Source organism: Methylobacterium sp. Leaf469 (genome assembly GCF_001424745.1).
Taxonomy (GTDB): Bacteria; Pseudomonadota; Alphaproteobacteria; order Rhizobiales; family Beijerinckiaceae; genus Methylobacterium.
The window spans coordinates 169,863-213,548 of the sequence record NZ_LMRE01000045.1 but is presented as its reverse complement, the minus strand read 5'-3'; the positions used below and the strand labels follow the sequence as shown (position 1 = coordinate 213,548).

Sequence of the window (43,686 nt, the reverse complement as noted above, 5' to 3'; positions counted from 1 at the left end):
TCTAGGGCCTGTCGTCGCCTGAACAGATTGGCTGGGCTTGCGTTTTCGTCTCTCTGATGGAGGAGGGACGATGCTGAGCAACGCGCAATGGGCTGATCTGGAGCCTCTGGTTGAAGCCTGCCGGCCCAAGGCCAAAACGCCTCCGCAGGATCTGCAGCGCACGCTCTCGGCCATCCTTTGGCGGCATCAGAACGGAGCCAAATGGCGGGCTATTCCCGAGGAATTGGGACCCTGGTGRCGGGCTGCCCAGATCTTCATCCGCTGGTCGCGTGCCGGCGTCTGGGAGCGGCTTCTTCACCTCGTGCAGGAGCGCGGTGTCCAACTCGGTATGGTGTTCCTCGACGGCACGAACGTTCGGGCGCACCAAAAGGCGGCGGGAGCCGCCAAAAGGGGGGATCTGCAGCCGAGCGAGACGCTCGTGAAGCTGTTGGCCGCTCGCGTGGCGGGTATGGCACCAAGGCTTGCGTGATCGCCGACGGGCAGGGCCGCGCCATCGCCTTCCGGCTGGCGCCCGGTCAGGCCCATGAACTTCCTCACGCTGTTCCCCTGCTCGACCAACTCCCGGGGGTGCCCAAATGGGTCGTAGGAGACCGCGGCTATACCAGCCACGTCTTTCGCGAACACATCTGGGATATGGGCGCTCGGCCTGCGATCCCGCCTCAGCGCCACGAAGCGCCCGTGGCCTGCCCGGATTGGATCTACAACAACCGTAACCAGGTCGAGCGTCTCTGGGCCAGGCTCAAAGAGTGGCGCGCCATCGCCACCCGCTACGAGAAGACTGCCGTCAGCTTCATGGGCGTCCTCTCCCTCGCAGCCGCCCTCGATTGGCTCAAGCGATGACACGCCCTAGTGCGGTGTCCGATCGGCTTGGATCGGCCGTCTGGGAGAGCGGTGGACNCGCCATCGCCACCCGCTACGAGAAGACTGCCGTCAGCTTCATGGGCGTCCTCTCCCTCGCAGCCGCCCTCGATTGGCTCAAGCGATGACACGCCCTAGAAGCTGCCACCCATCCCGCGAAAGCGGGTTCGTTGATCGAACGAAGCTGTGTGAAAAGCGGATGCCACGCTGCGGCTGTCCGGCCGTCTGGGAGAGCGGTGGACAGGCTTTTTCGACCACCTCCATCTTGGTCGTTGCAAGATCGCAAGGAAGCTCAATGAAACCTGCGTCGTTGCTCGTTCGATCTCTTACGCTCAAACATCGAACGATGATCAGCGATTTCTAGCTATATAAATTTGATCTGATGCGCTTCGTCTTAGACTTCTTCTCCAACGGATGCCCGGGATAACACGCTTTGTCGAAGCTGCAGATCGTCACTAAGATGACCGACCTCCTGATTGCCTGGACGATTGCGTCACGCACGATAACCCGAACCGCGTCATCGAAGCGTTTGTCGACGAATTGGATCTCGCAGCCCTCGGCTTTGCCGGCGTGAGGCCCGCCGCGACCGGCCGACCGGGCTATCATCCCGCGACGCTGTCGAAGCTCGACCTGAACGGTACCTGGACCAGATCCCGTCGAGCCGGCGCTTGGAGAGGGAGGCCGGCCGCAATGTCGAGCTGATGTGGCTGATGGCCGCCTTGCACCCGACTTCGATGCGATCGCGGACTTCCGGCGCGAGAACGGGGACGCGCTTCGCGCCACCTGCCGGCACTTCGTGATGCTCTGCCGGCAGGTCGGCCTTCTGGCCGGAGGCGCCGTGGCCGTTGACGGCAGTCGGTTCAAGGCCGTGAACACGCGCGACCGAAACTTCACCCCGGCCGCGGTCTGAAGGCCCTTCGAGCAGGTCGAGACGCGCATCGTGCGCAACCTTGCGGCCCTCGATACCACCGACCGTCAGGAGGCCGATGTGGCGCAGCTTCGAACCCCAGGCCTGAAGGAGCGGCTTCCCGCACTCCGGGATCGGTTGAGCACGCTGCAGGCGATGGAGACGCTCGTGGAGGTCGCGCCGGACCGACAGATCCCGCTGACCGACCCCGATGCGCGGGCCATGGCGACGAACGGCAAGGGCACCGGGCTCGTCGGCTACAACGTTCAGGCCGCGGTGGACACGAGGCATCACCTCGTCGTCGCCCATGAGGTGACGAACGTCGGCCACGACCGCATCCAACTCGCCAACATGGCAGGCCAGGCGCAGAGCGCCATCGACCAGGAAACCGTCCAGGTCCTGGCGGATCGCCGGTACTTCTCCGGCGAGGAGATCCTGGCCTGCGACCGAGCGGGGATCGCGGTCACGCTGCCACAGCCGATGACATGCGTGCGAAGGCCGAGGGCCGCTTCAGCAAGCAGGACTTCGTCTACTGGGCGAGCGACGACACATACCGCTGTCCGGCAGACCAGACGCTGACCTGCCACTTCGAGGGGGTCGAGAACGGGATGACCCTGCGGCGCTACTGGATGTCAGCCTGTCCTGCTTGCCCGATCGAAAACCTTTGTACACCCGCCGAGCAGCGGCGCGTCACACGTTGGGACCATGAGCACGTGCTGGAAGCCTTCCAGCGCCGGCTCGACGAGAACCCGAACGCGATGCGTGACCGGCGCCAGACGGTCGAGCGCGTCTTCGGCACCCTCAAAGCCTGGATGGGAGCGACCCGCTTCTTGACCCTGGGGCTGAAGAACGTGGCGGTGAGATGAGCCTGCAGGTTCTTGCCTACAACATGAAGCGAGTGATCGCGATCCTCGGTGCCGGTCCGCTCATCGCAACCATCCGGGGGAAAGCCCGGCTTCTCTGCGGAACGCGCTGTCAGGTCCTTCCAGACCTCCGATGCGTTCTCACACAGCCTCCAGCGTGAACGAACGTTCATGACAACACCGGAACTGAGGCACCACCCCGCCTTGAAGACGGCGCCCTGATTGGTATTTTACATATGAACGTAGCCAGTAATGGCGTGTGGAACGTTCGCGAGAGGGCGTACGGCCTGTTTTCGAAAAATGTGGTGGATTACCCACCCTTTCCGCCGGTCTCGATAAAAGGTCAGTAATTACGATAGGTTACTGAAACGCAACGGCTTCGTACGCCCCGGCTGGTACATATGCCTCTACCAATGGGTCGTCCCTGGAAGAATCACAGCAGCGGTGTCTACTACGTTCGGAAGGCTGTACCAGCCCGGCTGGATGGCCTCGTGGGCAAATCACGCGAAAAGGATAGCCTCGGGACACACTATCCGGGGGAGGCCCGTCGGCGTCATACCGAGGCCGTCATCGAGATCGAACGGCGGTCGCTCAATAATCAACGGGTCAGGCGGGCGACCTGGAGAGCTTGATCGAACATGGCATTGAGCGACGCCGTGATGTCAGCGGGGGTGTTCGCCGTGTAGAAGAATCCGGGAGACGCGCAGCTCCGCAATGGTGTCGCGAGACCAGGGCTGAATCCGTTCACTAGATTGTTTTCTCTGGCGACATCTCCTCCGAAGTCCTGGAACTTGATGATATTGTACGGAATATAGAGCACCGACACGGTCGCGCCGGCATTCTTCAAGTCGGTGCACTTCGATGGGTCGATCTGCTTCGGCTTCGATCCATCCCAACGTGCATTGGGATACAGGAGAAATTTTGACGGATCGCCAGGGTAATAACGCTTGATTCCAAGCAGCAGGGAGTGGTTCTGATCATTCTGCATTCCATCCGTGATCAGGAACACAAACGGTTTGCGAGAAGTCGCTGCCGTGCCGTCGCCGAATGTCGCGATTGTGGATTTCATTTGGGGCAACACCGTTTCGAAATGCGTTCCCCCGCTCCCAGTCCCCGTGCTCGGATCTCCGTTAATGAACAGTTGCGTGCTGCCAGTGTCGAGAAGGTTCGTCAGAGCGAGAGGCCAGGGTTTACTGCATTGAGCGGTTGTGCTGAGGGTCGCAAGGTCGCTCGTAACCCCTGCCAACGTCGCCATTTGATTGATGAACGGATACAGGCCGACCCGGTACTGGTTGGGAACGAGGGGTAGGGCGGCTCTCCTGATGAGTGAACAAACGGCATCGTTGACCGCGTCAGAGCGCAGCTGAATCTTGCCCGCGGCAAGATCCCATCCGACACGGCCAGGAAAGTGGCAGGCGAATTGGCAGCCCTGCCTGTAGTTGTCTTCCTTCAGGTCGTTGTTTTTGAGGGCTAGCTTTTCCATTCCCTCGTCCGAGGTCGGCAACCCCATCGAGCCGGACACATCAAGGAGCAGGTAGAAATCGAGATAGCTCGCGATATCCGCCGAGGCCGTCACCGTGTTTGAAATCAGCGTCGTAGGCGTCCCAAAAATCGGCCCGATGGTATTCTTGACGGTGGCCGAATAGCTCACCACTGCGGTCAGGGTTTGCGCATTGCGGCTTACCTGAGGTGTTGCAAGTGTGACTTGACCGAAGGTGATATTGCCCATGTTGGCGTTGAATGCGTTGACCGCTTTGGTGGTGCCGGCTGCGAGTGCGTTGGCCGAGACATTGGTCTGGCCGGCATTGCTGGAAATGTAGGCCTTGGCCGTGACGACCGCCGCGATGGCGGCGGCGTCGGCGGCCATGTCGAGCTTGGTCTTGTTGCTGGTTGCGATCCCATAATCGACTCCAAGACCGATCATGCCGATGATGGGGATCAGGCTGAGGCCGAACAGAACCGGGATACTGCCTCGACGCGAAGCAACGAGGGCCGCTCCGTGACCGCGAAGCCTGTTCACAGGAAGCCAGGACATTTCACAGCGATCCCATCGTCGTTCGTGATGTCGTACTTGATCTGCGTGGCGTAGCGCGGCTGCAGATAAATGGAGCGTGCAATGCGCACGGGCGCGATGAACGTGGCGCCGAACGTCGGGCGGAATAGAAACACGACGTCGACGGCGATGATGGAATCGGGTCCGAAGACGGATCGCGGAAGCGAGGTCCTCGAGGGCGCTGCGGCATCGGCGGCGGGACTCTGCGGAATCGCGCAGGGGCGATAATTCCCGCCGGCGGTCCCCATGCTCGTCCAGGCGACATTGGCCTGATAGCAGACGGTCGGATCGGAATTCGCCAGGCACGTCAGGATTTTCGGCGTGAAGACGATGCTGGCGAAGTTGATCGAGATGTCCTGCCACCATTCCAGATTTTGCTGAGGTGCATCCGTCATGAGATAGGGAAACAGGACCAGTGCCGCGTCGAAGCTGAAGTGCAGGTCGAGGCTGTTCACGGTGGCGATCGTCGACCCTTGGGGTGGGGCGGTCTGGGCGATCATCTGGCTGATCGAACTCGCGATCAGGTCGATCTTTCGTGATGCGTTCACATAGGTGATCAGCTGGATGCCGCCGGCCATGATGGCCAGGAAAACCGGCAGGATGAGTGCGAATTCGATGGCCGAGACAGCGCGCCGGTCACCCAGGAAGCGCCGCGTGGCGTGGAGTGGCCCGCGGGTCATCAGAATTGCTCGTTGCGGAACGCCGCCGATGAGACGGCGAGATAGGCCGGCGCGCCCCTGTAGACCGTCCCCCCGCTCAGCCAGGAGATGACCGCGACGGTGGGGAGCGTGATCGGATAGATAACCTGAAGATACTGAAAGTCGCCCCGAACACCGAGGGTGTAATTACCAGAACCGCTGGACAAATCGGGGATCAGCAAACCGCTCTTGTCCGGCTTCACGAAGGTATAATAGCCCGCTGGGCCGCCGGCCTTCGGAACCACATACAGATTGATGACGATGTTCTCGCAAGGAATCGGCTTCGGGAGATAGCTGCACAAGCTGGTCCGGAATGCCGAACTGCCCATCGATTGGGCCTGCGCAGAACCGGTTATGATCTGCCGGCTCGCTTGAGCGGTCGCGTAGTCGAGGACTTGGTTGAGATAAAGCACCAGGGCCGCACTCAGGATGAAGACGATCACCAGAATTGCGATAAGCGATACGATGGCGAACTCGACTGCCGTCGCGCCACGTTCGTCATACAGATATTGCTTCACCGTCCGCATGCGAGATTCTGGACTTACATATGTGAAGATCCGGTGAAAACCGTCGGCATCCGCCCCGCATCGTGCCCAATCCGCTTTTGAAACGCAGCGAAGCCGCGTGATCTTCTAAACCGCCCCTTCACCGAGAACGGTGTAAGGCACCGCTTGCACAACCTCAGGATGAGCCCCAAAAGACGTTTCCGAGGAGGGAGCGGACGGTGTCTGACGGGTTCATCGAGATCGGATGCGAGGGCGCAGAGCACGTCAGCCTTGCCGCTCATGCGAACGCGATCCCCGTGCTGCGGGAGATCGTCGTCCGCAACGGCCTTGCGGCGGATCTGAGCGAGATCGCGCTGCGGATCGAGAGTCGGCCGCCAGTTGTGCGACCCCTGATCCTGAGAATCGACCGGGTCGCGGCTGGCGCCAGCCACACTGTTTCGACATCCGACATGCGTCTCGACGCGGCCGCCCTCGCCGGCTTCACCGAGGCGAGCCACTTCGATCTCGTCGTGAGCCTGACGGAGGCCGGCGGCGCCGTGGCCGAGACCGTGCGGACCCTGCGTTTACTGCCGCCGACCCATTGGGGCGGGGCGGCCAGCGCCCCGGAGCTCCTCGCCGCCTTCGTCCGTCCCAACGACCCGGCCGTCGACGGCATCTTACGGGACGCCGCGACGAAGCTCCGGGCGGCCGGCCGCTACCCTGCGTTGAACGGTTACGCGGATGGCACGAAGGCGCGGGTCTGGGAAATGGCGGAAGCGATCTGGGCGGCGCTGGCCGACCGGCGCCTCGCCTACGTTCTGCCGCCGGCGAGTTTCGAGCAGACCGGGCAGAAGGTTCGGGGGCCATCCGACATTCTGGAGCGCCGGGTCGGCACCTGTCTCGACCTGTCGCTCCTCTACGCGGCGTGCCTGGAACAAGCCGGCCTCGGCCCCCTCGTCGTCCTGACGACGGGGCACGCCCTGGTGGGCCTGTGGCTGACGGATACGGCGCTGCCGGGCGCCGTCCTCGACGACATGCAGACCTTGCGCAAACGGCGGGTTCTCGAGGACATGATCCTCGTGGAGCTCACCCTGCTGACCCGAACGCCGCCGGCTCGGTTCGAGGCGGCCGTGAAGCATGGCGCTGGCCAGGCGGAGGAGGGCGCGCCCGCCGACCTCGATGTCGCTCTCGACATCAGGCGCTGCCGCCGACACGGCATCCGTCCCCTCGATCTCGGCGGCGCCCGGCCGATCGATCCGCCGCCCGTCGAATTCGCGTCCCTGGACAGGGGGCTGTCCGATCCGCCGCCGTTCCGGGACGAGGAGATCCGCCGGGTCGAACCTACGCCCGCCGGGCCCGTCGACCGCCTCGAACTCTGGAAGCGCCGGCTCCTCGACCTCACCCTCCGCAACAAGCTCCTGAACTTCAGACCCGGCAAGGCTTCCGTCACCCTCGCATGCCCGGATGCGGACACACTGGAAGATCGCCTCGCCGCCGGGCACGCCCTTCGGTTCATGCCCGCGCCCGAGGCCCCCGAGGGTCAAAGCACGAATGCGGCGCCGAGGTTTCGGTCGGACGACGCCCGGCGCCAGGAGGTTGCCGCGGCCCTCGCCGGCGACGATGTCCACACGACGTTAACGGCGGACGAACTCGATCGGCGTCTCCTCAATCTCTATCGCCTTGCCCGCAACGGCTTCGAGGAAGGCGGGGCCAATATTCTGTTCCTCGCCGCGGGCTTCCTGTCCTGGACGCGCAAACCCGGCGAGGCGGCTCACCGCGCTCCCCTGCTTCTCATCCCCGTCGCCCTCCAGCGGTCGAGCGCGCGGGCAGGGTTCCGCCTCACACTGCATGACGACGAGATTCGCATCAATCCAACGCTGATCGAATTGCTGCGCCAGGATTTCCGTCTGTCGCTGCCCGAACTTGAGGACGACCTGCCGCGCGACGGCGCCGGCATCGATGTCGCCGCGATCATCCGAACCGTGCGCGGCCACGTCCGTGACCTCAAGGGCTGGGAGGTCGTGCCGGACGTCGTCCTGTCGACCTTCTCGTTCACCAAATTCCTGATGTGGAAGGATCTCGTCGACCGAGCCGACCTCCTCAAACGCAACCCGGTCGTGCGCCACCTCCTCGAGACACCGAAGCACGCCTATGGCGACGGTACACCGTTCCCAGAGCCGGGTCGCCTCGACGCCGAGCACCCGCCCGAGACGGTGCTCGCGCCGCTCTCGGCGGATTCCTCGCAGCTGTCCGCCGTGATCGCGGCGGGCCAGGGCAAGGATTTCGTGCTGTTCGGCCCGCCCGGCACCGGCAAAAGCCAGACCATCGGCAACATGATCGCCCATTGTCTGGCACAGGGGCGCACGGTGTTGTTCGTCTCGCAGAAGACCGCCGCCCTGGAGGTGGTGCGCCGCCGCCTGCAGGAGATCGGGCTCGGCGATCACTGCCTCGAAGTTCATTCGACCAAGGCGCAGAAATCCAGCGTGCTCGCGCAGTTGCGGAAGGCCTGGCACGAGCGCGCGGCGCCGTCCCGGGCCGAGTGGGGCGCCGCCACGGGCGAACTCGGCATCCTGCGTACCGAACTCAACCGCCTCGTCACTGCGCTGCATCGTCGGCGCGAGAACGGAATGAGCGCCTACGAGGCCTTCGGCCGGGTCGTCTCCATGGGAACCACCGCCCCGCCCGTCACCCTGGCGTGGCCCGAGCACCGTGCTCACGATGCCACCACCCTCGCGCAGCTTCGGACCGCCTGCCGCGACCTGCGGCCCGTCTTGGCGGCCCTCGGTTCGCCCGTCGGCCATCCCCTGCTGGGCCTCATGGCGAGAGACTGGTCGCCGGCCTGGCGGGATGCCACCGCGGCGGCGATCACAGCGCATACGGATGCCCTGACCGCCCTATGGGCCAGTGGCCAAACCTTCGCGCGAGACCTCGGCCTGTCGGAGCTGCTGTCTACGGTGGCCGGAACGCGGGGTCTCGTCGTCCTCGGCGCTTATCTCGTTCGCCCGGAGGCGGCGTGCGGCGTCGCCTTCCTGGCCGATGCCACGGGCGACCTGCGCCGGGCCGTCGCCGCGCGCGCACGGTTCCAAGCCGCACGGGACGCGGGGCTGGCGCGGCTCACGGCCCACTACCGCACGGGCCTCCTCGACGCAGACCTGCCGGCGCTCCTCGACGATTGGGTAGCGGCAGAGGGCGCCAACTTCCTCATGCGCGGCGGCCGGCTCAGGCGCGTCGAGGCGCGGGTGAAGCCGTACGTGGATGGTCCGATGCCGACCGATCTCGGCGCCGACCTCGCCGGCCTCATCGCCGTCGCCCGCCATCTCCGGGCCGGGTGCCCGGAGGACGCTCAGCTTGCCGGCCTCGAGCCTCCCTGGAACCGGCCCGAGACAAACGCGGACGCGTTTCAGGCGCCCCTCGATTGGGCGGAGAAGATCGAGAAGCTCGTGGCGGTTCTCGGTCCGCAGACTCTCGGACCACAGACCGCCGGGCCCGATGCCCTGCGCGACCACCTTGTGCGGTTCGTTCGGGGCGAGGGGCGGGGGCTTGCCGAGGGGGGCGGCATCGCCCGGGCCTACCGGGCGTTCGGCCGCGACCGGGCTGCCGTCACGCGGACCGGAGCCGCACTGGCACGCCTCGCCGGCCGCAACGACCCCCAGGAGCCCATCGAGCCGGGGCCGAACTGGATCGACGCCACCCTGAGGCGGATCTCGAATTGGGCCGGTGGGCTCGGCCGAGCGCAGGCGTGGTGCGCGTGGCAGGCCGCCTCCGCGACCGCCCGTGCCGCCGGCCTCGCCCCGCTCGTCGATGGACTGGAAACCGGCCGGCTCACGCCCGACGCGGCCGAGCCGGCGTTCGAGGCCGCCTACGCGCGCTGGTGGATCGACCGGGTGGTCTCCGATGATCCCGTCCTCGCCCGTTTCCTACCCGAGCGCCACGAGGATGCCATCGCACGCTTCCGCGCCGCCGACATCCGGGTGGCCGATCTCGCCAAGCGCGTGGTCCGCGCCCGGCTCGCCGACGGCGTCCCGGCCCCCACCGCCTTCGGCGCGGATCCCGAATGGGGCACCCTCTCGCGCGAGCTGACGAAGAAGGCGCAGCACATGCCCCTGCGCAAGCTGTTCGCGAAGATGCCCAGGGCGCTGACCCGGCTGACTCCCTGCGTGATGATGAGCCCGCTCTCCATCGCCCAGTACTGGCCGCCGGATTCGACGCCGTTCGACGTGGTGATCTTCGACGAGGCCTCGCAGATCGCACCCTGGGACGCCATCGGGGCCATCGCGCGCGGCCGGCAGGCGGTGATCGTCGGCGATCCCGAGCAATTGCCGCCGACCAACGTCGGCGACCGGGGCGTCGACACCATCGAGGACGGGTCCGACGTCGCCGACCAGGAATCGATCCTCGACGAGTGCCTCGCCGCCAACATCCCGCGGCGTAACCTCGACTGGCACTACCGCAGCCGTCACGAGAGCCTCATCGCGTTCTCCAACGCCCGCTATTACGGCGGGCGGCTCGTCACCTTCCCATCGCCCGTCACCGACGATCGTGCGGTTCGCCTCACCCTGGTGCCGGATGGACTCTACGAGCGCGGCGGAGCTCGCGTGAACCGGCCCGAGGCGCGGGCCGTCGTCGCCGAGATCGTCCGGCGCCTGCGCGAGCCGGCCTTCGCCGTCGAGCGCCGGTCGCTCGGCATCGTCACCTTCAACGGCGAGCAGCAGCGCCTCATCGAGAACCTGCTGGACGAGCAGCGCCGGGCGCACCCCGACCTCGAACCGTACTTCGACCGTGACCACTGGCACGAGCCGGTCTTCGTGAAGAACCTCGAGAATGTGCAGGGCGACGAGCGCGACGCGATCCTGTTCTCCTTGGCCGTGGGACCCGATGCGACCGGCCGGGTCGGCAGTACCGTTTCCTCCCTCAACCGGGAGGGCGGGCACCGGCGCCTCAACGTCGCGATCACCCGGGCGCGCCGCGAACTCGTGGTCTTCGCATCCCTTCGTCCCGAGCAGATCGATCTCGGCCGCAGCGGTGCGCGCGGGGTGCGCGACTTCAAGCATTTCCTCGAGTTCGCCGAGCGGGGCCCAAGGGCGCTCGCCGAGGCGTTCGCCCCGACCGGTGGCGACGTGGAATCGCCCTTCGAGGCCGCCGTGATGGCGGCGCTGGCGGCCAGGGGCTGGACCGTCCACACCCAGATCGGAGTCTCGGGCTTCCGGATCGACCTCGGCGTCGTCCACCCCGACGCGCCGGGCCGCTATCTCGCTGGCATCGAGTGCGACGGCGCCACCTATCACCGCTCGGCCACGGCCCGCGACCGGGACCGTCTGCGCGAGCAGGTGCTCGTCGACCTCGGCTGGCGCATCCGCCGGGTCTGGAGCACGGATTGGTGGATGGATGGGGGCGGCGCCCTCGAAAAGCTCCACGCACGCCTGACGGACGATCTCAGTGCCGACCGCCGGCAGGCCGCCGAGGTTGCGGCGGCCGCCGAACCGCCCGTTCCCACGGTTTCCGAACCCTCGAGTCCTTCGCCGGCCGAGGCGTCGACCGGTGGCTCCGCCGATGCCTCGCTGCCCGAATCCGACGATGCTCCACCGGCGCGGCTCTATGCCGACCGCGCGACTTCGCCCGACCCGGCGCCATCGACCCAAGTGAGCTATCGCCTCGCCGATCCGGCCGCTATCGGCGTGCCCATCGAACCGGCCCGATTCCACGAACTCGCCTACCGGCCGGTCCTGGCAGCGGCGATCGCGCACGTCCTCGCCGTCGAAGCACCGATCTACGAGGATGTCCTCGTGCGCCGCGTCAGTCGCGCCCATGGGATCGCCCGCGTCAGCCCGCCCGTCCGCGACGCAATCCTCGATGGCATCGACCGAGCCATCGCCCGCACGGACGACGAGGGCCGCGCCCTGCTGTGGCCGCCGGGCGAGGCGCCAAGCCGGAGCCGGCCCCATCGTTCGGCCGATCCGGCCGTGCGCGGCCATTCCGAGACGCCGATGCCCGAGCTCGTCGCCCTCGCCAAAGCCGTGCCCGTCGGGACCCCGGACACCGACCGAGTCCGCCTCATGGCGCGCAGCCTCGGCATCTCCCGGGTCGAGGCCACGACGCGCGCCCGCTTCGAGCGGGCCATCGCGTTCATCGAACGCCCTACGCCCGACTGAGGCCGGTTGGAGCCTCGCCTCAATGCCCAGCCGACGCCGGCTCCGTCTTGCCCGACCCGAACAGAGCGCGGACCCACCGGACGAGGGGTGCCAGGACGAACTGCGCCACGGGAATCGTCAGGCCCCCGGCAACGAGACCGATCAGGCCCGACAGGGTTGCGGTGGTGAGCCATTCTGCGGCGGCGGCAACGCTCGGAACCGCTGTGGCCATCCACTTCGCCGCATCGTGGACGAGGTGGGCGGGGGCGGTGACGCCGAAATGCTCCAGGCCGTGTAGCAGGATGCCGCCGCCGACCCACAGCATCGCGGCGGTACCGAGGATGGCAAGGCCGCTGAGGAAGTACGGCATCCCGACCACGAGGGCGCGTCCGAACCCGCGTGTCACCGGTCGCAGGGCGCGGTCCGGGCCGGAGGCGGCCCCCGGTCCCGCGTCGCGCAGGCCCAGCAGCGTCGAGGCCGGGCGGTCGTTGGCGGCCAGCGCCACGCCCGCATCGTCCGCCTTCACGATGAGGGCGACGGCGCCGTAGACGAGGAGGGTCACGCCGATGCCCACCACGGCGAGGATCGCCGCCTGGGTCACCGTCGATTCCGTGGTGAGGGAGGCCAGCGTGAGGGCCATCACCTCGGCCGAGAGGATGAAGTCCGTCTGGATCGCGCCGCGCACGCGCTGGTCTTCCTGCGCCTGAGCATCCTGCGGGCCGGTGGCGACCGCCGCCGCGGGGGCATGATCGGAGGCCGGCACGAAGGCATGGAGGATCTTCTCGGCGCCCTCGTAGCAGAGGTAGAGTCCACCCAGCATGAGCAGGGGCGTGATCACCCACGGCACGAGGTAGCTGAGCAGCAGGGCGCCCGGCAGCAGGAACAGGAGCTTGTTCTTGAGTGACCCCACGGCGATGCGCCAGACGATGGGCAACTCGCGCGCGGCAGCGAAGCCCACGACGTAGCGCGGCGTCACGGCGGCATCGTCGATGACGATGCCGAGCGCCTTGGTGCCGGCCTTGCCGGCCTGGGCGACCACGTCGTCGAGGGAGGCCGCCGCCACCCGGGCCAGGGCCGCAACGTCGTCGAGTAATGCCAGAAGTCCGAAGCTCACAATCGTCCATCCCCGGTCCGGCGCCATCCGCGTCGCGCCCCGGACAGAGGCATGACACGGATCGTCGCATCCGCAAGCCGAAGCGTGCCGATCGCAACCGACAAAGCACTGTATCCTTCCGCAACCGGCGGGTGGCCCGACCTCAGCAGGCCGAGACGTTCACCGCGAGGCCCCCCAGGGACGTCTCCTTGTACTTGTCCTGCATGTCGGCACCGGTCTGGCGCATGGTCTCGATGACCTCGTCGAGGGAGACGCGGTGGATACCGTCGCCCCGTAGGGCCAGGGAGGCGGCCACCACGGCCTTGTTGGCCCCGAAGGCGTTGCGCTCGATGCAGGGGATCTGGACCAGACCGCCGATGGGATCGCAGGTCATGCCGAGATGGTGTTCCATGGCGATCTCGGCGGCGTTTTCGACCTGCTCCGGCGACCCGCCGAGGAAAGCCGCGAACCCGGCGGCCGCCATGGCGGCGGCGGAGCCGACCTCGCCTTGGCACCCGACCTCCGCGCCGGAGATCGACGCACGGGTCTTGATCAGCCCGCCGACAGCCGCGGCCGTCAGCAGATAGTCGCGCCCCCGTGCCTCCGACCAGTCGGGGCAGAAATCGCGGGCGTAGCGAAGGACGGCCGGCACGATGCCGGCCGCCCCGTTGGTGGGTGCCGTGACCACGCGACCGCCCGAGGCGTTCTCCTCGTTCACCGCGAGGGCGAACAGGCTGATCCAGTCGACGATCTCATGGGCCGGGCGCAGGTTGCGCAGGCGCCCGGCCGTCAGGTCCTCGTGCAGGCGTCGCGCCCGGCGCCGGACCTTGAGGCCGCCGGGCAGTTCACCGCCCTGGCGCAGGCCGCGCTCGATGCAGGCGAACATGGCCTCCGCGATGGCATCCAGGCCCTGATCCACGGCTTCGGGCGAGCGGGTCGCGCCCTCGTTGGCCCGCTGCACGGCGGCGATGGACAGGCCGGTGCGGGAACAGACCGCCAGGAGTTCCGCCGCACTGGCGTAGGGCAGGGGAAAGGCCGCCTCCGGTCCCGGCTCGGGCCCGGCTTCGGACACCACGAAGCCGCCGCCCACAGAATAGAACACCTGGGCGAGGCGGGAATCGTCCGCCGCATCGAGGGCCGTGAACCGCATCCCGTTGGTGTGGAGCGGAAGCACTTCGGTGAAATTGAACACGAGGTCGTGGGCGGGATCGAAGGCCGGGCCGCCGAGCCACAGGCGCTTGTCCCGGGCCGGATCCGCCACGAGACCCGCAACGGCGTCGGGATCGATCCGGTCCGGCGCATGCCCGAGGAGGCCGAGGGCCACGGCCACGTCGGTGCCATGGCCGCGCCCGGTCCAGGCCAGGGACCCGAACAGTTCGGCCCGGATGCGCGCGACGTTCGTCATGCCCCGGACGCGCTCGCGGAACCGCAGGGCCGCCACCATGGGGCCGACCGTGTGCGAGCTCGACGGGCCGATGCCGATCTTGAAAAGGTCGAAGGCACTGATCATCGGCGTGGGAATCCGGGTGGGTGACGGGGGCCGATGCGCGCGTCCTACGCCGTTTCGCGGACCCTCACAAAGCGAGACGGCGAGGCGGGGAGCAGGAAACGGGCCGCTCGTACGCCCCGCGCGGATCGTGGGCACGGAACGTATCTTCCCCGGGCGGCCGGGATCGGAGAACGGCCGCCTCCCGCCGCGGCGCCGGGACGGTCATTCCTCCAAAGATGAAATGCCGCCCGGGAAAGACCGCCCCGGCGCTTGAGATCGGGGCGGGAATCCTCGATTCCTTCCCATGCGCGCGTCGCGCCGGCCGGCTGTCGTGGGCGAGGGCGGATGGCGGCGAGTCGACGCGCGACGGATCTCCTACGGAACGGCACGCCCCATGACGCGGCATCAAGACATCCTCTCGGCCATCGGCGGCACGCCGCTGATCCGGCTGGCGCGCGCTTCCGAGGAGACCGGGTGCACGATCCTCGGCAAGGCCGAGTTCCTGAATCCAGGCCTGTCGGTGAAGGACCGCGCCGCCCTCTCCATCGTGCGGGACGCGGAGGCGCGCGGGCTCGTCCGCCCCGGCGGCACCATCGTGGAGGGCACCGCCGGCAACACCGGCATCGGGCTCGCCCTCGTCGCATCCGTGCGCGGCTACCGCACGGTGATCGTGATTCCCGAGACGCAATCGGCCGAGAAGAAGGAAACCCTGCGGCTCGCGGGCGCCCGTCTCGTCGAGGTGCCGGCGGTGCCGTTCTCGAACCCGAACAACTACGTCCACGCCGCGCGCCGCCTCGCCGAGGCGCTCAGTGCCACCGAGCCGGCAGGCGCGTTCTTCGCCGACCAGTTCGACAACGTCGCCAACCGGCAGGCCCATGTCGAGACCACCGGCCCGGAAATCTTCGCCGCCACGGACGGCGCCGTCGACGGATTCGTCTGCGCGGCCGGCACCGGCGGGACCCTGGCCGGCACGGCGCAGGCCCTGCGCGCCCTGAAGCCCAGCATCCGCATCGCGCTCGCGGACCCGGAGGGCTCGGCGCTGCACGCCTACTACACCGACGGCGCCCTGAAGGCCGAGGGCTCCTCCATCACAGAGGGCATCGGCCAGGGCCGGGTGACCCGCAACCTCGAAGGTTTTCGGCCGGACCATTCATTCCGCATCCCCGACCGCGAGGCCCTCGACCACGTCTTCGGCCTCATGCGCGAGGAGGGCCTCAGTCTCGGGGGCTCATCGGGCATCAACGTCGCGGGAGCGATCCGGCTGGCGCGGGAACTCGGTCCGGGCCACACCATCGTGACGATCCTGTGCGACGGTGCCGCCCGGTACGCCTCGAAGCTGTTCAACCCAGGCTTCCTGAGAGAGCGCGGCCTGCCGATCCCGGGCTGGCTCGAAGGGACGCCCGAAGCGCTCCCGGATTGGCGGGCGTAGGAATTCTTCGAGCGCGTCGTCGCTTCAAGAGTGCCGAACAGAACCGTCTGGTCTAAGGCTGAGCTGAGGGGAGCTACCGAAGGCCAGCCGTGATGCCGGACCGTCGGTAGAAAAAAAGAGGTGTAGCATGGTGGATCGCAGATCGTGGCTCCGGGCCGGCGCGTTGTCGATCGTTGCGCTATGGACCTCCTTGCTGGCCTTCCCGGCGACGGCACAGGGGATCGGCCTGCCCGACGGCGCCGAGGCCGCGGCAAGGCTTCCTCCGGGCGACGTGATGGCGAAGGCGCAGGCCCTTCTCGAGGTGGGTCGCGGAGACGAGGCGGCATTCTGGTTTTATGCTGGACAGTTGCGCTATCGGAGCTACCTGGCAGCGCATCGCGATCTTGATCCGACGGGGCACCCGGCTCTTTTCGCCGCGCTTATCGAGACGATTGGGCGGCCGGTGAACGAGTATGCCTTCGGCGACGTCACGAAGCTGGCAAGTACGATCTCGATGGTTCTGGAATGGGATCGGCGCTACCCCGATCCGTCGCTGGCTGGCGCTGGGCACGAAAAGACGCGAAACGGTCTCGAAGGCCTTCGAGAGCAGATCATGGCCCAGGCCGATAGCATCCGCCGCGAGCGGCAGCAGCGTGGATTGCCAAACCGGTAGGAGCCGCCGACGGGGCCACAGCGATGCCGTTCTATCAGGCATTCTAAGCGTGGCGGACTTCACCGGGCCAGCGCGACCAATCCGACCGTGACGCGCCGACCTCGGACGCCCGACCTCGAAACGTCCGCCGACAGGTTTGCATTCACGCCGTCACAACCTCGCCCGAGGCGGCCACACGAATACGGAGGATGGAACACACCTGCGAACCGGCGCATCCCTTGCCCCGGAGCGCCGAGTGTTGACCACGACACCACCACTCCCAACCGGTGACGGCGAAAAAGGTGGACGCATGCGCGGCCACGACTGGTCGGGCTCGCCGCTCCGACCTCCCGAGACTTGGCCCGTGCCCTCGGTGTGGTCGCCGGCCTGATGTTGGGATCGGCCTTTCCCGTGTTCGCCGCGTGGGAAGCGGCTGTCGAGTTCTTCGCCGAAAGCGGAACCCACGGGTTCGAATTGTTGCACAAGTCGTGTTGTGTCGAGGCTCCGGCGCGAACCCTCAAGCGGCGCGCGCCTCCGACACGCCCGGCATGACGTCGGCGTACACGGATTCGGGTAGCCCGTACGCACCCGCTGCCGTGCCGAGCAGTAGGGCGCGATCGCGGATCACGATCATGCCGCGATGGATCGCGACGGCTCCCCGGGCTACGAGGCCGTGCAGAGCCATCGTCACGCCGGCGCGGCGCACGCCGAGGATCAGGGACAGGAACTCGTGCGTCAGTGTGATGTCCTCGCGACCGAGGCGGTCGTGGCTCATGAGCAACCAACGGGCCAGGCGCTGTTCGATGGGAAAGCGCCCGTTGCACAGAGCCGTCTGCGCCACTTGGATCGAAAAGGCATAGGCGTAGCGCAGCAGATGCAGATGCAGGATGCGGTTCGCGGCCAAAGCCTCCTGAAAGTCTGAGGCCGGGATACGTAGAACCCGACATGGGATCTGCACGAAAGCATCGTACGGCGCCTGCTCGACTCCGTAAAGAAGCGGAAGGCCCGTCATACCCTCCGGGCCAACCAAACCCGTTTCCATTCCGATATCGCCTGGCGTTCGAGCGACAATAGAAATGATACCCGGGCCAGGAAAACACACATGCGAGATCGTCTCGAGGGACGTTTCGACGACATGATGCTGGTCCAGCGATACGGACGTGAGATGTGGAGCGAGCGCCTCGAATAGATCCGGCCGCAGATTGGCCAGAAGTCTATTCTGTAAACCGGTTTGATCGAGATGCGGGGGCATGGCGGGGCCTGTATCGAAAGGACTGTTTCATTTGCCTGTCGGGTACTGGGTTTGATCGTTTGAGCCAGATTCGGTATCCTTACTTAGATACCATTTAGAAAACTAATTCAAGTTAGAAAGTAGGAGGAATTTCATAGTAATTATTTCTTATTGAAAGGCTCGGTCCCGCAGCCTTGCAATGGAAATTGTCCACGTTTTACGCGCTTGCTGAACTTCCTACGCGAAATCTTGACGCTACTTGCCGCGCTGCGTGTGTGAGTGATCCGAACCGTACAAATGACGTTCGGCGATTGGACGCGGGCGTTCAGCCAGTCACGCGGAAAGATTCTATCGCGGGCGAATTCAGTCGATCGGAGAGGTCCGAGTCGCGAGGCCACCGGCGCCGCTCCGTCGCATGGAATGCGATCCGCACCATCGAAGCCGCACAGCTTTCGTTAAACCGACGATGCGGCTGCAGGGCAGAGATGAGCACCCGCAGAGGCGACGCTCCAATCCAATGAGGCGACACCGATTCGATGGAAACCCCGCCGGCCACGTGGCCCGGCTTCATCGATGCCTCCTCCACAGGCTTACTTCGCCAGTGGCTGGACTTCCGGATACTGGTTAGCCTCTGTGAAGCCCGTAAACTCCTGCGTGCGGTCAATTGCAGCCGATGCAGATGCCCTTGGTGATCTCGTTGTCTTTCTTCTGCTGATTCGTGAGCCGATCGGCATTCCGGTCGACTTCTCCACCCGTTGCGGCGCCGGGAGGCTTGGTCTGGCCGACCGAGGTGGTGTTGGCGGCGCGCGATGTCGTCGTGACATCCCCGCCAGTACCAGTTTCGGCCGGAGATTGTGCCACGGCGGCGCTGACGGTTCCGAAGGAGAGGATGAGGGCGCCAACGAGGAGTTTCGGTGTCACGGGCGTGGTCCTTGGCGAGGTGGAGCTGCTCCCTTCCAACGGGTACGGCGCAGGCCGGTTCACGAGCGTATGCGCGTTTTCGTGTGACACCACACACGGACCGATTGCATTTCCGGATCCAAACCGAGGAAGGCAGGCAATGCTGTCGCGGCTACGATGCCACGACCGTGGTCGGATCGCTACCGACCCCAGTGATCCGCGACAGTAATCGCTGTCAGCGCGATCGCCCCCTAACGCAATTCCGCCGGATCGGCCCGGGGGAGCGACGGCACGAACTGCCGGGGTTGGAAGCGGGCGCTTGTCAATCTGCACCTTGGAGCTTCGGCACGCGGCAGGGGGCGGCGGAGGGAAAGCGCGCCGCCGGTTCGTCGGTCCTCCAAGGCGTCAAGGCGCCGCCGGTGAGCTCGCGAGGGTCAGAACCGTCTGGAGCAGGAGGTCGGCCCCGGCGGTACAGTCGGCCTGCGTCGCCGACTCGGACTCGTTGTGACTGATGCCATCCTTGCACGGCACGAAGATCATCGCGGTGGGCACCCGGAGAGCGAGGTTGCAGGCGTCGTGCGAGGCGCCCGAGACCATGCGGCGGTGGGGCAGGCCGAGGCTCTCGGCGCCCCGCTCCACAAGGGCGACGAGGCGGGGATCGAACGGCACCGGCTCCTGGCGCCACACGGCGTCGAGGGTGATGGCGAGGTTGCGACGTGCGGCGATCTCGGCGAGCGCCGCGCGCAGATCCGTGTCGATGGCGTCGAGGGTCGCGGCATGGGGATCACGCACATCGAGGGTGAAGCGGACCCGGCCGGGGATCACGTTGCGGGACGGCGCGCCGATCACCGCCTCGCCCATGGTCGCGACAGCGCTCGGGCCGTGCGCGTGGGCGATGCGCTCGACGGCCAAGGCCACTTCGGCGAGGCCGGTGAGCGCGTCGCGTCGGCGCGGCATCGGCGTGGTGCCCGCATGGCTCTCGAATCCCGTCACCGTGCCGTCGAACCAGATGATGCCCTGGCCGCCCTCCACCACCCCGATGGTCTTCTGCTCCGCCTCCAGGATCGGCCCCTGTTCGATGTGAAGCTCGACGAAAGCGCCGATGGCCCGTGACCCCGTAGGTTCCGTGGCGACGATGCCGAGGCGGGCCAGGGCCTCCGCCACGCTGATCCCATCCGCATCCGCCCGGGCGAGGATGTCGGTCACCGTGAAGGTGCCCACATGGGCGGCCGACGCCATGGTGGCGGGGGCGTAGCGGGAGCCCTCCTCGTTGGTCCAGTTAACGAGCAGAATCGGCGCCTCCGTCTCGATACCCGCATCGTTGAGGGTGCGGACCATCTCCAGCCCCGCCAGGGTGCCGAGGATGCCGTCGAAGCGCCCGCCCGTCGGCTGGGTGTCGAGGTGCGAGCCCGTGGCGATGGGCCGCCGGCTCATATCCCGGCCCGGCCTGAGGGCGAACTGGGTGCCGAGTTCGTCGGTGCCGACGGTCAGCCCGGCGGCCTCGCAGGCGTTGCGGAACCAGTCGCGGACCTGCCCGTCCTCCAGCGACAGGGTGAGGCGGTTGATGCCGCCCGCCGGGGTTCCGCCGAACGCCGCCGTCTCCATGAGGGTGGACCAGAGGCGCGCGCCGTCCACGCGCAGGTTGTGCCGTGCCGTGCTCATGCGGGCTCCTTGTTCGCTGATCGATGAGGGCTCCCCCACGAAGGGAGACGCGCGCACCCGTGGCCCCCGTCCGAAGGCCAAGGACCGGCCGGTCTAGTGAGCCGCTTCGAGGACCCGTGCCCGGTCGCCCTGGAACGCGGCCTGCGCCGTGTCCGTACGCCAGCACGCCGCCCGGTGTCCCGGCGCGACGGCGACGTCCGGGGGGGCGTCGACGTGGCATCTTTCCTCCGCGAGGAAGCAGCGCGGGGCGAAGGGGCAGCCAGGCGGGCGGTTGGCGAGGTCCGGGGGCGAGCCCGGGATCGTCTTCAGACGCGAGCCCTTGGCGAGCGCCCCGTCGGCGCGGCTGCGCAGGAGGCCGATGGTGTAGGGGTGGTGGGGGTTGAGCACCACGTCGCGGGCGGAGCCCTCCTCGACGATCCGGCCGGCATACATCACGGCGATGCGGTCGGCGACCTCCACGGCGGCGCCGAGGTCGTGGGTGACGAAGAGCGTCGAGAGGCCGAGTTCGGCCTGCAGCTCGCGCAGGAGCAGCAGGATCTGGATCTGCACCGTGGCGTCCAGCGCCGTGGTCGGCTCGTCGGCGAGCAGCACCTGCGGCCGGCAGGCGAGCGCGAGGGCGATCATAGCGCGCTGGCGCATGCCGCCCGACATCTCGTGCGGATAGGCGTCGAGGCGCCGTTCCGGGGACGGAATGCGGACGCGCTCGAACAATTCGAGGGCCCGCCGCCGCGCCGCCTCGGCGCCGATGGTCTCGTGCTGGCGGATCGCCTCGGTGATCTGCTTGCCCACGGTGTAGACCGGATCGAGGGCGAGGAGCGGCTCTTGGAAGATCATCGCAACTTCCCGTCCCCGAAGGGCGCGGAGCGCTTTCGGGGACAGCCTCATGACATCCTGGCCGGAGACCAGGATCTCCCCTTCGATCCGCGTCTTGCGTTCGGGGTTGAGCCGCATGATGGCACGCAGGGTCACGCTCTTGCCGGAGCCCGATTCGCCGATCAGCGCCACGGCCCGGCCGCGCTCCAGGGTGAGATCGACCCCGTCCACGGCCTCGACCACGCCGCCGAACACCACGCGGAGGCCCCGGATGGCGACGGCGGGCTCCTTTGCGAGTCCGCTGCTCATGGGCGAGCCCTCCGGGCTATCGTGGGGTGCAACCGGCTCCCTCTCTTGGAAGGAGAGGATTGGGATGCGGTGTGATCCATCTCCGAAGAGGTCAGACACCTCACCCTGTCCCTCTCCTTGCAGGAGAGGGGACCCGCGCTCGATCCGGTCAGTCTTCGGTGATGAGGAGGCCGGCTCATGCGGCCACCGACAGGGTGGGGGCGGCGGAGTGGCCGGAGCCCGGCTGGCGGGCGAGGCAGGCAACGCGGTGCTGGGGATCGACGGGGGCGAGGGACGGTGGTCGCGTCCGGCACACCTCCTCCACCAGGGTGCAGCGCGGGTGGAAGCGGCAGCCCGGCGGCGGATCGATGGGGTTGGGCGGGTCGCCAGCCAGCGGCGCCACCTCGGTGCGCGCGTCCGGGTCCATGGAGGGCATCGAGGACAGGAGGGCCGCCGTGTAGGGATGGGCCGGGTCGGCCAGAACGGTGTCGGCGGGGCCGATCTCCACCACCTGACCGAGATACATCACCGCCACCCGGTCGCAGATGAAGCGCACGACGTTGAGGTCGTGGGAGATGAACAGGTAGGTGAGGGCGAATTTTTGCTTGAGATCCATGAGTAGGTTCAGCACCTGCGCCTCCACGGACTTGTCGAGGGCCGAGACCGCCTCGTCGAGGACCACGAGGCGCGGCTCCAGGGCCAGCGCGCGGGCGATGTTCACGCGCTGGCGCTGCCCTCCGGAAAGTTCGTGCGGATAGCGCGCGGCGAAGCGCGAGGGCTCCAGGCCGACGCGGGCGAGGAGCGAGCGCGCCCGCTCGATGGCCTGGCGTTTCGGCACGCCGTGCACCCGCGGCCCGAACGCCACGGAGCCCTCGATGGTCATGCGCGGGTTGAGGGAGGCGTAGCTGTCCTGGAACACCATCTGGGTCTGGGCGCGGAACTCCCGCCAGGGGAGGGCGCGCCCGCCGATGCGCTCGCCGTCGAACAGCAACTCGCCGGCATCGTGCGGCATCAGCCCCATGATGAGCCGCGCCGTCGTTGACTTGCCGCAGCCGGATTCGCCGACGATCCCGAGAGTCTCGCCCTTCAGGATGTTGAAATCGACGCCGTCGACGGCACGCACCACGGCCTTCTTGCCGCCGAGCCCCTTCTTGACGGGAAAGTGTTTCACCAGCCCGTCGATGGAGAGCAGGGGCTGGGCCGGGCCGCCCCGGTCGCGGTCGTGCGGAACGGTGCCGGTGAGGATGCTCAAGACTTCACCTCCATGGCGGACCGGAGCCCGTCCGAGAACAGGTTGAACGAGATCGACACGATGAAGATGGCGAGGCCGGGAAGGGCCGCGACCAGGGGGTTCACGTAGATCGCCGTGCGCAGGGTGTTCAGCATCAGGCCCCATTCGGGCTCCGGCGGCTTCACCCCGAGGCCGAGGAACGACAGGCCGGAAGCGAGGATCATCGACACGCTGATGAGGCTGGTGGCGTAGACGAAGATCGGCCCCAGCACGTTGCCGAGCACCTGCACCCGGAGGATCGTGAACGTCGAGGCACCCGACAGCCGGGCGGCATCGACGTAGTCGCGCGAGCGGATCTGCGTGGTCACGCTCTCGGCCACGCGGGCGATCTGGGGCACGAACACGCAGGTCAGCGAGACGATGGAGTTGAACACACCGGCCCCCAGCGCGCCCGAGAGCGCGATGGCGAGGAGCACGGACGGGAACGCGAAGAACACGTCGACGGTCCGCATCAACACGGTATTGACCCAGCCGCCGACGTAGCCGGCGAGGATCCCGATCCCCGAGCCGATGACGAAGGCCAAGATGACCGGGGTGACGCCGATGAACAGCGACAGGCGCCCGCCCATCATCAGGCGGCTCAGCATGTCGCGGCCGAGCTCGTCCGAACCGAGGATGTAGGTGGCGTCGCCGATGGGCTTGAGCCGGCGCAGCATCGAGCCGCGATACGGATCCATGGGGGTGATCCACGGCGACAGGATCGCCACGGCCACGATGGCGAGGATGATGCAGGCCGCCACCATCGCCACGGGATCGCGGACGAGCTTGTGGCCGACCTGCCCCCAGAAACCCCGCGAGGCCACGAAGGCGTCGGGGGTGGACGAGGCGGGAGAAGCCCCGCCTGCGATGTCGATGGCCGGTGCGATCGTGTGTGCCATCAGCCCCTCTCGATGCGCGGGTCGAGCGCCGTCTGCACGACGTCGACGATGAGGTTGAGGGCGACGAAGAACATCGCCAGGACGAGGATCGAGCCCTGCAGCAGGGGTAGGTCGCGCTGGAAGATCGCGGCGTTGAGGAGGAAGCCCGTGCCCGGCCAGGCGAACACCGTCTCGATGAGGATCGAACCGCCGAGCAGGTAGCCGAGCTGCAGGCCCATGATGGCCAGCGCCGTGGGGGCCGCGTTCTTGACGACGTGCCGGAACACGCCGAACTCGCTCATGCCTTTGGCCCGCAGCGCCCCGACGAAATCCTGGGCCAGGATGTCGCCCACCAGGGCCCGGACCGTGCGGGCGATGACCCCCATGGGGATCACCGACATGGTGAGGGCCGGCAGGATGATGTAGCGCAGATGCTCGAAATCGGGCCGCCAGTTGCCCGAGCCGTCCGGCCCGGCGCCGGTGGGCGGCAGCCAGCCGAGCTGGGCCGAGAACACGATCACCAGCACCATGCCGAGCCAGTAATGCGGCACGCTGACCCCGAATACCGACACGGCGGAGGCGAGGCGGTCGAGGATCGAGTTGCGGAAGTATCCGGCGACGAAGCCGAAGACCATGCCGAAGGTGAAGCCGATGAGCGTCGCAACGGAGGCGAGGATCAGGCTGTTGACCACGGCGCGACCGACCTCCTGTGCCACGGGCCGCCCGGTGGCGATGGAGATGCCGAGATCCCCCTGGAGCACGTGCCAGAGCCAGATCACGTACTGGACGGGCAGCGGCTTGTCGTAGCCGTAGGCCGCCCGCATGGCGTCGATGGTCTCCTGCGTGGCGTCCACCGGGAGTACGGCGCTCAACGGGTCGCCGGGGGCGAGGTGGACGAGGAGGAAGCACACCACGCTGACGCCCAGCGCCACGGGCGTGACGGTGAGGAGGCGCTGGAGGATGAATCTCAGCATGGGAACACCTCAGTGAGTGGGCCGTCCCGCCCGCAGCCCTCATCCTGAGGTGACCGCGAAGCGGGCCTCGAAGGATGGTTCCAACAGCCTCGACAGAGGCTGGAGGCCTCCTTCGAGGCCTCCGCTTCGCTCCGGCGCCTCAGGATGAGGTGATCGGGTGGGGGCGACATGGATGCGCCTCCGGTCACTTGCCCATGGAGATCGGCGAGAAATCCTGGAACCAGTTCTGCGCCTGGACGAAGCCCTTCACCTTCGGACTCATGGCCCGGGGATTGGTGTCGTGCGCCACCATCAGGAACAGGGCCTCGTCGACGTACTTCTCGTGGACCTTCTCCAGAACCTTGGTCTGCTCTGCCGGATCGAAGGTGGTGCGCACCGCGTCGAACAGCTTGTCCATCTCGGGGTCGCAGTAATGGCCCCAGTTGGTGCCGTTGGGCGCAGCAAGATTACATTGGAGATGGCGGATGAACCCCGTGAAGGGGTCCTGGATGAAGTACGAAAAATTCATGCCCGTGGCGTTGCGGGACATGTCCGCCTTCGCGCCGCCGCGCCACAGGTTGATGAGGGTGTTCCACTCCACCACCTCGAACTCGACCTTGATGCCGATGTCGGCGAGATTCTGCTGGATGAGTTCGTTCATCGGCAGGGGCTGCATCTGGCCCGATCCGGACGGCGCGATGAGGATCTTCGTGACGATGGGCTTCTTCGGCCCGTAGCCGGCCTCCGCCAGGAGCTTCTTGGCGGCTTCCGGATCATAGCCCGGTTTGAAGGTCGGCTTGCCGAACCAGGCCGAGCCCGGCGGCATGAAGCCCTGCGCCGGGATCATCAGGCCGTTGAGCATCTCCTTCATGCCTTCGCGGTCGACGGCGAGGTTGGCGGCCTTGCGCACGCGGATGTCGTTCCACGGCGAGCCCTCGACGCGCGACAGATGCCAGGTCCAGTTGTGCGGATAGGCGTTGGTGACGATGGAAAAGCCGGCGCCTTTCAGCGACGCCACGGCGTCGGGCGGCGGCGCCTCGATCCAATCGACCTGGCCCGAGCGGAGCGCGGCCACGCGGGCGTTGGCTTCCGGCAGGGGCACCAGCACGAGCTTGTCGAGCTTGGGCACCCGCGCCGTGTCCCAGTACGCCTTGTTCGGCACCATCTCGGCGCGCTCGCGCGGCGCGAACAACGTCATTTTCCACGGACCGGTTCCAGATGGGGCCTTGGCGAAGGCATCCCAGCTCTTGCCCAGCTTCTCCCACTGGGCCGGCGACGAGATCATGATCCAGGCGATCTGGTAGGGCAGGGTGGCGTCGGGATTCTTGGTGATCACCTCGAGGGTGGTCGGATCGACGGCGCGGTAGCCTGCCACCGCCGGGATGCGGGAGCGCCCCTGCGCGGATTGGCGCGGATCGAAGTGCGGCGCGTCTGTCTTGAGGAGCTTGTCGAGGTTCCACACCACCGATTCGGCGGTGAAGGGCGAGCCGTCGTGGAAGGTCACGCCCTCCCGCAGCTTGAACGTCCACTTGGTCTTGTCGACCGGGTCCACGGTCCAGCTCGTGGCGAGGCCCGGCGCCAGCACCGAGGGCTTCGTCGCCGAGGACAGGTCCCAGTTGATGAGGCCGTCATAGACCGTATAGCCGGTGAACCGCATACCCTCGCCGCCATTGTCGGCCTGACCGGTGGTCAGCGGAATGTCGGAGGCGGTCATCCCGATCTTGAGGACGCCCTGCGCGAGGGCCGCCGGCATCATCAGACCCGACAGCAGGGTGATCGCGAGAAGGCGTCCTTTGGCGTGGGCGGGCGTGGTCCGACGCGTCGTTGAATCGATCATGCGCACACAGGTTCCTTCGGTGGGCCGAGCCCGAACGAGAAACTGTATGCAAACTGTCGGCCAGCCCGACCGGACTGGAGAAAGGAATCCCCCCGGTCGCCGCTGACCTATCCGAACGGTCTCCTTCCGAGAATCGCAACCACCGGCGTGGTGCACCGCCGCGCTCCCGCTCCTGACAGCGGGAGGAACCCGCGCCACTCGTGCGAGGGTTCATGCCGAAGGCGAGCGGGGCGAGGAACCCCGGGAAGGCGCGTTGTTCGTTCGAGACGCGTCGTCCGTCTCCTCACACCCCGTGGGAGACGGAGCTGTCCGGGGCCTCGTCGCGGGCCCCGACGATACGGCCAAGGAGGCGGCCGAGGACGTTGCCGAGGCTGTCCATGAGCAGGAACACCGCCGGCACGAACACCAGGGACAGCAGGGTCGAGACGATCAGCCCCGAGATCACCGCCACCGCCATGGGCGCGCGGAACTCGCCGCCGACGCCGAGGGCCATGGCGGAGGGCACCATGCCGGCCGCCATGGCGAGGGTCGTCATGATGATCGGGCGGGCGCGCTTGCGGCCGGCATCGACGATGGCGGTGACCCGGTCGACGCCCCGGGCCATCTCCTCGACGGCGAAGTCCACGAGCATGATGGCGTTCTTCGTCACCAGACCCATGAGCATCAGGATGCCGATGACCACCGGCATGGAGATGGGCATGTTGAGCAGGAGCAGGCCCAGGATGGCGCCCCCGATGGAGAGCGGCAGGGAGAACAGGATGGTGAGGGGCTGCAGGAACGAGCCGAACAGCAGCACGAGGACGGCGTAGACCATCATGATTCCGGCGCCCATGGCCATGAGAAACCCCGAGAACACCTCGCCCATGATCTCGGCGTCGCCCGTCTGGCGGATGGTCACGCCGGGCGGGAGGTTCTTCGCCGTCGGGGTATCGAGGGCCTGGGCGATGAGGGAGCCCAGCGCATCCGACCTCTCCATGTTGGCCTCCACGGCGACGCGGACCACGCGGTCGTAGCGGTCGATGGCGCCCGGCCCCTGGCCGAGTTCGATGTCGGCGACGGCCGCCAGGGGCACGGCGGCGTTGTTCTTGGCCGGAACCTTGAGGGTCTCCAGGCGCGCGACGGTGCCGCGCGCGCTCTCGGGCAGTTGCACCCGGATCGGCACCTGCCGGTCGGCGGCGTTGAACTTCGCGAGGTTCAGGCCGATGTCCCCGATCGTACCCACTCGCACCGTCTCCGCGATGGCATCGGTGGAGACGCCGAGATCGGCGGCCGAGCCCTCCTTCGGGCGGATGCGGACCTCCGTGCGGTTGAGGGGCGCCGTCGACATCACCGAGACGAGGTGGGGGATCGCCGCCATGTCGCGCTGCAGCCGGGCGGCGACCTCCGAGACCACCGCCGTGTCGGGGCCGCCGACCACGAGGGCGAGATCGCGCTGGCCCGAATCGCGAAGCACCCACGAGCGGATGTCCGGCTCCTCGGCGATGAGGGCCGAAATCTCGGCCTCCACGGCGCCCTGCTTCTTCGAACGCCGGTTCTTAGGCGTCAGGTTGACGATGAAGGTCGCGAGACGCGTCTCCTTCTTGCCGCCGACCTGCCGTCCGCCGTCGACGAAGACCGAGACCACCTCCGGCAGGGCGCGGATGCGCGCCGCCACCCGGTCGGAGGCCGCGATGGTGTCAGCGAGGCGCGCGCCGGGGGCGAGTTCGACCATGAGCAAGGTGCGGGCCATGTCCTGCTTCGGCACGAACCCGGAGGGCAGCAGGCCCGTGGAGGCGAGGGAAGCGGCGAACAGGGCCAGACCGACGATCAGGGTGATGAAGCGGTGGCGCACGGACCAGCCGACGAGGCGGCCGTAGGCCCGCATCACCGGGCCCTCCGCTTCCTCCGCATGGCCATGATCGCGCAAAAAATAGGCAGCCAACATCGGCGTGATCAGACGTGCCACCAAAAGCGACATGAACACCGACACCGCGATGGTGAGGCCGAACTGGATGAAGTAGCGTCCGGCGATGCCGCCCATGAACGAGACCGGCGCGAACACCGCGATGAGGGTCGCCGTGATGGCGATGACCGCGAGGCCGATCTCGTCGGCGCCGTCGATGGCGGCGCGGTAGGGTGATTGGCCGAGCCGCATGTGCCGGACGATGTTCTCGATCTCCACGATGGCATCGTCGACGAGGATACCGGTGACCAGCGTGATGGCCAGCAGGGAGATGCCGTTGAGGGTGAACCCCATGGCGTCCATGGCCCAGAAGGTCGGGAACACCGAGAGCGGCAGGGCGACGGCCGCGATGAGCGTCGCGCGCCAGTCGCGCAGGAACAGGAACACCACGATGACGGCGAGCACCGCGCCCTCGATGAGGGTGTGCATGGCCGAATCGTAGGAGCCGATGGTGGCCGAGACCGAGGAATCGATCTGCTCGAACACGAGGTCGGGGTAGGTGGTGGCGAATTCGGCAATCTTTTTCTCCACCGCTGCCGCCACCTCGGCGTCGCTGGCGCCCGAACCGCGCGAGACCGTGAACGCCACCACGGGATTGCCGTTGAAGCGCGCGAAGGTACGCGGCTCCTCGATGGAATCCTCCACGGTGGCGAGGTCGTCGAGGCGCACCTTGCGGCCGCCCGGCAACACGATGGAGGTCGCCTTGAGGTCTCGCAGGGTGCGGGAGGCGGCAAGCGTCCGGATCGATTGCTCACGTCCGCCGACCTCGCCGCGCCCGCCCGCCATGTCGGCGGAGGTGATGCGCAGCTGCCGATTCACGTCCGCCGCCGTGATGCCCAACGCCAAGAGCCGGTCGGGCTGGAGCACCACGCGCATCTCGCGGGCGACGCCGCCGACGCGCTCGACGCCGCCGACCCCCTTCACCCCCTGGAGGGTGCGGGCGATCTTGTCCTCCACCAGCCAGGACAGGTCGGCCGGCAGCATGGCGGGGGCGGTGACGCCGTAGACTAGGATCGGCAGACCGGCGATCTCGACGCGGCTGATCACCGGCTCGTCGATGGTGCGCGGCAGGTTGATGCGGATCTTCGAGATCGCGTCCTTGACGTCGTTGACGGCCCGGTCGGTGTTCACCTCGAGGCGAAACTCGACGGTGGTGACGGACGAGCCCTCGGTGATCGACGAGGTGATGTGCTTGACCCCGCGCACGCCCGCGATGGAATCCTCGACCCACTTGGTCACCTGGGTCTGCAATTCGGAGGGCGCCGCACCCGCCTGGGTGATCGCCACGGAGACGATCGGCACGTCGACGTTGGGCATGCGCGTGACGGCGAGGCCTCGGAAGCTGACGAGGCCGAGGACGATGAGCACGAGGAACAGGACAAGGGGGCCGATGGGCTTGCGGATCGCGTAAGCCGAGATGTTCAGGCGCATCGGTCAGGGTGCTTCTGCGAGAGAATACGGCATGCGTTCAGGCAGGTTCGTGGTCGCAGGCCGGATCGAGGTATTGCGACCCTACGGAACGCCGGCCTCGGCGGTGGCCAGCGGCGAAGGCGTCGCCGCCACGAGGGCAGCCGGGCCGGCGACCGCGATGGGGCGCACGCGGTCGCCGTCTCGCAGGAAGGAGCCGGCGCGGGCGACCACCTGCTCGCCCTCTGCGAGGCCCTGGCGGACCTCGATGCTGTCGTCGTCGGACAGGCCGGTGCGGACCAGGCGGGACTCGACCCGGTCGCCCGTCACGACCAGCACGGTACTGCGCCGATCGGCGCCGTAAAGGATGGAGGCCTGGGGCACGGTGACGTCGCGGGTGCGGGCGAGTTCGACGCCGCCGCGCGCGAAGGTGCCGATGCGCAGGCGCGAGTCGGCGTCGAGGCGCACCCGAACCTTGCCGAGCCGGCTCGCCTTGTCGACCTCCGGGTAGATGGCGCGCACGCTGCCCTCCACCCGCTCGCCGTCGCCGAGTACGATCCAGGCGGGCTTGCCCTCTCGGATCTGCGGCAGCCTGGTCTCGATGACCTCGCCCTCGAGCTCGATCTCGCCACGGGCGATGAGGCGGAACAGGGGCTCGGCCGTCCCCGAGGCCGCCATGCCGACGCGGGCCGTACGACGGCTGACGATGCCGGCCTCCGGGGCACGGATTTCCGTTCGGGCAAGGCGCAGCTCGAGCTCGTCGCGCACGGCCTGCGCCTGGGCGAGTTCGGCCTTGGCGATGATGAGGCCGTTGCGGGCGAACGCGAGCTTGCCCTCCGCCTGGCGCAGCACGGAGGTGCGGCCTTCCAGGATCACGGCGGTGCCGTTGCCCGTCTGGAGCAATTGGCGGGCGCGGTCGTGAGACAGGCGTGCCTCCGTCTCGGCGGCTTCGGCCTGCTCGATGGTGCTCTGGGCCTGGGGCACGGAGGCCGCCGCCTTGTCGATGAGCGCCTTCTGCTGGGCGAGTTGCCGGTCGATGAGGTCGCGGGACAGGCGTGCCAGGACCTGGCCGCGCTCGACCCGCATGCCTTCCTCCGCGAGCACTTCGGTGATGCGGGTGCCGTCGATCTCCGGCGTCACCAGGATTTCGTCGCGCGGGACCAGAGTTCCGGTGACCGTCACGGTCTCGACGATCTCGCGACGCTGGGCCTCGACCACACTGACGGCGGGGAGGGGCGGGGCCTTCACGGGGGCCACGTCGGCGGATGCCGGGCCGGCAGCGGACAACGACAGGAGGACGGCGCCGAGGGTCCGTGCGCGCAACGGGATCATCAGGTCGGCTCCGAGGGGGATGGGGCAGGGAGGCGGCCGGCAAGACCGGCCTCGATGGTGGCCCGGAGATGCGCCGCCGCAGCGGCCGTATCGAAGCCCGGGATCAGGGCCCGGCTGACGACGAGCCCCTTCATCAGGGGATCGAGGATTGCGTAGACCGCGTGCGGATCGCAGGCCGGGTCAGTGGCCAGCGCCGCAAGGGTTTCGATGAACCAGTCGCGGGCCTCGGCGTCGGCGCTCTTCGTCATGGCGGCGATGGCCGGGTTGCGCGTCGCTTCCGACCAGATGTCGAGGCGCAGCACCGCCGCTTCGCGCGTGACTCGCTCGAAATACTGCGTGATGACGCCCAGGAAGGCCGCGCGCCGGTCGCCCGCCCGCTCCAGGTTCTCCACCAGGACGACGCCGCGCTCGCGCTCGCGCTCGGCCCACCCGAGGATCAACGCCTCCTTGGATTCGAAGTAGCGGTAGAAGTTGCCCGGGCTCATGGCCGCCTCGCGGGCCAAGTCCTGCATGGTGGTACGGTGGAAGCCGTTGCGCACGAAGCAGGCTTCCGCCGCGTCGAGGATGTGCTCGCGCCGCGCCGCCTGACCGCTCCTCGCGTCGATGACGGTGCCGAGGGCCGCGCTCACGAGGCCGTCCCGGAGGACTGAACCATGGCGCAGGCGCGGGGCTGAAGGTCGAGGTCGGCGCAGACACGGGCCTGCCAGCTGTCCGGCCCGGCGCCGGTCCAGCCGATGAGGGCGAGCCAGCCAAAGGCCAGGGTGCCCATCACCACGAGGTTCGCCGGGGTGAAGACCGCGCGGAGGAGCGCCACGGGGCGCCCGGCGGACGGGGCCTCGGTCTCCACGGCGTCGAATTCCGGCCAGCGGCCACGATGGGGAAGGACCATCACCAACTCCTGCTTGTCCCATCTGTATAATGAACGTTCATTCTCACGTCAATGAACGTTCATTCTCCATCGAGGGCGGGGGTGCGATCCGGCACGCATCCAGGCGCTTCATCGCGCCGGATCAGCCTTGCGAAACACCACGAACAGGTTGTCGGCCGGCATGGCGACATGCTGGGAGAGGGCGAGGCCGTGGGCTTCGGCAGCACGGGTCACGGCCGAAAGGTCGCGCAGCCCCCAGGCCGGATCGCGGGCGCGCAGGTCTGCGTCGAAGGCGGCGTTGCTGTCCGCGAGCCGTACTCCGTGCTCTCGGAACGGACCGTACAGGACCAGTACCCCGCCCGGCGGCAGCAAGCGGACGGCGCCGGCCATCAACCCTGGCGTCGCGGCCCAGGGTGCGATGTGAATCATATTGATGCACACGATGGCATCGGCGCGGGGTATCGGCCAATGCGGCATGGACACGTCGAGGTCCAGCGGAGGACGGAGATTGGCGTATGCCGCCGCGCGGGTGTGGGCGACGATGCTGCGCCGTGCCACCGGGTCCGGATCGCTCGGCTGCCAGATCAGATGGGGAAACGTCGCCGCCCAGTGGAGGGCATGCTCACCCGTGCCGCTCGCCACTTCCAGCACGGTGCCGAAGCGCGGCAGAACGCTAGCCAAAGCCGCGCCGATGGGCTCCCGGTTGCGTGGGACCGCTGGCGCATACAGTGCTTCGTCATCCGACATCGCCAAACCTCCCATGACGCCGCCGATCATGCGCGTCTGGTCTCAGCATCGCCTGACACCGCTGCTGAAATGAATCTCCTATTTGAAATGATATAACAGTCGAGCTAGAAGTCGTATGTTCTACGTTGGCGTTCTGCCGTCCCGACCCGGCTCCCTTCCCGAGCCGCTCGATGCCGTCGCACCAGCCGACCTCGCCGGCCTACGGGCGGAGGAGGCCGTTTCACGGTTGCGGTCCTGACGAGCCTAGCAGCTCAAGTTTCCACCGTTGCGCGAAGGAAAGCCACCGCCTGGGCAACGACCTCCGGCTGGTGGGCGTGCGGGCCGTCATACTCGACCGCCGTCACGGCGTAGCCGGCGGCACGCAGGCGTGCGACGTGGACGCGGGCGCTGCGGTCGATGGGGATCTGTTCGTCGCGTGTGCCGTGGGAGACGAATATCCGGGGCGCACCGACCTGCAGGTGTACGGATAGGAACCCGGCCGAGGATGCGACGACGTGGGTGACCACGTCGCCGTTGGCGAGGCCGAGGGACAGGGCGTAGCTTCCGCCGTCGGAATGCCCCGCGAAGACGAGCCGCGCCGGATCGAGGGGAAACCGCGCCGCCACCGCCGCCAGGGCCACGGACAGGCGCTCCCGATCCGGGCCGTGGCCGCCGATCACGAGATCCCAGGTCGGGAACAGCGATTGGGGTGCCAGCAGCAGGAACCCCTCCGCCGCAGCATGGGCCTCAAGCATCGGCAGGATCCGCTCCGCGCTGCCGCCGCCGCCGTGGAACAGCACCACCAACGGCACGGGTCGGCCGGGCGCCAACCCCTCGGGCACCACTAGAACAGCGTCACGATTGTCGAACAGGCCGAGGGCATGCCGGCCGGGCGGCAGGGGCGTCGTCGTCGGCAGGCGATGGGCGAAGCCGAGTCGCCCTGTGAGCTCCGGCGCGAGGACGACGGCGTCGGATTCCGTCGGACCGGCGAGGGTCCGGGTCACGCGGCGTCCGCCGGGGTGAGGGGTTTGATCTTGAGCTGGTCGATCACCCAGAGCCAGCCGCCATCGGCCTGCAAGCGCGCCGTCTCCACGGAGATCTGCCCATTGGGCAGGCGCGCGAAGGTCATGGCGAGGTCGCCGTTGCGCAGAGCCGGCAGGGCCTCGACGGTCGGAAAGTTCGATTTGCGCGCAAGCAGGTCGGCGTAGAACGTCCGGATCTCGGCATGGCCCGTGGCCACGACGGCGCCGGCCGCCACGACGGCCTCCGGTTCGTAGAGGGCGACCAGACCCTCGACATCACCCGCATTGGCGCGGGCATGGAAGAGGCGGGCAAGGTCTTCGGGTGCCTCGGCGCGTGAGCGGTCGGTCTCGGGCATCGCTGATGTTTCCCTTCGCTGTGATCTCGATTCGGTGTCAGCGCAGGCGCCGCCCGGTGCCGTCCGCGACGGTCACCGCCACGGGAATCCCGGCCTCGACGCTCTGCGATACGGTGCAGAAGCGCTCGAACTGCTCCAGCACCCGGTCGAGGCGCGGCATAGCCTCGGCCGATGTGCCCAGCGCGATGGCGACCTCGATTCCGCCGATCCGAAGGCGCCCTTCGGCGTTTCGCACGATCCGGCAATGGGCATCCGCCGCCACGCCGCCCGCCTCCTGGCGGAACTTGCCGAGGGCGAACACCATGGAGGCGCACAGGCAGTTCGAGACCGCCGCCACGAGGAGCTGTTCCGGGCAAGGACCGAACCCCTCACCGGCGGGGGGCGCCTCGTCGACGGACAGGACCGCGGCGAGGCCGCCGAAATCCACGGTGAAGCGATAGGCCGCGTCCTGGGTGATCCGAATGCCTGGACCACGGCCGGCCGCCGCGTCGACGGCGGCCGAACCCGCTGACGCTGCCGGACCGAGCGGCGCTTTGGCGCCCGCGGGTGCAGGAGAGCAGGACAGCTCCTCCGAGGCGGGCAGGATGGTCGGTTGACAGTCCGAAATGCTTGGCATACCAAATACCAACAACGGGCGGACAGAAAAAGCAAGTCCTCGTCATGCCCAGGAGACTGTCGTTGCGGCTCTCGTTGCCGTCGATGTCGAATCAAAGCCCGGAGGAACCGATCATGCGCGTGACGATCCCTCGACGCCACTTCGTTCCGTCCTTGCTGCACTTGCGAACGTCTGTGGTGCTGTGCAGCGAAGACACCCTGAGCACGCGCTGAACGATGGCCGATCCCGGTGGAGCCCCCGCACAGGCGTTCGACGTCCTCGGTCTGGTGGAAGCCATCGGCGATGCCGTGGTGGTGTCCGATCCGTCGGGCGCCATCGTGGTCTGGAACGCGGCCGCCACGCGCATCTTCGGCCACACGGCCGCCGAGGCGATGGGCCAGTCCCTCGATCTCATCACCCCGGAGCGCCAGCGCCGGCGCCATTGGGACGGCTACTTCGAGACCATGCGGACCGGCATCACCAAGTACGGCGCCGACGTTCTGCGGGTTCCGGCGATCCACAAGGATGGCCATGCCCTCTCCATCGCCTTCACGGTGGGGCTGTTGCACCGCCCCGACGGCGCGGTGACGGGCATCGCCGCCATCATCCGCGACGAGACGCGGCGCTGGACCGAGGAGCGCGACCTGCGCCGCCGCGTCGCCGAACTGGAATCCCGTGTCCTGCCCCAGGGCGCGGTGGAGACGGCCTGACCGGGCCACAAGCCGCCAAGGCCAACACCAGACCCGTAGCAAAGCGGGCCTCTCAAGAGACCAGCGTGTCCGTCACCGACCGATCAGGGAGAACGCCACCATGAGCAAGCCGCTCGAGGGTATCAAGATCATCGACTTCACCCACGTCCAGGCCGGACCCGCCTGCACGCAATTGCTCGCCTGGTTCGGCGCCGACGTGATCAAGGTCGAGCGGCCGGGCTCCGGCGACGTGACCCGCACGCAGTTACGCCACGTCGAGGATGCCGACGCCCTCTACTTCACCATGCTGAATTCGAACAAGCGTTCGCTCACCCTCGACACCAAGACGCCCGAGGGCAAGGAAGTCCTGGAGACGCTGATCCGGCAGTCGGACGTGATGGTCGAGAATTTCGGCCCCGGTGCCCTCGATCGCATGGGCTTTTCCTGGGCGCGCATTCAGGAGCTGAACCCGGGCATGATCCTCGCCTCGGTGAAGGGCTTCTCGGACGGTCACCATTACGAAGACCTCAAGGTCTACGAGAACGTGGCGCAGTGCGCCGGGGGTGCTGCCTCCACCACGGGCTTCTGGGATGGGCCGCCCACCGTCAGCGCCGCCGCGCTCGGCGATTCCAACACCGGCATGCACCTCGCCATCGGCATCCTCACGGCGCTCCACCACAAGAACAAGACCGGCACCGGCCAGAAGGTCGCCGTGTCGATGCAGGATTCGGTGCTCAACCTCTGCCGGGTGAAGCTGCGCGACCAGCAGCGCCTCGATGCCCTGGGCTACCTCGAGGAATACCCGCAATATCCCCACGGCGAATTCACCGACGTGGTGCCGCGCGGCGGCAACGCCGGCGGCGGCGGCCAGCCCGGCTGGGTGCTCAAGTGCAAGGGCTGGGAGACCGACCCCAACGCCTACATCTACTTCACCATCCAGGGTCATGCCTGGGCGCCGATCTGCAAGGCCATCGGCAAGGAGGAGTGGATCGATGATCCGGCCTACAACACCGCCCGCGCCCGCCAGGACAAGATTTTCGACGTGTTCGCGGTCATCGAGGCCTGGCTCGCCGACAAGACCAAGTTCGAGGCCGTCGACATCCTGCGCAAGTTCGATATCCCGTGCTCGCCAGTCCTGTCGATGAAGGAACTGTCCGTCGATCCGTCGCTCCGCGCCAGCGGCACCGTCGTCGAGGTGCAGCACCCGAAGCTCGGCTCGTACCTGACCGTCGGCAGCCCGATCAAGTTCTCGGACATGAGTGTCGACATCAAGGCCTCGCCGCTGCTCGGCGAGCACACCGACGAAGTGCTGCTCGACCTCGGCTACACCCAGCAGCAGATCGAGCACCTGCATCAGGCTCGCGCCGTCTAGGATCGGCCTCCGCCTGACAACCAATCGGCGCGCCCCGGGGCGCGCCGTGCGCGTCGTGATCACACCGGTCACGCTCGGCCCCGATTGCCGCACCACGCTCTCCCGCTACGAATCGGTCGGCAGCCTTCCGCCTAAATAGAACGCCGAGGCCCGCTCCGACGATGCGACTGTTCCTGCGTCAGCTCCTGCCGGACACTCCGCCGCCGAGCCGGCGCGAGCGCCTGCGTGCGGCGGCAGGTGCCCTCGTCGGCATCCTGGTCACGGGGCTGATCGCCCGCCTCGCCCTGGGAGCCGACGCGGTGCTTCCGGTGCTCATCGCCCCCATGGGCGCTTCGGCGGTTCTGCTCTTCGCCGTCCCGGCGAGCCCGCTCGCCCAACCCTGGTCGATCCTCGGCGGCAACGGCGTCGCGGCCCTCGTCGGCGTCACGGCCGCGGCCGCGATCCCGGATGCCCTCGCGGCGGCGTCGGTGGCGATCGGCACTGCCATCGCCCTGATGACGACCCTGCGCTGCCTTCACCCGCCGAGCGGCGCCGTCGCCCTCACGGCGGTACTCGGCGGCCCGGCCATCCACGACCTCGGCTACGGTTTCGTCCTATGGCCCGTGGGCGCCAATTCGGTCGCGATCCTCGCCGTCGCGATCGTGTTCAACAACCTCACCGGACGGGCCTATCCGCACCGGGCCGCCCCCGGGCACGGCACCGCCGATCCAGCGCCGTCCACCCGGAGCGTCACCCACGCAGACCTGGACGCGGTCCTGGCCGCGTATGATGGCGTCTTGGATGTGGCACGCGACGACCTCGCGGCGATCCTGGGGCGAGTTCAGCTCGAAGGGTATCGGAGGCGTGCCGCCGGCCCGATCACCTGCGCGGCCATCATGTCCCGCAACGTCATCGCCGTGGCGCCGCAAGCGCCCCTGCACGAAGCTCTCGGCCTCCTGCGCCACCACCGCGTCAAAGCGCTGCCGGTGACCGACGAAGGTGCTCGCATCCTCGGGATCGTCACGCAGACGGACCTCCTCGACAAGACCGTGTGGGAGCGGCCCGGCCCGCGCCTCGGGGTCGCACGGCGCCTCGCACTCACCCTGGCCCGTGGCCGCGCCCCGCACGGCAGCGTCGAGGACATCATGACCAGCCCCGTCCGGTCCGTCCGCGCCGACACGCCTATCGCCGACCTCGTGCCGTGGATGTCCGATGACGGCCTATCACACCTGCCGGTCGTCGGTCCGGACGATCGGCTCGTCGGCATCGTCTCCCAGGCCGACCTCGTGGCCGAACTGCTGGCGGAGGCCGTGGGCGTACGCGACCGGGCTGCGACCGCATCCGAACCTGCCCTCACGTGAGAGCTGAGCGCTGAAGGCATCGCACGCCTCCCTCAGACGCCGATCCCCTGAATCACACCCGAACCACACCGCCTACCCCAAACGATCGAACCCGAGAGGGCACTGTTCCGATATTGGTCTCGGCGGTGTTTGGACTCACACGTTTCCCATTCAGGCCGTCCGACCCGGACGGCCTGCCTTGTCATGGTTGCAGCGGACACACATCGCTCACCGTCGCTGACACCGTTCCTGGTAACGCGGACGAACATCGATTCCTTCCGCACCAGTCATGTCCGTCATGACGTCACGAGCAACCCGTGGTCGAGCCGCACGTGTCGCATTTGAGGCAGGTTCCGTTTCGCACGAGGGTGAAGTTCGCGCATTCGGGGCAGGCCTCGCCGACATAACCCTTCATTTTCGCCTCCGCGCGGCGGTCGGAGACCGTACGCTCGGGTTTGGCGAAGGGTAGTGCCTCGACCAACGTCTCTGCGATGCCGGCCGGGATCGGTTCGGACTTCAACGCCGTGGCACCGCGCATTGCATGGACTACGCCGCCTGCCGGAGTTGTGACGCCGGCCGAGGACGCTCCCACCCCGACCGCGCCGCCGGCCGGACCGCCCTGGATCAGGGTGAGCCGATCGGCCGATCCACGCAGGAGGCCACGGGAGACCACGTTGGCCGCGACGGCGTCGGGCTTGTCGCCGCGCGCACCCTCGCCCTCGCCCTTGCCCATGACCGTGTTGCCGATCTCGGACGGGTCGACATGGGCGAGATCCATGCGGCCGAGATACGAGATGGCGAGCTCGCGGAAGACGTAGTCGAGGATCGAAGTGGCGTTCTTGATGGCGTCGTTGCCCTGCACGAAGCCCGCCGGCTCGAATCGGGTGAAGGTGAAGGCGTCGACGTATTCTTCCATGGGCACGCCGTACTGGAGGCCGATGGAGATCGCGATGGCGAAATTGTTCATCAACGAGCGGAAGGCGGCGCCCTCCTTGTGCATGTCGATGAAGATCTCGCCGATGCGGCCGTCATGATACTCGCCAGTGCGCAGATAGACCTTGTGGCCGCCGACCACCGCCTTCTGGGTGTAGCCCTTGCGACGGTCGGGCAGCTTTTCGCGCGACCGGATGCGCTCGACGCGCTCGATGACCCGCTCGACGATCTTCTCCGCGAGCTGCGCGGCCTTCGCCGTAGCCGGCTGGGCGACGAGCGCTTCGATCACCTCCTCGGCATCCTCCTCCTCGTCGGCGATGAGCGCCGAGTTCAGGGGCTGGGACAGCTTGGAACCGTCGCGGTAGAGGGCGTTGGCCTTCAGGGCTAGGGTCCAGGACAGCTTGTACGCGTTCTTGCAATCCTCGACGGTGGCGTCGTTCGGCATGTTGATGGTCTTGGAGATGGCGCCCGAGATGAAGGGCTGCGCCGCCGCCATCATGCGGATGTGGCTCTCCACGGAGAGGTAGCGCTTGCCGATGCGGCCGCACGGGTTGGCGCAATCGAACACCGCGTAGTGCTCGACCTTGAGGAACGGGGCGCCCTCCAGGGTCATGGCACCGCAGATATGGGTGTTGGCCGCCTCGATGTCCTTCTTCGAATAGCCAAGGAACGGCAGGATCTCGAAGGTCGGGTCGGAAAGCTTATCAGCCGGGACCTCGAGCACGTCCGTGAGGAAAGCGTCGCCCAGCGTCCAACGGTTGAACACGAACTTGATGTCGAAGGCCTGCTTCAGCCCCGCCTCTATGGCCGAGAGCTTCTCGTCGGTGAAGCCCTTGGCGCGCAAGCTGCCCGGGTTGATGGCCGGGGCCTGGCCCATGGAGCCGTGGCCGACGGCGTAGGCCTCGATCTCGGCAATCTCGGATTCGCGGTAGCCCAGGGTCCGCAAGGCGTCCGGCACGGCGCGGTTGATGATCTTGAAGTAGCCGCCGCCGGCGAGCTTCTTGAACTTCACGAGGGCGAAGTCGGGCTCGATGCCCGTCGTGTCGCAATCCATGACGAGGCCGATGGTGCCGGTGGGCGCGATCACCGTCGCCTGCGCGTTCCGATACCCATGCTCCTCGCCGAGCTTGAGGGCGCGGTCCCAGGCGTGGCGGGCACGCTCCGCAAGATCGGCTTGGGGGATGTTGGCGAGATCCAGGGGCACCGGGGCGATCGACAGGAACTCGTAGCCCTCGGCCTCGCCGTAGGCGGCGCGGCGATGGTTGCGGATCACCTTGAGCATGGCGTCGGCGTTCTCCTCGTAGGCCGGGAAGGCCCCGAGTTCGCCGGCCATCTCGGCCGAGGTCGCGTAGGATACACCCGTCATGATCGCGGTAAGCGACCCGGCGAGCGCCCGGCCCTTATCAGAGTCGTAGGGCAGGCCCATGCTCATCAGCAGGCCGCCGATATTGGCGTAGCCCAAACCCAGCGTCCGATAGCGGAACGAGAGCTCGGCGATTTCCTTCGAGGGGAACTGCGCCATCATCACGGAGATCTCGAGGACCACCGTCCAGAGGCGGTTGAGATGCTCGAAGGCGGCAACGTCGAAGTGGTTCGTGGCGCGGTCGTACATCGTCAGCAGGTTGGCCGAGGCCAGGTTGCAGGCGGTGTCGTCGAGGAACATGTACTCCGAGCACGGGTTCGAGGCGCGGATGCGCCCGCCCGCCGGGCAGGTGTGCCAGTCGTTCATGGTGGTGTTGAAGTGCAGGCCTGGGTCGGCGGAGGCCCAGGCGGCTTCGCCGATCTTGTCCCACAGCTCACGCGCCGGCAGGGTTTTCGTGGTCTTTCCCGTCGTGCGGGCCTTCAACTCCCAAGGGGCATCCGCTTCAACCGCGCGCAAAAAGTCGTCGGTGAGGGAGACGGAGTTGTTCGAGTTCTGGCCGGCCACCGTGAGGTAGGCCTCCGAGTCCCAATCGGTGTCGTAGACGGGGAACTCGATCTTGGTGAAGCCTTGGCGGGCGAACTGGATCACCCGCTTGGTGTAGGAATCCGGCACCATGTCCTTGCGGGCGGCCTTCACGGCCTTCTTCAGGACCGGGTTGCGCTCGGGATCGAAGCAGGCGTCGCCCTCGGCCTCGCACTGGGTGCAGGCCTTCATGACCGCGGTGAGGTGCTTGGAGACGATCTTGGAGCCGGTCACCAAGGCGGCGACCTTCTGCTCCTCCTTCACCTTCCAGTCGATGTAGGTCTCGATATCCGGGTGGTCGATGTCGACGATGACCATCTTGGCCGCGCGCCGCGTGGTGCCGCCGGACTTGATGGCGCCGGCCGCCCGGTCGCCGATCTTCAGGAACGACATCAGGCCCGACGACTTGCCGCCGCCGCCGAGCTTCTCGTTCTCGCCGCGCAGCATGGAGAAGTTCGAGCCGGTGCCGGAGCCGTACTTGAACAAGCGGGCTTCGCGGACCCACAGGTCCATGATCCCGCCCTCGTTGACGAGGTCGTCCTGCACGCCCTGGATGAAGCAGGCGTGCGGCTGCGGATGCTCGTAAGACGAGGCCGATTTCGTCAGCTCACCGGTGCGATAATCGACATAATAGTGGCCCTGGGCCGGGCCATCGATACCGTAGGCCCAGTGCAGACCCGTATTGAACCATTGCGGGGAATTCGGCGCCACCATCTGGCGGGCGAGCATGAAGCGCAGCTCGTCGAGGAACGCGGAGGCGTCATCTTCGCTTGTGAAGTAGCCGCCCTTCCAGCCCCAATAGGTCCAGCAGCCGGCGAGGCGATCGAAGACCTGCGTCGACGACACTTCCGAGACGTAGCGCTCGGCCTCGGGCACCTCGGCGAGTGCCGCCTCGTCGGCCACGGAACGCCACAGGAACGACGGAACGCCGTTCTCCTCGACCTTTTTCAGGCGAACCGGGACGCCGGCCTTGCGGAAGTACTTCTGGGCGAGCACGTCGCTGGCGACCTGGCTCCAGCTCTCGGGCACCTCGATGCCCTCCAGACGGAACACCACCGAGCCGTCCGGATTCCGGATCTCGCTCAGGGTCTTGCGGAAGGGAATCGTGGCGTACGGGGATTGCCCGGCCGTGGTGAGGCGCCGCTCGAACCGCATGAAACCTGTCTCCCGCCAAGCGCGCGATGGCGCCAGGGCTGTGATGCTGGGCTGGCGAGGACAAGCGACCGCGAACGCCCGCGCCACGCTGTTCAAACCAGACAAAATCGATGAACCGCCGAGGGACCGGATCGCTTCGGCGACATCCGAAAGCTAGCGCGTCGAGGACCCTCACGTCAACAACTTGTGTGCGTCGGCTATGTTCCTGACTAGATGTTGTGTCCGCACCCTAAATCCTGTGGATATCCGCGGCTTTCGGATAAGTGCTCTTTGGCGCTCGCGGAATCGCCGCGAGGATTCTGATGGCGCACAGGTTGGGACGAGCCGGGCCGGGCATACGCAATGGTTAACGCCGCCGGGGTGTGACAATCCGGGCGCAGGCGGGTACCCCGACTGGACTTGGGGGCAGCGCCTCACCATAGTCCCGCGCGAATGACGGACCGGCGGCCCCCAAGGCCCTTTCAGGCGAACGCGATGGCTCTCAAGGACACGCTCCTGCGGATTTTCACCTGGTGGAACGGGCAGACCATGTCGCTTGCCCTCTACACGGCACGCAAAGGGCAGTTCGTCGGCACGGACGAAGGCGGCAACACCTATTACCGGGCGCTTGGGCCCCTCATCGACCGGTCGGTGGGGCCGGAGCGGCGCTGGGTGGTCTATAACGGCTACGCCGACGCCTCGAAGGTGCCCCCCGGCTGGCGCTCGTGGCTGTGCCACAACGCCGACGTGCCGCCGAGCGAGGAGGCCTACACTCCGCGCGAATGGCAGAAGCCGCATGTCGAGAACCTCACGGGGACGCTCGGCGCCTACCGCCCGAAGGGCTCGCAACTTAGCACCGGCCAGCGCCCTCCGGCCACCGGTGATTACGCACCCTGGAATCCGGGCGCGTGAGCTTCGGGCCGGACACGGCCCTTTTTCCACCAATGTTGCACGCTTAACCGCGGGTCGCGTCGTCATCGCCTCGTGGCGCGCCGTCACAAGGGAGCGAGCCGTGAGCCGCAGCACCGCACGCGTTTCGCGATCCGGCCTCCTCGCCGCGCTCTTCGCCATTCCGGCCCTGACCTTCTCCGCGCTCCCGGCCGGGGCCGACAAGATCAAGAATCCGACGGCGGTGTTTTCCGGCCTCGACAAGATCACCGGCCGCATCGTGTCGTTCGAGGTGGCGGTGGACGAGACCGTGCAGTTCGGCGCGCTCCAGCTCACCCCGCGCGTCTGCTACAGCCGGCCGCCGACGGAAAGCCCGAAGACCACGGGCTTCCTTGAGGTCGACGAGGTCACCCTCGACAGCAAGTACCGCCGCATCTTCACCGGCTGGATGTTCGCGGCGAGCCCCGGCCTGCACGCCATCGAGCACCCGATCTACGACGTCTGGCTCGTGGATTGTAAGGGCGGCTCCGACGTGATCGCCGAGGCGAAGGAGCAGGAGGATACGCCAGTTCTGGCGTCGAAACCTGAAAAATCCCGGCGCCAGCGCGGTGGTCAGGACGCGACGCGGACGGCCCAGCAGGTCAACCCCAACGGTCAGGTGGACGTCGAAGCGCCGCGCGGCGTGCCGGTCC

At 67.5% G+C, this 43,686-nt stretch carries 31 protein-coding genes and 1 pseudogene (1 of these 32 cut by a window edge); 10 read left to right on the top strand and 22 right to left on the bottom strand.

All coding sequences use genetic code 11. The features are described from left to right. The first annotated feature begins 70 nt into the window (after positions 1–70). Positions 71–840 (top strand): IS5 family transposase gene (locus ASG60_RS22310; protein WP_156398973.1). Its coding sequence is split into 2 segments (ribosomal slippage): positions 71–386 and positions 386–840, totalling 771 coding nucleotides; the frame shifts between segments, so codons are not numbered across the junction. Between the two features lie 498 nt (positions 841–1,338). Continuing rightward, positions 1,339–2,708 (top strand): annotated as a pseudogene (locus ASG60_RS21030) (IS1182 family transposase); the annotation flags it as partial. Between the two features lie 518 nt (positions 2,709–3,226). Here the strand turns inward: ASG60_RS21030 and ASG60_RS21025 are convergent. From ASG60_RS21025 to ASG60_RS21015, 3 genes are read right to left on the bottom strand one after another with little or no spacing between them, the layout of a single operon-like run. Further along, complete coding sequence (locus tag ASG60_RS21025) at positions 3,227–4,663, bottom strand: pilus assembly protein TadG-related protein (RefSeq protein WP_056174285.1); 1,437 nt, start codon at positions 4,661–4,663, stop codon at positions 3,227–3,229. After that, positions 4,645–5,361, bottom strand: coding sequence for a TadE/TadG family type IV pilus assembly protein (locus tag ASG60_RS21020; protein ID WP_056387670.1), 717 nt, complete (start codon positions 5,359–5,361; stop codon positions 4,645–4,647). The genes ASG60_RS21025 and ASG60_RS21020 overlap by 19 nt, the downstream gene beginning before the upstream one ends. Beyond that, positions 5,361–5,906 (bottom strand): TadE/TadG family type IV pilus assembly protein, encoded by a 546-nt coding sequence (locus ASG60_RS21015; protein WP_056174289.1) that lies wholly within the window; start codon positions 5,904–5,906, stop codon positions 5,361–5,363. The genes ASG60_RS21020 and ASG60_RS21015 overlap by 1 nt, the downstream gene beginning before the upstream one ends. Positions 5,907–6,103: 197 nt before the next feature. Here ASG60_RS21015 and ASG60_RS21010 point away from each other — a divergent pair, with 197 nt between their 5' ends. Further along, the gene (locus ASG60_RS21010) at positions 6,104–12,013 is read left to right on the top strand and encodes a DUF3320 domain-containing protein (protein WP_056387667.1); all 5,910 of its coding nucleotides are present in this window, start codon (positions 6,104–6,106) and stop codon (positions 12,011–12,013) included. Between the two features lie 19 nt (positions 12,014–12,032). On the opposite strand, the gene ASG60_RS21005 is transcribed toward ASG60_RS21010, so the two are convergent. Together ASG60_RS21005 and ASG60_RS21000 are read right to left on the bottom strand one after the other, a co-directional pair. Next, positions 12,033–13,106: a DUF808 domain-containing protein gene (locus tag ASG60_RS21005; protein WP_056174951.1), complete on the bottom strand. Its 1,074-nt coding sequence runs from the start codon at positions 13,104–13,106 to the stop codon at positions 12,033–12,035. A gap of 142 nt (positions 13,107–13,248) precedes the next feature. Beyond that, positions 13,249–14,595, bottom strand: coding sequence for an L-serine ammonia-lyase (locus tag ASG60_RS21000; protein ID WP_056387665.1), 1,347 nt, complete (start codon positions 14,593–14,595; stop codon positions 13,249–13,251). 373 nt (positions 14,596–14,968) lie between these two features. Between ASG60_RS21000 and ASG60_RS20995 the strand changes: the two genes are divergently transcribed. Both ASG60_RS20995 and ASG60_RS20990 read left to right on the top strand, forming a co-directional pair. Then, the gene (locus ASG60_RS20995; protein WP_056387661.1) at positions 14,969–16,003 is read left to right on the top strand and encodes a cysteine synthase A; all 1,035 of its coding nucleotides are present in this window, start codon (positions 14,969–14,971) and stop codon (positions 16,001–16,003) included. Positions 16,004–16,130: 127 nt separating this feature from the next. Beyond that, positions 16,131–16,655 (top strand): hypothetical protein, encoded by a 525-nt coding sequence (locus ASG60_RS20990; RefSeq protein WP_056387657.1) that lies wholly within the window; start codon positions 16,131–16,133, stop codon positions 16,653–16,655. Positions 16,656–17,151: 496 nt separating this feature from the next. On the opposite strand, the gene ASG60_RS22305 is transcribed toward ASG60_RS20990, so the two are convergent. The 16 genes from ASG60_RS22305 to ASG60_RS20910 form a co-directional block, all read right to left on the bottom strand. Then, entirely contained in the window at positions 17,152–17,886 is a 735-nt protein-coding gene (locus tag ASG60_RS22305) for a Crp/Fnr family transcriptional regulator (RefSeq protein ID WP_082479408.1), read from the bottom strand. A 639-nt stretch (positions 17,887–18,525) separates the two neighbouring features. After that, positions 18,526–18,786 carry a hypothetical protein gene (locus ASG60_RS20980; RefSeq protein WP_056304845.1) on the bottom strand — a complete coding sequence of 87 codons (261 nt, stop codon included), beginning with the start codon at positions 18,784–18,786 and terminating at the stop codon, positions 18,526–18,528. A gap of 384 nt (positions 18,787–19,170) precedes the next feature. Further along, complete coding sequence (locus tag ASG60_RS20975) at positions 19,171–20,427, bottom strand: Zn-dependent hydrolase (RefSeq protein WP_056387654.1); 1,257 nt, start codon at positions 20,425–20,427, stop codon at positions 19,171–19,173. Positions 20,428–20,520: 93 nt separating this feature from the next. Next, on the bottom strand, positions 20,521–21,549 hold the full coding sequence (locus ASG60_RS20970; protein ID WP_056387652.1) for an ABC transporter ATP-binding protein: 1,029 nt from the start codon (positions 21,547–21,549) through the stop codon (positions 20,521–20,523). A gap of 175 nt (positions 21,550–21,724) precedes the next feature. Next, positions 21,725–22,780, bottom strand: coding sequence for an ABC transporter ATP-binding protein (locus ASG60_RS20965; RefSeq protein ID WP_056387649.1), 1,056 nt, complete (start codon positions 22,778–22,780; stop codon positions 21,725–21,727). Continuing rightward, complete coding sequence (locus ASG60_RS20960) at positions 22,777–23,697, bottom strand: ABC transporter permease (protein WP_056174309.1); 921 nt, start codon at positions 23,695–23,697, stop codon at positions 22,777–22,779. The genes ASG60_RS20965 and ASG60_RS20960 overlap by 4 nt, the downstream gene beginning before the upstream one ends. Beyond that, the gene (locus tag ASG60_RS20955) at positions 23,697–24,650 is read right to left on the bottom strand and encodes an ABC transporter permease (RefSeq protein WP_056304837.1); all 954 of its coding nucleotides are present in this window, start codon (positions 24,648–24,650) and stop codon (positions 23,697–23,699) included. The genes ASG60_RS20960 and ASG60_RS20955 overlap by 1 nt, the downstream gene beginning before the upstream one ends. A gap of 184 nt (positions 24,651–24,834) precedes the next feature. Further along, positions 24,835–26,385, bottom strand: a complete 1,551-nt coding sequence (locus ASG60_RS20950; protein ID WP_244473862.1) for an ABC transporter substrate-binding protein — start codon at positions 26,383–26,385, stop codon at positions 24,835–24,837. A 364-nt stretch (positions 26,386–26,749) separates the two neighbouring features. Then, positions 26,750–29,839, bottom strand: a complete 3,090-nt coding sequence (locus tag ASG60_RS20945) for an efflux RND transporter permease subunit (protein WP_056387646.1) — start codon at positions 29,837–29,839, stop codon at positions 26,750–26,752. Positions 29,840–29,920: 81 nt separating this feature from the next. Next, positions 29,921–31,147, bottom strand: a complete 1,227-nt coding sequence (locus tag ASG60_RS20940; protein ID WP_056387644.1) for an efflux RND transporter periplasmic adaptor subunit — start codon at positions 31,145–31,147, stop codon at positions 29,921–29,923. Continuing rightward, positions 31,147–31,776 (bottom strand): TetR/AcrR family transcriptional regulator, encoded by a 630-nt coding sequence (locus tag ASG60_RS20935; RefSeq protein ID WP_056387640.1) that lies wholly within the window; start codon positions 31,774–31,776, stop codon positions 31,147–31,149. Before ASG60_RS20935 ends, ASG60_RS20940 begins: the two co-directional genes overlap by 1 nt. Next, positions 31,773–32,036, bottom strand: a complete 264-nt coding sequence (locus ASG60_RS20930; RefSeq protein WP_156398972.1) for a hypothetical protein — start codon at positions 32,034–32,036, stop codon at positions 31,773–31,775. Before ASG60_RS20930 ends, ASG60_RS20935 begins: the two co-directional genes overlap by 4 nt. A 108-nt stretch (positions 32,037–32,144) precedes the next feature. Continuing rightward, positions 32,145–32,792: a DUF938 domain-containing protein gene (locus ASG60_RS20925; protein WP_056387638.1), complete on the bottom strand. Its 648-nt coding sequence runs from the start codon at positions 32,790–32,792 to the stop codon at positions 32,145–32,147. Positions 32,793–33,013: 221 nt separating this feature from the next. Continuing rightward, positions 33,014–33,745 carry an esterase gene (locus ASG60_RS20920; RefSeq protein ID WP_056387636.1) on the bottom strand — a complete coding sequence of 244 codons (732 nt, stop codon included), beginning with the start codon at positions 33,743–33,745 and terminating at the stop codon, positions 33,014–33,016. Then, positions 33,742–34,119 carry a nuclear transport factor 2 family protein gene (locus ASG60_RS20915; protein WP_056387634.1) on the bottom strand — a complete coding sequence of 126 codons (378 nt, stop codon included), beginning with the start codon at positions 34,117–34,119 and terminating at the stop codon, positions 33,742–33,744. Before ASG60_RS20915 ends, ASG60_RS20920 begins: the two co-directional genes overlap by 4 nt. A 37-nt stretch (positions 34,120–34,156) precedes the next feature. After that, positions 34,157–34,582 (bottom strand): OsmC family protein, encoded by a 426-nt coding sequence (locus tag ASG60_RS20910; RefSeq protein WP_056387709.1) that lies wholly within the window; start codon positions 34,580–34,582, stop codon positions 34,157–34,159. Positions 34,583–34,950: 368 nt separating this feature from the next. On the opposite strand from ASG60_RS20910, the gene ASG60_RS20905 reads away from it, so the two are divergent. From ASG60_RS20905 to ASG60_RS20895, 3 genes are all read left to right on the top strand, one after another. Further along, on the top strand, positions 34,951–35,424 hold the full coding sequence (locus tag ASG60_RS20905; RefSeq protein ID WP_056304818.1) for a PAS domain S-box protein: 474 nt from the start codon (positions 34,951–34,953) through the stop codon (positions 35,422–35,424). A gap of 100 nt (positions 35,425–35,524) precedes the next feature. Continuing rightward, on the top strand, positions 35,525–36,775 hold the full coding sequence (frc, locus tag ASG60_RS20900; RefSeq protein ID WP_056174328.1) for a formyl-CoA transferase: 1,251 nt from the start codon (positions 35,525–35,527) through the stop codon (positions 36,773–36,775). Between the two features lie 161 nt (positions 36,776–36,936). Next, the gene (locus ASG60_RS20895; protein ID WP_056387627.1) at positions 36,937–38,115 is read left to right on the top strand and encodes an HPP family protein; all 1,179 of its coding nucleotides are present in this window, start codon (positions 36,937–36,939) and stop codon (positions 38,113–38,115) included. Positions 38,116–38,398: 283 nt separating this feature from the next. On the opposite strand, the gene ASG60_RS20890 is transcribed toward ASG60_RS20895, so the two are convergent. Beyond that, a complete protein-coding gene (locus ASG60_RS20890; protein WP_056387624.1) occupies positions 38,399–42,127 on the bottom strand; it encodes a vitamin B12-dependent ribonucleotide reductase in 3,729 nt (1,242 codons plus the stop codon). A gap of 474 nt (positions 42,128–42,601) precedes the next feature. Between ASG60_RS20890 and ASG60_RS20885 the strand changes: the two genes are divergently transcribed. Both ASG60_RS20885 and ASG60_RS20880 read left to right on the top strand, forming a co-directional pair. Beyond that, the gene (locus ASG60_RS20885) at positions 42,602–43,018 is read left to right on the top strand and encodes an NADH:ubiquinone oxidoreductase subunit NDUFA12 (protein WP_056262254.1); all 417 of its coding nucleotides are present in this window, start codon (positions 42,602–42,604) and stop codon (positions 43,016–43,018) included. Positions 43,019–43,175: 157 nt separating this feature from the next. Next, positions 43,176–43,686, top strand: the 5' portion of a protein-coding gene (locus tag ASG60_RS20880; RefSeq protein WP_056174960.1) for a DUF2155 domain-containing protein. 110 nt of this gene lie beyond the right edge of the window; the window shows 511 of its 621 coding nt (coding positions 1–511); it begins with the start codon at positions 43,176–43,178; its stop codon lies beyond the right edge, outside the window.

Excerpts from the sequence above, each read along its gene's own strand:
- ASG60_RS20950 (WP_244473862.1), bottom strand. The coding sequence starts at position 26,385 with ATGATGCCGGCGGCCCTCGCGCAGGGCGTCCTCAAGATCGGGATGACC.
- ASG60_RS20930 (WP_156398972.1), bottom strand. The coding sequence starts at position 32,036 with ATGGTCCTTCCCCATCGTGGCCGCTGGCCGGAATTCGACGCCGTGGAG.
- ASG60_RS20890 (WP_056387624.1), bottom strand. The coding sequence starts at position 42,127 with ATGCGGTTCGAGCGGCGCCTCACCACGGCCGGGCAATCCCCGTACGCC.
- ASG60_RS20975 (WP_056387654.1), bottom strand. The coding sequence starts at position 20,427 with ATGAGCACGGCACGGCACAACCTGCGCGTGGACGGCGCGCGCCTCTGG.
- frc (WP_056174328.1), top strand. The coding sequence starts at position 35,525 with ATGAGCAAGCCGCTCGAGGGTATCAAGATCATCGACTTCACCCACGTC.
- ASG60_RS20970 (WP_056387652.1), bottom strand. The coding sequence starts at position 21,549 with ATGAGCAGCGGACTCGCAAAGGAGCCCGCCGTCGCCATCCGGGGCCTC.
- ASG60_RS21020 (WP_056387670.1), bottom strand. The coding sequence starts at position 5,361 with ATGACCCGCGGGCCACTCCACGCCACGCGGCGCTTCCTGGGTGACCGG.
- ASG60_RS20915 (WP_056387634.1), bottom strand. The coding sequence starts at position 34,119 with ATGCCCGAGACCGACCGCTCACGCGCCGAGGCACCCGAAGACCTTGCC.
- ASG60_RS21015 (WP_056174289.1), bottom strand. The coding sequence starts at position 5,906 with ATGCGGACGGTGAAGCAATATCTGTATGACGAACGTGGCGCGACGGCA.
- ASG60_RS22305 (WP_082479408.1), bottom strand. The coding sequence starts at position 17,886 with ATGCCCCCGCATCTCGATCAAACCGGTTTACAGAATAGACTTCTGGCC.
- ASG60_RS20955 (WP_056304837.1), bottom strand. The coding sequence starts at position 24,650 with ATGCTGAGATTCATCCTCCAGCGCCTCCTCACCGTCACGCCCGTGGCG.
- ASG60_RS20905 (WP_056304818.1), top strand. The coding sequence starts at position 34,951 with ATGGCCGATCCCGGTGGAGCCCCCGCACAGGCGTTCGACGTCCTCGGT.
- ASG60_RS20990 (WP_056387657.1), top strand. The coding sequence starts at position 16,131 with ATGGTGGATCGCAGATCGTGGCTCCGGGCCGGCGCGTTGTCGATCGTT.
- ASG60_RS20960 (WP_056174309.1), bottom strand. The coding sequence starts at position 23,697 with ATGGCACACACGATCGCACCGGCCATCGACATCGCAGGCGGGGCTTCT.
- ASG60_RS21000 (WP_056387665.1), bottom strand. The coding sequence starts at position 14,595 with ATGATCAGTGCCTTCGACCTTTTCAAGATCGGCATCGGCCCGTCGAGC.
- ASG60_RS20940 (WP_056387644.1), bottom strand. The coding sequence starts at position 31,147 with ATGATCCCGTTGCGCGCACGGACCCTCGGCGCCGTCCTCCTGTCGTTG.
- ASG60_RS20925 (WP_056387638.1), bottom strand. The coding sequence starts at position 32,792 with ATGATCGGCGGCGTCATGGGAGGTTTGGCGATGTCGGATGACGAAGCA.
- ASG60_RS20895 (WP_056387627.1), top strand. The coding sequence starts at position 36,937 with ATGCGACTGTTCCTGCGTCAGCTCCTGCCGGACACTCCGCCGCCGAGC.
- ASG60_RS21025 (WP_056174285.1), bottom strand. The coding sequence starts at position 4,663 with ATGTCCTGGCTTCCTGTGAACAGGCTTCGCGGTCACGGAGCGGCCCTC.
- ASG60_RS20885 (WP_056262254.1), top strand. The coding sequence starts at position 42,602 with ATGGCTCTCAAGGACACGCTCCTGCGGATTTTCACCTGGTGGAACGGG.
- ASG60_RS20995 (WP_056387661.1), top strand. The coding sequence starts at position 14,969 with ATGACGCGGCATCAAGACATCCTCTCGGCCATCGGCGGCACGCCGCTG.
- ASG60_RS20945 (WP_056387646.1), bottom strand. The coding sequence starts at position 29,839 with ATGCGCCTGAACATCTCGGCTTACGCGATCCGCAAGCCCATCGGCCCC.